Genomic DNA, 57,182 nt, shown 5'->3' with positions numbered 1-57,182 from the left:
CGTCCAGTCGTCGGTGCCCCGCACCCAGTCGCGCACGTGATCGATGGTCGCACTCGCCGCCGATGCCACCGACGAGGAGCCCCGTACCTCGATGATCTCCGCCCCACGCTTCGCCACGCGGGGGATGAACGTCCGGTCGAGCCAGGAGGGAACGTCGCCCACGATCTGTTCGAGCGCCTCTCCCACCGGCCGGCCGCCCACCGTCGCGTGCGAGATGTCCGGGAACTGGGTCGCCGAGTGGTTGCCCCAGATGGGCACGCGGCGAACCGTGTGCACCGGAGCCCCCAGCGTCAGTGCGAGCTGAGCCCGCGCGCGGTTCTCGTCGAGCCGTGTCAGGGCGGTGAAACGCTCGGCGGGCACGCCATCTGCCGAGGCGGCGGCGATCAGCGCGTTCGTGTTGGCGGGGTTGCCGACCACGGTGACGCGCACGCCGGATGCGGCGTTCGCCGCGATGGCCGCACCCTGCGGCCCGAAGATGCCGCCGTTGGCCGCGAGCAGGTCGCCGCGCTCCATACCGGGTCCGCGTGGACGTGCACCGACGAGCAGGGCGAGGTCGCAGCCGTCGAATCCCACTGCGGCGTCATCCGTCACCTCGACGTGCTCCAGCAGTCCGAACGCGCCGTCCTGCAATTCGAGGGCCGCGCCCTCCGCGGCACCGAGCCCCTGCGGGATCTCCAGCAGCCGCAGACGCACCTTCTCATCCGGGCCGAGCAGGTCGCCCGCCGCGATGCGGAACAGCAGTGCGTAGCCGATCTGTCCGCCGGCTCCGGTGATGGTGATCGTGGTCGTCATGCCCCGAGCCTACGTCCGTTCGAGGGGCCTCCGCTCGGAGTACCCTCGTCCCATGACCTTCAATCCCGACGCCGACATCTCCGGCAACACCACGCGTCGTCGCGGGCGCACGGCAGCGATCGCCGGTGGCACGGGCGTGGGCGTGCTCGGCATCATCGCGCTCATCGCCGGGCCTCTGCTCGGCATCGACCTGACCGGGTTGCTGGGTGGCGGAGCGCCGAGCGGAGGCAGCGAACCAGCGGGCGGATCGGTCATCGAGAACTGCGATACGGGGGCGCAGGCGAACGCCGACGTCGACTGCCGCATGGCGGGTGCTCAGGTCGCGCTGGACGCCTTCTGGGCCGAGAACGTGGAGGGCTATCGCAAGCCGCAGATGATCGTCGTCGACGGATCGACGCCGACACAGTGCGGTACGGCGTCCAATGCCGTGGGGCCGTTCTACTGTCCCCCGGAGGAAGGGGTCTACGTCGACCCGACGTTCTTCCAACTCATGCAACAGCAGTTCGGGGCGTCCGCCGGCAATCTCGCGCAGCTGTACATCGTGGGGCACGAGTGGGGTCACCACATTCAGAACATCACGGGCGACATGGATGCCTACCCGAACAACGGCACGGGGCCGGGAAGCAATGGGGTGCGGATCGAGCTGCAGGCCGACTGCTACGCCGGGGCGTGGCTCGGCCGCATGACCGAGCAGAAGGATGCCGACGGCGATCCGTACCTGATGAAGCCCACCGAAGCGCAGATCGAGGACGCGCTGAACGCGGCAGAGGCCGTCGGCGACGACCACATCCAGGAGCAGTCCGGGTTCTCGAATCCGGAGACCTGGACGCACGGATCCAGTGTGCAGCGGAAGCGCTGGTTCGCGGAGGGCTATCAGAACGGGCTGGGCGTCTGCGCGCAGGTGCTGACGCTTCCCGCCGATCAGTTGGACCCGTGATGCCCGGCGGGTGGGCGAACGTCCGCTACCGTTGACGAAGTAGTCAGCACGACCGGCTGGGGGGCCGACGATGAAGAAGACGGATGCACTGTATCCACCGATCGAACCGTACGAGACAGGGGAACTCCTCGTCGGTGACGGCCACCGGGTCTACTGGGAGGTCAGCGGCAACCCCGAGGGCAAGCCGGTGGTGTTCCTCCACGGCGGTCCCGGTAGTGGGACATCGCCGTGGCAGCGGCGGTTCTTCGATCCGAAGCGCTACCGCATCGTGTTGCTGGACCAGCGCGGCTGCGGGCGCAGCACCCCGCACGCGAGTGCACCCGACGCCGACTTCCGTCACATCACGACGGCCCATCTGATCGCCGACATCGAACTTCTGCGCAAGAATCTCGGCGTCGAGAAGTGGCAGGTGTTCGGCGGATCGTGGGGCAGCGCACTCGCGCTCGCCTACGCGCAGGCGCACCCGGAAGCCGTGAGCGAGCTGGTGCTCCGAGGCATCTTCACCCTGCGTCGAGTCGAACTGGAGTGGTTCTACGAGGGTGGTGCCGCGGCGCTGTTCCCCGATCTCTGGGAGAGCTTCCTGGCACCGATCCCCGTGCTGGAGCGCTCGCACATGATCGAGGCGTATCACCGTCGACTGTTCGACCCCGATCCCGCCGTGCACGTGCCGGCGGCGGTCGCCTGGTCCACCTGGGAGGCATCGACCGTCACCCTGACCCCGGATATCGCGCAGATCGAGGCGATGTCCGATCCGGCGAAGGCCACGGCGTTCGCCCGCATCGAGAACCACTTCTTCGTCAACCGCGGCTGGTGGGAGGAAGGGCAGCTGATCGCCGGTGTCGACGTCATCCGCCATATCCCGACGGTCATCGTGCAGGGACGACACGATGTCGCGACACCGATGATGACCGCATGGGATCTGCACCGCGCCTGGCCCGAGGCGGAGTTCGTCGTGGTCGACGACGCCGGTCACGCGGCCACAGAGCCCGGCACGCAGAAGGCGCTCCGAGCAGCGACCGATCGGTTCGCGCGATCGACGCGTTGACCGTCAGGCCTGCAGCGCCTTCGTCAGCGTCTTCACGAGCCCGGTGATGCTGCCGTCCACCCGGTAACGGGTCAGCCCTTCGCTGACGACAGCCCCGGTGCGCGCGGAGACGAACCAGGGCGGCTTCGGCAGGATCGTGAATCGTCCACCGCCGTTCGCGATCGGCAGCGACCGGGGGAACGGGCGGAAAGGGCCGCGCAGCACCGAGCGTTCGACGCCGTCGAGCAGGAGGGCGTTGTGCACCACACCGATGCCGCTGCCGACGTCGCCGATCGTTCCACCGGGGAATGCACCCCATGTGAGGGTGGGGGTGATGAAGGCGAACGCCGTCCAGCTGTTGATCGCGATGGACCCGTAGTGGAGCGCGGCGATGGCCCGCTCGAAGCCGGCGCCGAGCGACTTCTCGGTCGCGGGGTCGATCAGCAGGTTCGCGCCGAGGGTGCCCTGGAGCTTGTCGTTGGCGTGAGTCACGGCGGCGTCCAGGAAGTCCTGGCCCGTGCCCGGCACGGTCACGACGCCCAGCACGGGGGCGAAGTACTCGGTGCTCTCCAGTGCCGTCGGATCGTCGTCGGCATCGATCTCGACGAGCAGCCGGTCGCCCAGCACGAGGGCGTCGGGGTAGGCGTCGGTCGCGAGCTCCATCCGCGACGAAGAACCGGGGTACCAGATCGGGCGCTCCGGCGCGTTGGCGTACGCGCGCCGCAGCGCTGCGCGGAAGGCATCCGCCTGGTCCCAGTCGGACGAGATGATCACGACCTGGCCGGCGATGCAGTTGTGCCCGCAGTTCTGCAGCCGCATGGTCGCGATGTGCTCGGCCTGGTAGGTGAGGTCGGCATCGGTCCAGGCGCCGGGCACGACGATGATGGGGGAGACGCCGCCGAGCTCAGCCGTGATGGGCTTCTTCAGCTGGGGGCGATCCTCACGACGTCGTCGCTTCGTCGCCGCCGCGCCCTCGCCCTTCGACGGACCCCAGACGATGGTGTCGAACGTCGCCGCCGAGCCGGTGATGTGCACGTGCACGAGTCCGGGGTGGCCGGTGAGGTAGGCCCCGACGTCGGGCCCGCCGCGGACGATGCGCAGGAACCCGGGCTCGATGAGCGGCGCGAGTGCGCGCTTGTAGACCGGCACCAGCGCATCCTGTGTCGGGTTCACCTTGAGCAGAGCCGTGCGGTTGTGGGCGAGCAGCTCGTAGAGCACGTCGAGCACCGGGATCGACGTCACGTTCCCCGCTCCGAGCACGAGGCCCACACCGCCCGACTCGGTGGGCGTGCGCTGCGCGAGGCCGGCCGCTGCGCGCGCGGCGCCGGGGGTGATCCCCGGTTCCAGCCAGACCTCGCCCGCGAAGCCCGACAACAGGAACCCGTCGATGCCGGTGAGGGGGAAGGCGTGCACGCGGGTGCGTCCTCCGGGCGCGCGATCGATCGTGATCCCGTCGAGCGGGTTCACACCGTTCGCCAGGCGCGAGAGGGTCTCGATATAGGCGTCGAGCGCGCCGAGCACGCTGTACGGTCCGCTGAGCCACTCTTCACCGCGCAGGGGATGCCGCGCGTCGAGGCCCTTCGAGGCGGCGGCCGTGTGCGCCCAGTCCTCCGCGGTGGCGGCGACGCTCGTGCGCACCGCGCGCAGCAGCGTCGCCCGTTGGGCGACGGTGAGGGCAGACCAGGTGCGCGTTCCGGTCTGAAGGGCATCGACCGCGGCGTCGAGCCGTTCTCTTTCCCCTTCGCCCAGCTCCGGGGCTGCGCTTCCCGACGCGCGCTTCGAGGTCGGGGCGGAGGTGGCGGTTGTGCTCGCAGAAGTCATCGACGTCTCCTTCGGACGGGATCCCAGCTTAGGCGTGGAAGGGCTCGAGGGTATCGATGTCCGCTCGGCGCAGGCGGTAGTGGCGGAGGGTCAGCAGACTCCCGGCCATCAGCACGGCGGGCAGCGCGCTGAAGCTGAGCACGATGCCCGTGACGGCCGCGTCCGGCTGTTCGACCGTGGCGCCTGCGACGGTCGAGATGTAGCCGGTGGCCGCGAGGGTCAACGACACAGCGGTCGCGCCGAGGGCGAAGCCCACGGTCTCGCCCGCGGTCCAGATGCCGGTGAAGGTGCCGGCCTGTCCCGCTCCGCTCGTGCGTTCGTCGTGCGAGATCACATCGGGCAGCATGGCCATCGGCAGCGACTGGAGTCCTGCGTAGGCGACGCCGGCCACCGCGACGGACACGTAGATCCAGGCGCCGGATGCCCAGACGGCGAAGACGAGCGACGCCGCGGCCGCGGTGAACAGCACGGTGGCCATCGCGAACGCCCGCTCCTTGCCGACCCGTCGCGCGATCACGGTCCATCCCGGGGTGGCGAGCAGTGCGGGGCCCACCAGCGCGACGAAGACGAAGGTGACCGCGTCCTCCGACCGCAGCACCCAGGTCGCCACGTACTGCGCGCCGGCGAGCATCGTTCCCGTTGCGAGCGCCTGCAGCACGAACGTCCCCAGGAGTGCACGGAAGGGCTGGCTGCGCCCGAGTGCGCGGAAGCCCGACATGTACTGGTGCCGCCAGGTCGAAGCGGCGGTGGCGGCAGCGTCAGCGGTGGGGATGGCAGCGTCAGCAGTGGTGACGGGGGAGACTGCGGTGCGCTTCGCCGCCACATCCGCCGTCCGGGAGGCGATCAGCATGCCGATGCCGATTGCGATACCCGAGGCGATGCCCATCAAGAGGTAGCCCTGCACAGGGTCGTCGCCGGCATTGCGCAGGGCGGGGCCACCGGCGCCGAACAGCAGGATGGCTGCCGTCAGCACGACCACGCGCCACCCGAGCAGACGCGTGCGCTCGTCGTAGCTGCCGGTCAGTTCCGCGGGCAGAGCGACATACGGCACCTGGAACAGGCTGAATGCCGTCGCGGTCGCCAGGAACGCCAGCAGCACACTGATCGCTCCGGCGACCGGTCCCCAGGAGGGCGGTACGGCGAAGGTGAGGGCGAAGAAGAACGGCAGAGCGAGAGCACCGGTCACCATGAACCCGCGGCGCGACCCGGTGCGGGCGAGCTGGCGATCGGACGCGGCCCCGATCAGCGGGTCGATCAGCACGTCCCAGATCTTCGCCGCCGTGACGATCAGACCGGCGGCGAGGGCGGCGACACCGAGGTTGTCGGTGAGGAAGTAGGTCAGCACGAGGCCCGGCAGTGTCGCATAGCCGCCAGTCCCGAGCGAGCCGATCGCGTACAGCACGATCGTGCGCGGAGAAAGACGGACGGGTGCTCGTTCGGGCCGAGCCTCGGTGCTCATCGCGCCAGTGTAGTGGGGCGATGCCGCGGGGTCAGATCAGCGAGAGCTCGCGCAGCTTCGACTCGACGTCGGCGTTCGACGGCTCGACGTGGTGCGAGGCGTCGGGGTACACGACGACGGGGATGTTGGTGCGGCCCGAGATCTCCTTCGCCACGTCTGCGGCGGCGGGCTCGGCGACCAGGTCGACGTACGTGTACTCGACACCGAGCGCGTCGAGCTGCTTCTTGGTGCGGATGCAGTCGCGGCACCAGTCGGCGCCGAACATCGTGATGGTGTCGGAGGCAAGAGCAGTCATGCATCCAGCCTACGGCCGCACGGATGAGGTGGCGCTGAGTGTCGGCTGGGCACACGGTGGCCCGTGTCCGCCTCGTCGGGCAGCTGCTCGACCGGGACGACGACGACGTCCTGAATCTTCCAATCGAGGTCGGCGATCCCCTCGGCGGCCGCGCTGAGGTCGGTCACCCTCACCGTGCGGCGGTGTGGCACGACGAACGCCTCGATGTGGAACACCTGCCCCTGGTCGCGCATGCGGACCGCGGCCCGCGAGACCCAGGGACGGCTCCGCAGGTAGGACACGATATCGGCGGCCAGCGGATGTGGCTGCGTGCTGTCGTACGTGCGTGCGCGCTGATCCATGAGATCGACCACGGCTGTGCGGGTGTTGCGGAAGCCATCCCAGACGATGCCCAGCGAGATGAAGAGGGCTGCGGCTCCGTCCAGCCACCACAGGCCGACACCCACGCCGAGAACGCCCACGATCGAGGCGACCGTCGTCTGCCAGTCGGCCTTCGCCATGTCGGCATCGGCGTACAGCAGCTTGTTGTGCAGCACGGGGGCGAGCTTCGACTTCGCCGGCCCGTAGAAGAACACGGGGCCGATGATGACGAGCGCCATCACCGCGACCATCAGCCAGCCGAGCCAGATGGTCTGACCGAACAGCTGCACGGTGCCGATAGTGGGATGCTCAGCGGCGATCAGCCCGGTGACGGCCTCGATGGCGAGGTTCAGGCCGACGGCGAGCAGCGCCACACCCGCGACGAGATGCCCGATGCCCATCGCCCTGTGCAGACCGTACGGGTGCTTCCTGGTGGGGCGACGACGCACCAAGAGGAGCGCCGCGAGGAAGGCGAACTGCGGGATGAGGGACAGCATGTCCTCGATCCACGCCGTCCGCATGGCCTGGGACTCGCCGACCACCAAGGCGATCACGGCGATGGTGATCGACGTGTAGACGATCGTGAAGATCTCCCAGCGCACGGCGCTCCGGATCGCCCTCTGCTGTTCTGGGGGGAGGGTTGTGCGACCGAACTGCCCTGTCTCGTTCATTCGCCGACCTCCTGGTCGAGGAAACGCTCGAGAGAGGAGAGGAACGCGTTCTCGCCGAGAGGCACCAGCATGACGATCTCTCGACCGTCGGCGCCTTCGATCCCGCGGTAGCCGCGAGTGACTCCGGCTTCGTCCACCCAGGGGGTGTCGCTCGTGATGCCGCCGGCGACAAGGTCGAGGTGCCCTTCTTCGAGCATCGTCACGAGAGTCTCCTCCGAGGCGACGGTCCAGTCGGTCTCGGCATGGAGGCGGGAGGCGAACCCGTCGACGAGGTCGACGATGCTCCCGGTCGGTTCCCCGTGCTCGATCCGGACGAGGTCGCCGTCCGGCGCCGTGCCGACGCGGAGTTCGCCGCCGGAGACCGTCTCCAAGGTTCCGTCCGGGTCAGCGGGTACCGTGAGTCCGCATCCGCCCAGAGCGAGGGTCAGGAGCAGCGCAACGGCGACCGACGCCGCTCGGAGGCGGTGACGGCTGCGGCGCGCGAATGCTCGGTCCACACTCGCAGGATGCCTTTGCGGCGACTCTCGGAACAGGCCGTTGACGGGGTGCACGCGCGAGGGCTAGAGATGACGGCGCGGTCGGATCGACGCGTTGATCCGGACTCATCCCTTGTAAGTAAGGGTGCCCTAACTTAGGCTGGGGCCATGAGCGGCGCATGCGAGCATCTGGAGGATCCCGATTGGGACGACATCGAGGGTGCCGTGCTCATCGACGGCGACGCCGCCGACGCCGGCTTCATCGCGAGCATCGCCGCGCGGTTGCCGTGGGACGCGCAGGGCGTCGTCATTCTCGAAGCGGCGGCACGCATCCAGTTCCGACACATCGACGTCCCCGACGGGGTGTCGGTGCGCTGGCTCGTGCGTGGAGACGGAACGAGGGCGCATACGCGCGGCGAACGGCTCGCGAACGCCGTGCACGCGTGGTGCGTGGAGTGGGCATGCAGTGAGCCGCCGTCGCAGTGGACGGTGTGGCTCGGGCCGCACACTCCGCCGCACGTGGCGCGCATGGCGCGCAGTCTGCTCGGCGTCGCCAACTGACCTCACGTCGGCGGTGGCGCACCGACCGGGCGGCGAAGGGCTGCTCGGGCTCTCAGCGCACCGAGGCGACCGCGGGAGCGTTCGCGCCCGCGGTGATCGCGTCGAGTGCGCGACGCAGCGACGAGCTCGACGTGTGCGCTGTGTACGGGAAGTACACGACCTCGACGCCGACCTCGGCGAACTCGCGCTCCAGGCGCAGACCCTTCTCGGTGCCGCGCCAGTCGTCGCCCTTGAAGAAGTGCGTGAACTGCACGTCGCGCCACGAGTCCATCTTCGACGGCGTCGTCTCGACGTAGACGTCATCGACGAACGAGATGTGCTTCACGATCTCCGCCCGCTCGGCCGTCGGGATGACGGGCTCGATGCCCTTCACCTGACGCAGCATCTCGTCGCTGACGACGCCTGCGATCAGAATGTCGCAGTGCTGCTTGGCGTGACGAAGAAGGTTGAGATGCCCGACGTGAAACAGGTCGAAAGCACCAACGGCATAGCCGATACGCGTCCCCATGATCTCCCCAGATCAGTAATTCCCCAGTAAGCGGATCCCCATCCGCTTCGCGACTCCCACAGCCGCGGTTCGAAAGTCTAGCAGGTCCGGGTTTCCTCCCGCATAGGAACCCGTGGAACGATGGAGGCCGCACGCGATGCGCGTGGGGGACAGGGGGCGGACGTGGGGACACCGGTCACGGTCATCGTGCCGACGTTCAACGAGCGCGACAACATCGCCGAGCTCGTGGCACGGACTGCGGTCGCGCTCGAGGGGTGGGACGCCGAGATCCTGTTCGTCGACGACAGCACGGATGACACGGCGGCCGAGGTTGCGCGGGTGGCGGCAGATGCTCCGCTCCCCGTGCGCGTGATCCACCGCTCCGAGAACACGGGCGGACTAGGCGGCGCCGTCGTCGTCGGGCTCGAGGCCGCGGCCTTCGACATCTGCATCGTGATGGATGGCGACCTGCAGCATCCGCCCGAACTCCTCCCCACCCTGCTCGCCCGGTATGCGCAGGGAGACGCCGATGTCGTCGCCGCGTCCCGCTACATCGGCGGAGGGGACACGAGCGGCCTCGGCACCGCTGTGCGCTTCGGCGTCTCCCGCGTCGCGACGTGGCTGACGCGGGCGATGTTCCCGATCCGTCTCGCCCGCAGCACTGACCCGATGACCGGGTTCTTCCTGGTCGATCGCGGTCGTCTCGACCGCTCGACGCTCCAACCCCGGGGTTTCAAGATCCTCCTCGAGATCCTCGCTCGCAACGATCTGCGCATCGCCGAGGTGCCGATGGAGTTCGCCGAACGTCGACACGGCACGTCCAAGGCGAGCATGCGTCAGGGGGCGATGTTCCTCGAGCACCTCGCGCGCCTGCGCTTCGGCAAGATGTCGTTGTTCGCACTGATCGGTGCGATCGGCGCCGCCGCCAACCTCGGGATCATGTGGGCGCTCACCGCCGCAGGGGTCCCGTACATCTGGGCGGCGATCATCGGTGCCGAGGTCACGATCATCGGCAACTTCGTGCTGCAGGAGCGCTTCGTGTTCGCCGATATGCGGACCGACGCGCGCGCCCTCGGCATCCGCTTCGCCAGCTCCTTCGCGTTCAACAACATCGAGGCCGCACTGCGGATCCCGGTGATGGCTCTGATGGTCGAGTCGTGGCACATCTCGAGCGTCGTCGCGACCGGCCTCTCGCTCATCGTGGCGTTCTTCGCCCGCTTCCTGTTCCACTCGCTCGTCGTGTACGCGCCTCAGCGGCGACGCAAGGGTGAGGGCGATGGCGCCGAGCCCCCGACGGACACCGCGGCCCAGCGCGTGATCCGTGCCATCGATGCCGAGGTGATGAAGCCCGGCGAGCTCTGAGGGCGGGGCTCCTTCCGGAGCCGGTTTCGAGGGCGCTCGGCGACTCCTCTCTTGCCAGGACGGGCGAGGGGGTCCATAGTGGGCTCGTGGAATCCGAGGGCGGTCCCTCGCTGTCTCTCACCTGGGCGCATCGTGTCGAACAGTCGGCGCGCACCTGGGAGCAGAGCCACGCCAGGGGAGAGGTGCCCAGCATCTGGCCGTACGGTCTCGATGCACTGCGTGACCACGCGGCGGTCGAGGTGATCGACCTCGCCCCGCCGGGCCGCGTCGCGCGAGCTCGTGCGCGATTGTCCATGGGGCCGCGCCCCGTCGACGGTCTCACGCTGACGTGGGATGAGAACACGGCCTATCGGATGCAGACGACCCACCCGCGGACCCGATTCGCCACCGGGGTGATCTGGCTCACGGATATGGCCGAGACCGGGGAGGCACCGGCACGGATGGTCGCGATGCTCGGCAGGGCAGAGGCCGCCTGGGTGCTCAGCGACGCACAGGTCGAACCCCTGCGAACGATGCTCGGGCACGGACCGACGCGCGTGTTCGCTGTCCCTTTCGGCATCGACAGCGCGTTCTTCGTCCCGAGGTCCTATCCGGACCGGCCGCGGATCGTGAGCGTGGGGAACGACCGCGACCGCGACCCCGCCACCCTCTATGCGGCGCTCGCCCGGGTCCTCGCCATCCGTCCGGAGACCGAGGCGGTGGTGCAGACGCGGTCGGACCTCGACCCGCCGGAGGGGGTCCGGGTCGTGCGGCACATGCCGCATGCCGACCTCCGCGACCTCTACGCCACCGCGAGCGTGGTCGTCATCCCGACCCGGCCGAACCTCCATGCCTCCGGGATGACGGTCGCACTCGAAGCGCTCGCGACGGCGCGTCCTGTCGTCGTCACCGATACCCCGGGGATGGAGCAGTACGTGAGCGAGGGGCGCACCGGCCACCTCGTTCGTCCGGAGGATCCCGCCGAGCTCGCCCTCGCGCTGCTCCGACTGCTCGACGATCCGGGACATGCCGCCGAGCTCGGGCGGAACGGCCGGATCGAGGTGGAGCGGCGTTTCACGACGCAGATCATGGTCGCATCTCTCGTGCGAGGGCTGCTGGCCCCCGCCTGACGATGCGCCGGGTGCTGCCGAGGCGCCCTAGCGCTTGGCGCCGCGGCGCTTGACCCGCACGGCGGCGCGGAACGCGTCCGCGTGAGCGCGGCCGGCGTCGGCCCAGTCGCGGCGGGAGAGATCGGGCGAGCCCGTCAGCGTGGTCGCGGACCGCCACGCCTCGACGACGGTCGGCGCATCGAGATCGCCGTCGTACATCAGCACCCACTCCGGTCCGACTTCGCGTCCGAGAGCCTCGTTCGCCTCGTTGCGGGGGACGAGCACCGGTCGGTCCATCGACAGGGCGGCGAGGACGCTGCCCGAGTTGTGCATGAAACGGTAGGCCAGCACGATCAGGTCGGAAGAGGTCGCGAGCTGGACGAGTTCGGCATCGCTCAGGAAGTCGAGGTGGAGCTCGACGCCCGGGAGATCCGCGGTCCGCGCCCGGAGGTCGTCGCCGAGCTCAGGGGTGGACGGCCGCCCGCCGATCCGCAGGCTCAGCGTCGGCTCGACCGTCACGGCCTCGGCATAGGCGTCGATGAAGCCCTCCAGACCCTTGTAGCGACGGATGCCGCCGAACGACCCGAGCTGCCCCGTCACCCGCTCCGCCGAGGGGAAATTCGCGTACCAGCCGCGGTAGTCGCCGTGCAGGATCAGGCTGTGCGGGGTGCCGGGGGCGAGCGGAGTGGTCTCGTTGATGACGATCCGGTAGTCGGTGTGGCGATCGATGAAACGCAGCAGCCACAGCCGAGGCGCGTTGTCGTCGGGGAGTTCGATGTTGTGCACGGTGCGCACCACGGCGATGCGACGGGAGAGGCGGTGTCGGAACACGAGCGCCGTCGTGAGGAGGAACTTGCCCGTGGACTTCCACCACGTGGAGCCGTGCAGCTTCGCCTCCGGCCAATGCCAGTGGAAGGCGTCGTAGCGTCCGAACAGAGCCGTCCCCCAGGAGAACCGCAGGCGGGTCAGGCCCTCCGTGGATCCGAGCGCCTCATCGAGCATCTTGTTGTACGGGTTCGTCGTCGGACGGGGGGCGCCCAACGATTGCATCACGCGGATGCTCGATGCGGTGTCGGTCATGGTCGTGTCATCCTCCGATGGGCGGCGGTACTCGTCATAGCGACGGCCGAGGGCGGCGGCGATGGTGCCGCGGCCGCGGTGCACGAGGCGGGTTCCTCTGGCGTGATGGGTGATGTTCGAGGTCAGTGTTCCGAAGATCCTGCGCAGGCCGCCGACGACGATCCGGGCCACGCCGCCCACCAGGGCCTTCAACCGCAGGATGCCGCGACGGATCTTCCCGTCGGTCAACATCAGCTGGATGCGGGTGCCGGCATTCGCGGAGCTGTATGCCCGTTGCGCCGCCCAGGCGCGGCTCAGGCGCGACGCGACGACGAGATCCTCTGTCTCCGATTCGTTGCACCACACGATCAGGCCGCCACGACGTGCGAGCTGCCGCGAGAAGAGCGTGTCCTCCCCACCGCCCAGACCGAGGGACGGATCGAAGCGCAGCCCGAGCCGACGGACGGAACGGAGGTCGAGCAGCAGGTTGCCCGCGGCGGCCACCTGCAGCACGGTGCCCGTCCGTCTCGGCGGTCGCCGGAACGTGCCGGACGCGAGCAGCCACGGGTCGACGTCCTCGTCGAAGACCGAGATCACGCGGCCCATCACGGCGTCCGCACCGTGTTCGCGCCAGACCTCGATGAGCGAGGAGAGCCATGCCTCCCGAGGGATCTCGTCGTCGTCGATGAAGGCGAGGAGATCGCGATCGGCGCTTTCATCCAGGATGCGGTTGCGCGCGGCGACGATCCCCGGTGCGGGTTCGACGACGTAGCGCACAGGGAGATCCGCGTCCGCGGCGATGCTCCGCGCAGAACCCGCGGGGTCGTTGTCGACGACCAGCACATCCACCGCGACTCCGAGGTCGGCGCATTCGGCGATGCGTGCGGGGAGCGTCCGGAGCAGGGCCGCCAGAAGCTCGGGCCTCCGGTACGTGGGTACGCCGATCGTCACAGTGATCATGTCGTTCGATTCCGGTCCCCTGCTCATCCGCCCCATCCCCATGGCAGTATCGCGCCTCGACTCCGACGCCGGCTCATCGTATCGTGAACCCCCTGATACCGATCTGCGGGGGCTGCTCTCGCGTATAGTCGTTGTCCTGGGAGTCGACGTCGGTCGCGACTCTGGGGAATTCGACCGACGACCCGAGGCGATCCGTGACCCGGATCCGGGGGGAGGATCGCGTGTCAATCGAGCACGGACGGCTTGCCGTCGTCGTCGTCAACTACGCCTCGGCGCGGCTTCTGCAACGCAATCTGGTGACCGTGGAGCGCGAAGCGCGGGCGATCGATCCCGACGTGCTCGTCCTCGTCGTCGACAACTGGTCGAACGCCGACGAACGGCGGGCCGCCGGCGAAGTCGCCGACGCGCACGGCTGGCTGCTGATCGAATCGGAATCGAACTCGGGTTTCGGCGGCGGCGTCAACATCGGTGTCACGCGCGCGCTCGCCGAGGGGGCGACCGACGTGCTCGTCATCAATCCCGATGCGCACATCGACCGCGACTCCCTGCGTCGACTCGCTTCCGTCACCGCAGCCTCACGCACCACGCTCGCTTCGCCGGTCATCACGGATTCCGATGGGAGAACCTGGTTCGCCGGCATCGACCTCCTGCTCGACGACGGCACCATGCGCGCACGTCGCAAGCGCGTCGACGGCGATGCGCAGCCGTTCGAACCTTGGCTGAGCGGGGCCTGCCTGTGGATCACGCGCGAAGTGTGGGAGCTCGCCGGCGGTTTCGACGACGACTACTTCCTGTACTGGGAAGACGTCGACTTCTCTCGCCGCGTGGTGTCCGCCGGCGGCTCGCTGATGCTCGTCGAAGACGCCAATGCGGTGCATGATGAGGGCGGCACGCAGCGCGCCGAACCCGAGACCTCCCGGGCGAAATCCGAGGGGTATTACTACTACAACATCCGCAACCGGATGCTGTACGCGGTGCGTCATCTCGACGATGCCGCGGTGCAGCGCTGGCGCCGGTCCATCCCCCGCACGGCCAGAGAGGTCATCCTCCGAGGTGGGCGACGGCAGCTGATCCAGTCGGCCGCACCGATCCGGGCCTATCTTCGCGGTGTCCGCGAGGCCCGTCGGATCGCGCGGACCCACGCAACGGTCCAGAAGGGCAGGAAATGGTCGTAGACGCATATCACCGTCTCGCGCGTGCGCAGAAGGGGCACGCCCGAGGGGCACCCGCGTACTCGGTGTACGTCAACCGTCGTATCGGGCGGGTGCTCGCCGCCGTGGCCTACCGGATCGGTCTCACCCCCAACCAGGTGTCGATCATCAGCGCGGTGCACTCGTTCGTCGCGATCGGACTGATCGCGTTCGGTCCCGTGAACGTGCCCATGGGGCTGCTGATCGCCCTCCTTCTGGTGCTCGGGTATGCCTGGGATTCCGCGGACGGCCAGGTCGCACGTCTGCGCGGCGGGGGAAGCCCCCAGGGCGAGTGGCTCGATCACTTCATCGACACGATCAAGATCGCCTCGCTCCATCTCGCCGTGCTCATCGGGCTCTACCGCGTCCTCCCCGAGACGCCTCTGCTGCTGTTGATCCCGATCGTGTTCAGCATCGTGGCCACGACCACGTTCTCCGGAATGCTCCTCAACGACCTGCTCAAGGGAAAGCACGCGGTGGCGTCGACCCATGAGCGCGGCGGCGGGACCCTGCTGCGGTCTCTCATCCTGCTGCCGACCGACTTCGGTCTCGTGTGCCTCGTGTTCGTCCTGTGGGGATGGACCCCGGCGTTCCTCGTCGGCTACGGCGCACTCTGCGCGGCCGCCGTCCTGTTCCTGGCGCTCGCCGCGGTGAAGTGGTTCCGCGAGATCGGAAAGCTCGGGGAGGCCGCATGACGGACGAGAAGATCCTCGTGGTCTGCGCCGCCAACGTCTGCCGGTCGCCTCTGGCCGAACTCGCGTTGAGGCGGGGGCTCGGGGCGGATTCGCCCCTCTCGGTGAGCAGCGCGGGCATCCGAGCGAACGCGGGCGACCCGATCTGCTCGGTCGTGGCGTCGTTGCACGACGACGAGGAGTGGCAGGCCCAAGCCCGGGCGCACCGGGCGCGACCGGTCACGGTCGAGCAGATCGAGCAGGCGAGCATCGTGCTCACGGCTTCGCGCGACATCCGTGGCGAGCTGGTGCGACTGGCACCGCGGTCGCGTGACTGGATGTTCACGATCAAGGAAGCCGCCCACCTCGGTGAGGGCTTCGCGTCGTCTGCTCCGGATCGGGTGGCGGAATATGTCGCCCACCTCGACCGGGGTCGATCGAGAGCCGTTCCGTTGGCCGCGTCCGGAGGTGTCGGGACCCGCCTGCGGCAGCTCTTCGGAGGCCGTACGACCGTCGACCCGACGAGCATCGCCGATCGCCACGGAAGCCGCGGACACCTGGAGACGATCTCGGAGGTCGAGGCCTCCGTCGCGACCATCCTGGCGCAACTCGGAGGACATCGGCGACACTCTTCTTGAGCGAACACTTGCGATATTCCGGTCCTCGCACTACGATTAGCCGACGCCGCGTTCTACGCGGTTGAAGGGGACCCGAAGCCGAGGGGGCTTTGGGAACGGGGAATCTGGGTTCTGGGGAGCTGCAGTGTTCAAAGTTTCATCATGCCGTTCTGGGGACGGCTCTTCGCGCTCACTACGAGCGATGGTCGTCGCGCCGTTGGTGGCGCTCGCACTCGTCACGGCCGGCTGCACCGCAGCGCCTGGCGCGTCCGAGACGCCGGCGCCTGAAGGCACCAGCACCACCGACTGGACGCCGCCTTCCGACACGGAGACCGAAGGGCCCACCGAGGCTCCGGCGCTCACCGAGCAGAGCGGGGCGCTCGACGCACCGATCGCGCTCTCCACCGACATGGTGGTCACGATCGACAAGATCTCGACGACGACCATCAAGCCCGAGACGCCCGGCGAGTACGCCGGCTCCGCAGTCGTCGTCACGCTCTCCGTGTCCAACGACTCGAAGCGCGCGCAGAGCGTCGATTCCGCCGTCGTCAGCCTCGTCACGGACGACGGCGACATCGGCGTCTCGACCACCGCCGGCCCGAACGAGCCCCTGCAGGGCGAGCTCGCCGCCGGCGCGAAGGCCACGGGGACCTACGTCTTCATGCTCGACCCGACTCGGGGCCGCTCGGTGAAGATCAGCGTCAACTACGCCGCAGGAGAGCCGGTGGCGACGTTCGCCGGCCAGCTCTCCTGACGCGCACGCATTCTTTCGCATCACTTTCGGTTTTTCATCGCACTAACTCATTTTCGAAGAAGAAAACTGGCGGCTGGGGAGTCACTATGGGGAACACATCGACCACGAGGCGGGCGCTGAGCGCGCTTGCGTCTGTCGTGACGGCGGCATTGCTCGTCGCCGGCATGACGACACTGGGTGCACAGGCGGCGTCGGCAGACGTCCCGTCGACACCACCGCCCCTGCTGCAGCGCGACGACAACGTCGTCACGTCGGATCCGATTCCGACCGTGCAGATCGACAACGGCTACGTCTGGTCTCAGACGACCATCGGTTCGACCGTGTACGCGGTCGGCAAGTTCGACAACGCCCGTGCGCCCCTGGCTGCCCCGGGAACGAGCCTGACGGCGCGTTCGAACGTTCTCGCCTATGACATCAACACCGGCCAGCTGCTGTCGTTCGCCCCGCAGGTGAACGGCGTGATCAAGGCTGTCGCCGCCTCGCCCGACGGAAGCCGCATCTACATCGGCGGCTCCTTCAACTCGGTCAACGGTCAGGCGCGCTGGAACTTCGCGGCCCTCGACGCCGTGACCGGTCAGCTCGTCCCCGGATTCTCGCCGTCCATCGGCGGCAGCGGCGTCTACGCGCTGGCCACCTCGGGATCGAGCGTCTACGTCGGCGGCCTGTTCACGCAGGGCAACGGAACGGCTCGCAAGAACCTCGCCGGCTTCAACGCCGCCAACGGTGCCCTGCTGAGCTGGGCACCGCAGACCGACCTCCAGGTCGACGCGATGGTCATGGACCCCGCGGGTCAGAACGTCATCGCCGCCGGCCGCTTCTCGCAGGTGAACGGCGACCTGACCATGCGCGGCACCGTCGCGCTGGACAAGACGACCGGTGCCGTCGACTCGTCGTGGGCGCTCCCGCAGACGGTCAAGAACGGCTCCAACACGGGCAGCAACTCGGGCAAGGCCGGCATCTTCGGACTCGCGGCCGATGCCACGGCCGTCTACGGCACCGGCTGGGTCTACGCCGACGCCGCCACGGGAAACCTCGAGGGCACGTTCGCGGCGGAGGCCGGAACCGGACAGGTCCGCTGGATCGCCGACTGCCTCGGCGACCACTACGGTGTCTACTCGACCGGCAAGGTCGTCTACACGACCAGCCACACGCACGCGTGCGGCACGATGAACCTGCACCCCGAGCAGAACCCGCGCACGCACCGCTACTCCGAGGCGTACACGGCCGATGCCCGCGGTTCGCTGGGCAACCAGCCCGCAGCCGGCGGCACCTACAAGAACTGGGCGGGCACCCCCGCGCCGTCTCCCTACGCCTGGACGCCCGACTGGGCCGTCGGCGTGACGACGGGCCTGGGTCAGGCCGGACTCTCCATCACCGGCGCCGGCAACATGATCTCGATCGGCGGCGAGTTCCGCTCGGTCAACAACGGTCGATTCGAGGGCCTCGTGCGCTTCTCGACGAACCCTCCGGGCGGAGCCAAGGACGGACCCCGCCTCGCCGCGGCCAACTGGACAGGCACTGCGCAGTCGTTCATTCCGGGTCGCGTCCGCGTCTCGATCCCGGCCAACTGGGACCGCGACGACCTGACGCTCACGTATGAGCTCCGTCGCACGGGCACGGCGATCCCTGTCGCCACGACCACGGCGAACGGAACCTGGTGGAACCGACCGGCCGTCATCCTCGAAGACAAGACCGCCACGCCGGGGTCGCAGCAGGAGTACACGGTCGTCGCGAAGGACGGCAACGGCAACACCGTGAGCAGTCAGGCGATGTCCGTGACCGTCGCATCGGGCACGGTCTCGAGCTACACCAACGCGGTCATCACGGATAACCCGCAGCTGTACTACCCGTTGGGCACCGCGCCGCAGGACTGGGCGGGGGCGAACCCGCCGGTGTTCGGCTCGGGCGTGACGTCGTCGACCTCCGGTGTCGAGAACACCGCCACCGGTGCCTCGACCTTCTCCGGAACGAGCACGGGACGAATCTCGTCGACCGACAAGATCGCCGCCCCGACGGAGTTCTCGACCGAACTGTGGTTCAAGACGAACACGACGACCGGTGGGAAGCTTCTCGGCTACGGGAACGCGGCCTCGGGTGACTCCACGAGCTACGACCGTCATCTCTACATGACGAACAACGGTCGACTGGTCTTCGGCACGTACAACGGCAGCACGCAGACCGTACAGAACTCCACGGCGTTGAACAACAATGCGTGGCACCATGCTGTGGCCACGCAGAGCGCTGCCGGCATGAAGCTGTACATCGACGGCGCTCTCGTCTCATCGGCAGCCGGTGCGACCACTGCCGAGAACTACGTCGGCTACTGGCGCGTCGGCGGGGACAACCTCAACGGCTGGCCGTCCGCGCCGAGCTCGATCAACTTCAAGGGTGCGCTCGACGAGGTCGCGGTCTACCCCTACGCGCTGACCGCCGCACAGGTGCAGACGCACTACGGCATCGGCAAGGGCTTCCAGCCGCCGACCGCCGCCTTCACCGCGACGCCGACCGATCTCGCGGTGGCGTTCGACGCCAGTGCATCCGCGCCGACCGGCTCGGCCACGATCACCGGCTACAGCTGGGACTTCGGTGACGACTCGGCGACGGCCACCGGCCAGACGGTCTCGCACACCTACACCGCCGCGGGAACCTACACGGCCAAGCTCACGGTCACGGACAGCAACGGGCTGGCTACCACGACCGAGAACCCGGTCGTGGTCCAGGCGGCGAATGTGCTGCCCACCGCCTCCTTCGAGGTCACGGGCACCGGTCTCTCGGTCTCCGCCGATGCCTCCGCCTCCACCGACTCCGACGGCACGATCGCTTCGTACGACTGGAACTGGGGCGACGGATCGACGTCGAGCGGCCAGGTCGCCAGCCACGTGTACGCCTCGGCGGGCACGCGCGCGGTGACCCTGACCGTCACCGACAACCGTGGTGGCACGGCGACCACCACGCGTGAGGCCGTCACGACCCATGCGAACCCGGTCGCGACGTTCACATCGACCGCGTCGGGAATGAACGTCGACGTCTCGGCCGCAGGGTCGAGCGCGTCCGACGGGGCGACGCTCTCCTACTCCTGGAACTGGGGCGACGGAACGCCCGCGGGTACAGGGGCGACCGCCGGCCACACGTACACCCAGCCGGGTGCGCATGACATCACCCTCACGGTCACCGACAGCCTCGGCGGCTCGGCGAGCGTCACGAAGTCCGTGACCGTTCAGGCGCAGGTGTTCGCAGCATCCGACTCGTTCGGCCGCGTCGTCTCGAGTGGCTGGGGCGCGGCTGATGTCGGCGGCACCTGGGCACCCATGAGCGGTTCGGCCGCCGTCACCTCCGTCGCCGACGGCGTCGGCAAGGTGAATCTCACCCCGGGCGAGACCCGCGAGATGCTGTTGCAGGGCACGTCGCTCCTCGACACGTCGGCGCGGATCACCTACTCGCTGGCCTCCGGACCGTCGACGGGTGTCGCGTACGAGGGACTCGGCGCACGTCGCTCCGGTTCGAACGGCTACCGTGCGCTCGCATGGCACCGTGCGGACGGCACCACGTGGCTCGTGATCCACCGCAACGGAACGGCCATCGCCAGCACCGCGGTCGCCGGTCTCACGTGGACCGCGGGAAGCACTTTCAACCTCGCCATGGAGACCACGGGTTCCGGAACCACGACGATCCGCGCGAAGCTGTGGGCGGCCGGCGCTGCAGAGCCCGCCAACTGGCAGCTCTCGACCACGGATGCGACGCCGGCCCTCCAGGCCGCCGGAGCCCCGACGGTGTTCTCCTACCGAGCCGGCAGCGCGACCGGCACCAACCTCGCGAGCTTCGACGACTTCACGCTGAAGAACCTCGGAGCCGCGACACCGCAGCCCGAGCCGCAGCCCGAGCCTCAGCCGACGAACGTCGCGCCGACCGCCGCGTTCACGGCGACGGCCACGGGCCTGACCGTCAACGTCAACGGCGGAGCGTCGACCGACTCGGACGGCACCATCGCCTCCTACGCCTGGAACTTCGGAGACGGAACGACAGGCACCGGAGCGACGAGCTCGCGGGCGTACACGGCGGCGGGCACCTACACGGTGACCCTCACGGTGACGGACGACAAGGGCGCGACCAACACCGCCACCCAGCAGGTCACGGTCACGGCACCTCCTGTCGAGCCGCAGCCTGAGCCCAACCCGGCAGCGCTGGCGAGCGATGAGTTCGACCGCACCGCTGGTCCCGGCTGGGGGAGCGCGGTCACCGGCGGTGCCTGGAGCATCGCGGGAGGCTCGCAGGCGGCGGCGACCGTCGCCGACGGCCAGGGCAAGCTGAGCCTGGTCGCCGGAGACACCCGTCATGCGACGCTCAACACGACGTCGATCGGTGATGCCCTCCTCGAGACGCAGTTCCGCGTCGATCAGGCTCCCGCCGCGGGTGGCGCCTACATCGGAGTCATCGCCCGTCAGACGGCCGCGGGGAAGTACTTCGCCCGCGCGTGGCTCCGTCCCGACGGAACCGTGTGGCTCGTGGTCCACCGTGAAGGGACCGTGGTGCTCACGCAGGCCGTGCCCGGGCTGGTCTGGGCGGCGAACACGTCGTACAGCCTGAAGGTGTCGGTCACCGGGTCGACCTCGACCGCCATCTCGGCGAAGATCTGGGCGACGGGTACCACCGAGCCGGCGAACTGGCAGATCAACGCGACGGATGCGACGCCGCTGGCTGCGGGAGCGGTCGGCCTCAGCGGCAACCGGTCGGGCAGTTCGACGGCGCCTCTGAACGTCTCGTTCGATTCGTTCCGCGTCACCGCGCCCCAGTAAGATCCTGACGCATGGCCACTGCTGTTCCGATCGCGCTCCTCGCCGTCGGAGGAATCGCAGCAGTGGCCATCGTCGTGTTCGTGCTCCGGCTGATGCCGCGCACCGCTTTCGTGGCCTGGGCGTGCGTGCTCTTCTTCGTGCCGCTCTGGGTCGGCGTGAACGTCGGCTTCTACTGGGCGGCGATCACGCTGCTCACGGCTTTGATGATCATCGTCAACTGGTCCGTCGTCCCTCTGCGCGCCGCGGATGCCTGGGTCGTGGCGTTCATCATCGTCATCGTCGGACTGTACGGCTTCGGCTCGGTGGACCTTCCGTCTCTCGTCGCCGCGCTGCTCGAGTGGGTCATCCCTTACCTCTGGGGGCGCGTCGTCCTCGCCCGCATCGCGCCGGGGTGGGTCACGTCGACGATCGCCGTGGTCGCGATCATCGCCGCGGTCCTCGGCATCGTCGAGTTCTTCACGTCGTTCAACCCGTTCGTGCTGATCCCGGGATCGGGCGTCATCTACGACACCTGGAGCCCTCTGCAGGAACGCGGCGGGGTCTTGAGGGTGGAAGGCGCGTTCGGGCATTCGATCGCCCTGGGAGCGGCCCTGGCGATGTCGTCGGCGTTCATCGTGGCGACGAAGTGGCGTCTGGTCCCGAAGATCGGCGGCGTCGTACTCATCGCCGTGGCGACGGTCCTGACGTTCAGTCGCGCGGGTCAGCTCACCCTCGTGCTCACTCTGGTGCTGTCCACGTTCCTGATCGTCGGGGTGTCCACCCGGTTCCGGGTCGCGATCGTCACCGCCGGCGTCATCGGCACCGTCATCGCGATCCCGATCATCGACTCCGTCTTCGGGGCGGCGGGCGATGAGGCCGGCGGCAGCGCGGACTATCGGACCGACCTCCTCGTGCTCCTCCAGCAGGTGCAGCTCTTCGGCAATCCGGGAGACTGGCATTCGCTCGTCTCGGGTGACTTCTACCTCGGCTACTTCGCGCGCTCCGTCGACAACGCCCTCGTCCTCACCCTGCTCCGCTACGGCTACGTGCCGACCCTGCTGATCATGGCGGCGATCGTCTGCGCGGCGATCATGACCGTGCGACGTTCGACCCGGAGCCCGGCGTCCATCGCCGTCGTGGGGCAGCTGCCGAGCCTCGTGGTGGTCGCACTGATCACGCAGTACAGCATGTTCCTCTGGTTCTGCGTGGGGCTCGCGATCACGTGGGCCCGCGACGCCGACGCGCTCGGTGGAATGCGCGAGGGACCTGTGGAGATACGGCGGGGATCGCTCGAGACTTCGCGCCAGCCCCGTGGCGCCGTGGAGCGCCCTGCACAGTCATGAAGTCGTGGAATCGAACACTCCTCTAGAATCGAAGTCTGAGGGGGAATGGGGAGTCATGGGCGAGAGCCGGGTGAGTCTGCGCGTCATCGCCAGCTCGTTGCGCAAGTTCTGGTGGATGGTCGTGCTCTTCGGGGTCGTCGGGGCCGCGGGCTCCTACGGGTATGCCTCGCTGCAGACCCCGCTCTTCCAGGCGACGACCTCGCTCTACTTCGCTCTCAATCAGGGCACCAGCGCCTCCGACCTCAACCAGGGCTCTGTGTACACGCAGAGCCAGATGCTGTCCTTCGCGCAGCTCGCGACGAGCTCGCGGGTGCTCGATCCCGTCATCGAGGAGCTCGGTCTCGACACGACGCCGCGCGCTCTCGCGCGTGACATCGAGGTCACGATCCCGCAGAGCACCGTGACGCTGCGCATCACGGGGATCACCGATGACGCGAAGGAGGCCGCCGAGCTGGCCGACGCCGTGGCCGAACAGCTCATCATCGTGGTCAAGGATGTGGCACCGAAAGACCCGCAGGGCGAATCCACGATCACCGCTCAGGTGATCGATGACGCCGTCGTGCCCGAGTTCCAGTTCACGCCGAGCAAGCCTCGCGACGCTCTCCTCGGAGGCTTCCTGGGTGGCGTCCTCGGACTCGCCATCGCGGCGTTGATCGGTGTGCTCGACACCCGCATGCGCACCGAGGAGACGCTGACCGAGGCGGGCGGCGACCCTGTGCTGGGCGTCGTCTCGAAGTCTCCGCTGCTGGCCATGCGCGGTATCGCTGTGGCCCAGGAGCCGCTGGGCCACACCTCCGAGGAGTTCCGTCGCATCCGCTCGGCGCTCGCCTACGCGAACGTCTCCTCACGGGTGAAGGTGCTGCTGGTGACGTCGGGCATGCCGTCCGAGGGCAAGTCGACCGTCTCGGTGAATCTCGCCATGACGCTCGCCGGGCTGCGCAACTCCGTCCTGCTGATCGACGCCGATATGCGGCGGCCGCGGGCTCACGAGCACGCCGGCATCGACGGCTCGATCGGACTCACGAGCGTGCTGCTCGACGAGGTCGAGTTCGAGGTGGCCAAGCACAGCGTGGCAGACAGCACACTCGACATCCTCCCCGCCGGCACCATCCCGCCGAATCCTGCGGAGTTGCTCACCTCCGCTCGCATGGCGCAGCTGCTCGACTTCGCTGCGGCGGAGTACGACTACGTCGTGATCGATTCTCCGCCCATCCTGAGCGTGGCGGACGCGAACCTCTTCGCCACCCAGACCGACGGCGTGATCCTCGTGGTCGACGCGACCAAGACCCGTCGCGCCGCCCTCGCGAAGAGCGTCAAGTCGCTCGAATCGGGTGGCGCGCGCATCCTCGGCACCGTCCTGAACCGTGCTCGTCCGGATCGACACCGCAGCGAGTACTACAGCGACTGACGCGATGCCTCGACGCGGAGACACCGCGCAGGCGACGGAGTATATCGGTGTGACGCTGTGTTTCGTTTGTCTTTGCCCCGGTAGCCGGGTATTCTTCATGAGTTGCGAGGGGGACTCGCTCTTTGCTGCCGGGGTCTAAACTGCGGCGGAGATGCGGGGTGATCATGAATCTGCCCCAGAAGACGGTGACATCGTGTCCACTCCGTTCCTCGATCTCGCATCACGCGAGTCCGCGACTCCGCCTCGGCGACGCTCTCGAAAGCTCCTCGCAGGTGCACTGACGGCCACCCTTGCGCTCACTGCCGCGCTGGCAACCGTTCCGTCGTCGGCATTGGCCGACGACGCCGTGACTCTCGCACAGTCCCAGGCATCGGCGGACACCCCGGTCATCGACGATGACATGGATCGCGCCGTCGGCTCCGGATGGGGCTCGTCGCCCGAGGGGCCCTGGCGCGTCGTGGAGGGAACGGCGAGCGTGACAGGCGCGCAGGCCCTGCTCGCGAGCCGTAAGCCCGGAATCACCGCCCGAGCGACCGTCGACGGTGTCGCCGCGACCGACGTGGACAGCCGCTTCTCGCTGACCGTCCCCGAGCTTCCGGTGGGAGGGCCGCTCTACCTCTCCCAGGCTGTCCGCGTGTCCGGTGCCGACTCCTATGGGGTGCGTGTGCGCGTGCACCCCGACGGCTCTGCCTATGTGTCGATCGTGCGTCTCACGGACCTCATGCGCGTGCAGCACCTCAGCGAGCGCAGACTCCCGCTCACGGTGACGGGCGACACCACGCTGACCGTGGCACTCAGCGTCACCGGCACGAGCCCGGTGGAGTTGGGCGCCAAGGCCTGGGAATCGGGCGCTGCGGAGCCGACTGACTGGCAGGTGACGTACTCCGACGATTCGGCTGACCGGATCCAGGCGGCGGGTGGCTACGCCTTCTCGCTCTACACGTCTTCGGGTGCTCGGACCGCCGTTCCGGTCGGAATCGACGACGTCTCAGTCACCACTCCCACCACGGTGCCGGAACCTTCCACCGAGCCCACGCCTGCGCCGGAGCCGACGCCTGCGCCGGAGCCGACACCTGCGCCGGAGCCGACACCTGCGCCGGAGCCCACGCCTGCGCCGGAGCCCACGCCTGCGCCGGAGCCGACGCCATCCCCGTCGCCCGAGCCGACGGCCTCGCCGACTCCGGCTCCTACGCCGAGTCCGACGCCGACGCCGACGCCGACGCCGACTCCGACTCCGACTCCGACACCGGTGCCCGAGCCCGAGCCGGTGCCGCCGGGAACGCCGGAGGGCGTGCGCGGGACTCCCGGTGCCCATGCGCCCGGAACGCTCGCCTACGACGCCCCGGCGACGGCGGTCTATGTCGCTCCCTCGGGAGTCGACGGAGCCTCGGGAACCAAGAACTCGCCCGTCAAGACGGTCGCTGCCGCGCTGCGCGTCGTTCCGAACGGAGGGACGATCGTCCTGCGCGGCGGTTCCTACCACGAGGAGATCGTGGTGCCCGCGCAGAAGCGGGTCACGATCCAACCGGCACCGAACGAGTCGGTCTGGCTCGACGGTGCGAAGCCGGTCACGGGGTGGAAGGCCTCGGGACGCACATGGGTCGTCGAGGGCTGGAACACGGCTCTCGACGCCAGTCCGACCTACACCAAGGGGGCGCCGGACAACACTCAGGCCGAGTGGCGCTTCGTCGATCCGGCCCACCCGATGGCCGCACACCCCGACCAGGTCTGGGTCGCCGGGGTGCAGCTGCGGGAGGTGGCCTCTGCATCGCAGGTCTCGGACGGCACCTTCTTCGTCGATGATGCGGCCAAGCGCCTGGTGATCGGAACGAACCCCACGGGCGCATCCGTCGAGGCGAGCGTGCTCACGCAGGCTCTGTCGATCCGCTCGGCAGGCAGCGAGGTGCGTGGAATCGGCGTGCGCCGCTACGCCACCAGCGTTCCGCAGATGGGCACCGTGATCGCGGCAGCCCCGAACGTCGCGCTCACCGACGTGACCATCCGCGACAACTCGACGACGGGCTTCTACTCGTGGGCCCCCGGGACGACGCTGACCCGCGTGTCGTTGATCGGGAACGGCCTGCTCGGAGGAGGAGCTTCGCAGGCGGATGGGCTCAGAGTGGCCCAGATGCTCTCGGTGGGCAACAACATGGAGCACTTCAACGATTCCCCGGTCTCCGGCGCCTTCAAGGTCACGCGGACTCGCGGGGTGACGGTGACGGACAGCGCATTCACCGGCAACGACGGACGAGGACCGTGGTTCGACGAATCGGTGCTCGACATCGCGTTCACAGGCAACGACGTGATCGGCAACACCGGCCACGGCGTCATGGTCGAACTGTCGGAGCGGGCCGTGGTGGCCGACAATGTCATCGCCCGAAACGGCGAGTTCGGGCTGTTCGTGCTCAATTCCGGCAATGTGAAGATCTGGAACAACACCTTCGTCGGCAACGGCAACCGGAACATCAGCATCGGGATGGATGCCCGACGCGCGTCCGACCCGAACACGCCTGGCCACGACCCGCGCACACGGTACGCGCCGCAGGCCTCCTGGATCGTGCGCAACGTCGTGATGTCGAACAACGTCATGGCAGAGAGCGCCGGAAACTGCCTGGTCTGCGTGCAGGACTTCTCCATGCAGTACACCGGGTCCCAGATGGTGTCGAGCGTCAACGGGAACCTCTACCAGCGCACATCGCCGGGGACGCCCCGATGGTTCTCCGCGTGGTCGAAGGGATCGGTCTCCAGGGACCCCGCCGTGAGCGATACGCTCGCCGGGTTCACGGCCACGACGGGTCAGGACCGTCGTTCGCAGTTCATCGAGGGTGCTCCGGTCGTCGATGGCTCCTTCGCGCTGCTTCCGCCGTTCGCCGCCGCCCAGGGCTCAGTTGCCGTCCCGGTGCCGTCTGATATCGCCTCAGTATCACGACTCCCCGGCAGCAGCACGACGCTGGGGGCCCTGCCCCGGTGACGATGTAAGCATGGGCTCTCTTCTCGCCGTCGGCGCGCGTGCGCTGACGATGGTCATCGCGCTGGTCTGTGGCGTCCTCACGACCCGGATGATCATCGGCGGTGCCGGCGTCGACAGCTTCGCCCTGTACACGCTGCTGACGACGATCCCCTCTCTGCTCACGTTCACCGACCTCGGCAGCGGGGCGGTTCTGGTCAACGCGGTCGCGACGAGCGAGAACGTGCGTACAGACGAGAAGCTGCGATATCAGCTCACATCGGTCGGCCGCGTTCTGCTGATGTTCGCGGCGACGGCGATGGCGATCAACACGATCCTCGTGCTCACCGGAGCCTGGGAGCTGGTGTTCGGCGAAGCAGGCGGTCGCCCCGGCGCTTCGCTGGCCGCGTTCTACTGCGTCACCATCTTCTGCCTCGGCATCCCCCTCGGGGTCTGGGCGCGGATCATGCTGGGGCAGCGCCGCAACCACATCGTCATCCTCCTCCAGGGCCTGATCTCACCCCTGACCATGACCGGTGTCTGGCTGATGCTGACGTTCGGCGGTGAGAACCTTCACTCCTTCGTCGCCATCGCCTCTTTCGCGGCCTCCTTCATCGTCTCGCTGCTCGGCATTCTCATCACGGCGCGCACGACGTCCCCCCTGATTCCCGCGGCTGCGCGGATGGTCCTGCGCCCTCGGCGGTATCCGGGAGTCCGGGTGATGGACGTGGGGTGGCCGATGCTGGCGCAGATGGTGACCTATCCCATCGCCGTGGGTTCCCAGCGGTACGTGATCGCCCAGCTCGGTGGTCCCACCGATGTGGCGGAGTACGGAGTGGCGGGACAGGTCTTCTTCGCGCTCAACGGACTGGTGATGGCGGGTGGTCTCGCGCTCTGGCCCCATTTCGCGAAGAGTCGCCACGACGGCGATCTCCGGCGCGGACCGTTCCTGCTGTCGGTCCTGTTCGCGTCCGCCATCGCCGTCGCGACCGTGATGGTGTGGCTCGTCGGTCCGTGGCTGTTCGGCTTCATCACGCAGGGTGAGCTCACCGTGCGGCCGAGCACGATCTTCGCGTTCGGTCTGATGATCATGATGACCGCGGCGGTGTACCCCCTGGGCATGTTCATCATGGACAAGCCGGGCATCCGCTTCCAGGTGATCCCCACGCTGAGCATGGCCGCCGTCGGCATCACGCTCTCGTTCGTGCTGACCCCGGTGCTGGGGATCGCCGGACCGTTGATCGGCGTCGCCTTCGCGCTCGTCGTCTGCCAGCTGATCCCGTTCTCGATCTACATCGTCCGGAACAAGAAGCGGCTGACGGTCGGAGATCTCGACCCGGTGTAGTCCGATCCGGGCGGATCGACGCCGGAGACAGTGTGTCGGCGGCCGTCAGCTCAGGACGTGCGCTGTGATGCTCGAGCGATAGACAGCGGGAGCGTGTCGACGGAGTGCCTCTGCGCGGCTGTCCGCGACGCTCGAGACCATCTCGTCCCAGCGGGTGTCGATATCGGTCAGGGCCGTTGCGATGGAGTCGGGGTCGCCCGCGGTGACGAGCTGCGCAGTGCCGTAGCCGCCTGCTGCTTCCCGAAGACCGCTGCTGTCGCTGGCGATCACGGGGCGCAGGGCGAGGATCCCCTCGACGGCGGTGTTCCCGAAGGGCTCGTCGATCCGCGAGGGGACGAGGAGCACATCGGTCTTCTCCAGGAACGGCCAGATGTCGGTGTGGAACCCGGCGAAGTCGACGGAGACCCCGGCATCGGCTGCCTGTGCCCGCAACTCGGCCTCGAACCACTCGTAGCCTTCGAAGACTGCGCCGAGAAGGGTCACGTCCACAGCGCGTCCGGCGGCGTGCAGTCGGGAAGCCGCCTCGATCACGAGATCGGGCCCCTTGCGAGGGGAGAGACGTCCGATGTAGAGCACACGGAGCGGCCCGTCGGTGTGGGGGCGGGGCGATACCGGATGCGGGGGAGAGGCGACACCGTTGTAGACGACGTGTGAGCGCCGGGCGAGGGCGGGCAGCGCGGCGTGGATCGTGTCCAGACTGAATCGGCTGTTCACCAGGGTGCGGTGGGAGGCCAGGTGTGGGGAGTAGAGGATGCCGTTGACGAGCCGGTTTCCCGAAGCCTCGGCCTCATGGACGTGGCTCACCGTTCGGATGCCCCGCAGTCGGGCGATCAGCGGCCATTCGGGGATGATGATCGTCGACACGTAGACGACGTCCGGGCGTAGGCGTCCGAGCAGGCGCCACGCGGCACCGAGGCCACGGAAGGTGTCACGGAAGAGTTTGGGCAGCCCTCGGGGCGTCAGGAGGACTTTGCGCAGCACGAGCATCGGGACGATGACGACCTCGACCCCGGCAGCACGCAGTTCCTTCACGAGGAGCCCGGAGCTCGGAAGGGCGACGACGACGCGCGCCCCGGACTCGACCAGGCCGATCGCGCTCTCCAGGAGCATGCGGTCGGAACCGAACAGCTCGGCACCCGGATGCACGAGCAGGACGGTGCGCTGCCCTCCGTTGCCGCTCATGAGCCGTCCGCTCCGGCGTCCGCCGCGGCGGGAGCGGGGGCCCAGTCCGTCTGTCGGCGACGTGCTCGTCGCGCCGATGGGTGGATGGTCGCACGCTCGGCGATCCGATGCGCGAGCGTTTCGTACTCGTCCGCGACGTCGTCCCAGCGGAACCGGGTGCGGGCGATCTCCCGCACCGCCGTGCCCCGTGCCGCGGCGAACGCCGGATCGGCCTCGGCCGCCACGACGTGCGCAGCGACATCGGCGGCGTCGGCGAAGAACCACCCGTTGCCGTCGAGTACTTCGCGGTTGAAGGGAACGTCGAAGCCGATCACGGCGGTCCCGGCCCCCATGGCCCGAAGGAGCGAGGGATTGGTCCCGCCCACGGAATGTCCGTGTACGTAGGTGAGCGCATTCGCGTACAGTGCGTCGAGCAGTTCCTGGTCGTACACGCCACCGACGAGGCGGATCCGTTCGTCGCCATCGGCCACGCGCTGTATCTCCTGGGTGTATCCCGCGCTGTACGGCGCGGAGCCCACGACCACGAGAGGGAGCTTCGCGTCGCTGTCGCGGTAGCCCTCCACGATCTCCAGCACGTGATTCTCCGGCTCGAACCGCGCCACGACGAGGTGATAGCCCTTCGTGCTGAGCCCCATCTCGGCCACGCCGCGTTCGGGAAGCTCGTCGAGGATGGGGGCGCCGTAGCGGATGAGTTCGGTGGGCACATCGAACTGGTGCCGGTAATAGTCGGCGATCCCCGGCGCATCGGCGATCAGAGCGTCTGCCGTGCGTACCCCGAACTGCTCGGCCCAGCGGTAGTACGCCTTGCCTCGTGGCCCCCATTTGGAGCGTCGCCATTCGAGACCGTCCATGTGCAGCGCGACCGGTGCACGACGCAGCCGGAAGAGGGGCAGGAACGGCGAGTTGGCCGCGTTGAAGACGAACGTCGCGTCGGGACGCCGGCGGAACACGAGGTGCAACGCCGACAGCCCGGTGTGGCTCAGCGTCTCGATCTGCTTCACGGGGACGGCAGGAAGATGCACGACCCTCATGCCGAGGTACTCCTTCTCACGCCGCTCGGAGCCGCGGGTGTACACGACGACATCGTGTCCGCGGTCCGCGAGTCGGCGTCCGACCTCTTCGATGGCGGTTTCGAAACCGCCGTAGGCCGCGGGCACTCCTCGGGTCCCCACCATCGCGATGGTGAGGCGGTTCGAATTGCTCATCCGATCAGTATGCCCCGCTGGGCTGCACCATGACCTTGGCGGTACGCCACATGATCTGCAGGTCGTTCATCACGGACCAGTTCTCGACGTACCGCAGGTCGAGGCGGACGCTCTCATCCCAGGAGAGGTCGCTTCGCCCGGAGACCTGCCACAGACCGGTGATGCCGGGCTTGATGTAGAGGCGCCGGAAGACGGTGCCGTCGTAGTCGGTGACCTCGCTGGGCAGCGGCGGGCGCGGCCCGACCACACTCATGTCGCCGATGAGGACGTTCCAGAACTGCGGCAGCTCATCGAGAGAGAGTTTGCGCAGAACCTTGCCGACGCGGGTGACGCGCGGGTCGTCCTTCATCTTGAAGAGGAGCCCGGCGCCCTGGTTCTGTTCCTTGAGGGCGGCGAGCTGCTTCTCGGCATCCGTCTTCATCGATCGGAACTTGACCATCTTGAAGCGGCGACCGTCACGGCCGACGCGCTCCTGGAAGAAGAAGACCGGACCGGGGGAGTCCAGTTTGATGAGCACGGCGAGCACGGGAGCCAGCAGACCGATCGGGATCAGCGCCAGCGTCGCCACGGCGACGTCCAGTGCACGCTTCAGGAGGTGCTGGCCGCCTTCGTAGGTGGGGATCTGCACCTGGATCAGCGGCAGGCCCTCCACCGGGGCGAAGGAGATGCGGGGACCCGCCACATCGGTGAGTCGGCTGGACAGCACGAGTTCGGCAGCGGTCCCTTCGAGCTGCCAGCTCAGCTGCTTGACGAACTCGGGCTCACCCTCGGGGCGGCTCGCCACGATGATCGTGTCTGCACCGACTTCGGCCGCGACCGACGACACGGAGTTCACGTTCCCCAGAACCGGGAACCTCGTGTCGTCGATCACGATGTCGCGCGCGTTGCCGTCGAGCAGCGTCGCGCCGACCACCTTGTAGCCGGATGCGCCGATCGGGTGCAGCGTCCGGACCACATACTCCACGTCGTCCCTGTTGCCGACGACGAGAGTGCGGGAGGCGAACCTCCCCTGGGAGCGCTGCTTCTGCAGCCAGTGGCGCCACAGCCACCTGGTCACCAGAAGAGTCAGCACACCGACGGGCAGCCCCAGCAGCAGCGTCAGTTGCATCGACTTCCATGCGAGCAGGACCGCCACGATGGCGATGATCCCGAAGGCGAGTCCCGAGGCGTGCACGACGCCCCGATACTCGGTGGCACTAGCGCGGAACAACGCGGCGTCCCGCGTGTGCATCGCGCTGAGCATGAGGTACCACAGCGCGGCGAGCGGAATGCCGTCGCGCATGACCTCGAGCCCGGAGACGCCGGAGGCCAGCTGGACCGCTGCCGTCAGACCGAGCGCGAACAGGATGACAGCTGCATCCGTCGTCCGCAGACGCATCCGATAGCGACGCTCCCACTGACGGCGTCTTTCCAGAGTCGCCGAAGCACGCGGTGTGACCACCGTGCGCGTCACCGACTTGGCAGCTCGCGGAGCCGCGACCGGCACGAAGCCCGTCCGAGCGATGCTCAGAGCATCCTCGACGGAAGTCATGCCGAGGCCTCGTGAGCCATGAATGTACGCAAAAATCCCCAGTGCGACATGTGTTTCCCCAGTTTCCCCAGACCATGAACCCCACGTTCACGGCATTCGTCTGCGTCCCGACCCCTCGGGTCCTGCTGAAACTCTCCGTGATTCCCACATCACGGAGTGCGTTCTCACCGTCCCACACGGTGAGCGCTGACAGCAGGCACTGCAGACCTGATCCACTGTAGCGGAACATCGTCGCCACGGGAAGGTAATTCTGGTGAATGGACGAACGGGGGCGGCGAGGAGCGCCTGGTCGGGGGCTATCCTGTCGCGGTGACCGCGAACACCGACACTCCACGCTTCCAGCTCCGAACGATGCTGCCGCGCGACCCTTCTCAGCCGCATCGCACCGCGAGCCCGCTCGAACTCTTCTTCGATCTGGTCTTCGTCGTAGCGGTGAGCATCGCCTCCGCACAGCTGCACCATGCCCTCAGCGAAGGGGATTTCCTGCACGGGGTCACCTCCTACGCGATGCTGTTCTTCGCGATCTGGTGGGCCTGGATGAACTTCACCTGGTTCGCCACGTCGTTCGACACCGATGACTGGCTCTATCGCGTCACGACGTTCGTGCAGATGGGAGGAGTCCTCGTCTTCGCCGCCGGCATCCCCGCGGCGTTCAACGAGAGCGACTTCACCATCCCGGTACTCGGGTATGTCGTGATGCGGGTGGCGATGGTGGCGCAATGGCTGCGAGCGTCACGATCGGCCGGTGAACTGCGTTCGGCGACGCGCCGGTACGCGTTCGGCATCGCCGCGGTCCAGGTGCTGTGGATCCTGTTCCTCCTGATCCCGGCGGGACCGCTGCAGTTCGCCGCCTTCGTGGTCTTCGCCCTCATCGAGATCAGTGTTCCGGTGTTCGCCGAATACCGGAGGCAGACGCCGTGGCATCCGCACCACATCACCGAGCGCTACGGGCTGTTCACGTTGATCGTGCTCGGTGAGAGCCTTCTCGCATCCGCGAACGCCATCATCGATGCGCTTCACGAGGTCGAGAGTCTCGGCCCGCTGATCGCGATCTCCGTCCTCACGCTCGTGGTCACGGCGTCGTTGTGGTGGATCTATTTCTGGCCCCCGCATCACCGTGCGATCACGAGCTTCGGCCGCTCGCTGCGCTACGGCTATACGCACTATTTCGTCTTCGCCGCCGCGGCGGCCTTCTCGGCCGGGATCGAGGTCGAGATCGACGTGCTGACCGGCAAGAGCCACCTGTCGAACCTCGCGGCCTCGTTCACGGTGACGATCCCGATCGCGATCTTCCTCGTGGGCATCTGGTGGATCGCGATCCGCCAGAACGCCGATCGCGTGGTGAACACGGTCGTTCCTCTCGGCGCCCTGCTGGTGCTGCTCGATCCGGTGCTGCCCATCCCCGTCACCCTCACCGCGCTCGTCCTTGTCGTCGTCGTGGTGGTGCTGGTGCTTCATCCTCCCGTGGAGTCCACGCGCATGGACCCCACGCGCATAGACAGGGCATAGCGCCGGCAGAGGGTTCTGATCGGAAGCTCCGCGACGCTGGGGGACACGCACCAGACGACCGTCGACGAGGAGACAGATCATGAGCATCCCCGAACCCACCCAGACCCCTGACGGTCCCGCCTACGAGGGGCGTCTGCTCGACCGTGTGGACGAGGAGGTGGTCGATCAGGGGGCAGCCTTCGACATCCGTACGCTGCTGAGCCGGCGCGGGGTGCTCGGACTCGCGGGGATCGGGCTCGGCGCCGTCGTCCTCGCGGCCTGCGCGCCGGCGGCATCGGGCGGATCGACGCGCGCCGCCACGCCGAGCGCGACCGCGGGGACTTCCAGCGGCGATGTCGCGGGCGTGGGTGAGATCCCCGACGAGACGGCGGGCCCCTACCCCGGCGACGGCTCGAACGGCCCCGACGTGCTGGAGGACGCGGGGATCGTCCGTCAGGACATCCGGTCGTCGATCGACGGCGGGGCGACGGCAGACGGCGTTCCGCTCACGTTCGAGTTGCAGGTGCTCGATCTCGCGAACGGGGGAGTGCCCTTCGCCGGAGTCGCGGTGTACGCGTGGCACTGCACGGCGCAGGGTGGGTACTCGATGTACTCCTCCGGCCTGGAGGACGTGACGTACCTGCGCGGCGTGCAGGTGGCGGATGCGGACGGCAGGGTCTCGTTCACCTCGGTGTTCCCGGGATGCTACTCGGGGCGCTGGCCCCACATCCACTTCGAGGTGTATCCGGACGTCGGGTCGATCACCGATTCGACCGCGGCCATCGCCACGTCGCAGCTGGCGCTCCCCGAGGCGGCATGCACGGATGTCTACGCCGAGGCCGCTTACGACGGATCCGCGAGGAACCTCGCGCAGATCACGTTGGCGAGCGACAACGTCTTCGGTGACGATTCCGCTGCGCTGCAGCTGGCCGCGGTCACCGGAAGCGTGCGGGATGGGTATGCGGGCACCCTCGTGGTGGGTGTCGACACCGCGACTGCTCCGGCGACGAGCGGAGGGCAGGGTGGTCCCGGCGGTGGGGGACAGCCGCCGTCGAACTGAGCAGCGAACGGCGATGAGAGGCCCGTGGCATCGATCTGCTATGGTTATCGTGCAGCGTGTGTGCATCGCCCCTCTCGGCCGCCACGTCGCCACTGATCAGGGCCATTACGGACCGCGCACATCGATGCGTGCGGAATCCGCCCTCGGTCTCACATCTTGCGGAGCGCCCACGCGTGTCCGCCACACAGCAATGAGCATCACCATGAGCACCACCACCTTTCCCCCGTCCGACCCGTTGACCTGGAAGCAGGCCGACACCGATGTGCACGTCGCGACGCGCGACGGCGAGTTCGCCGGCTTCGTCGAGTTCGATGGCACCGCGCACCTCGTGCGCGACAACCACGGCGCCGAGCTCGGCGTCTTCGACACGCTCGACGACGCCTTCCGCGCGCTCGAAGACGCGATCCGTTCCGAGCGGCGCGGATCCGTCTTCCCGACGATCGTGCCGCGCGCCTGGCGTCGCCGGACCCGCCGCGCTCGCGCCTGAGCGTGGCGGGAACCCCTGCACGCCCGCCCGTGACTGGGGGCTCGGCGAGAGGTTCCGATGTATTCCCTGACGCGTATAGAGCTAGGGCTACTGTGAGGTAAGCGTTGGGCAGCTGCCTTGGGCTTTCACAGCTCAAGGGCTCCGATCGTCAGGAGAAGATCATCTCCATCACACAGATCGAACCGACCGCGGCAACGCTGGGTCCGATTCGTCAGACGTATTCCGGCAACGCGGACTTCCCTCCCATGGCGAAGGCGTACAAGCAGGTTTCGCAGGTCGTCAAGGAGACCGGGCTGCTTCAGCGCACCCAGTGGTTCTACATCTTCGTGGCCACCGGTATCGCTGTGGCGCTCGGCGGCCTCATCACCGGCTTCATCCTGCTCGGTGACAGCTGGTTCCAGTTGCTCATCGCCGCAGGCCTCGGCATCGTCCTCACGCAGATCGCCTTCCTCGGCCACGAAGCCGCCCACCGTCAGATCCTCTCCACGGGGCCGGCGAACTTCAAGCTCGCCCGCATCGTGATCGCCAGCATCGGCATGAGCTACTCCTGGTGGGATTCGAAGCACACCAAGCACCACGGCAACCCGAACCAGGTCGGCAAGGACCCCGACATCGAGGTCGACACGATCTCCTTCCTCGAAGAAGACGCCGCGAAGGCGAAGGGCCTGATCAAACTGATCACCCGCAAGCAGGGCTGGCTGTTCTTCCCGCTGCTGACGCTCGAGGGGCTGAACCTCCACTTCCTCGGGCTGAAGTACCTCACGACGACGAAGAACGTCAAGGGACGCTGGACCGAGCTCGGCATCATCGCGCTGCGGTTCGCCCTCATCCTGGTGCCCGTGTTCATGATGCTCCCGCTCGGAATGGCCTTCGCCTTCATGGGCGTGCAGTTCGCGGTGTTCGGCGTCTACATGGGCGCCGCGTTCGCGCCGAACCACAAGGGCATGCCGATCATCGAGCCCGGCGCCCGTCTCGACTTCTTCACCAAGCAGGTGCGCACCTCCCGCAACATCAGCGGCGGATGGTGGACGACCTGGCTCATGGGCGGGCTGAACTACCAGGTGGAGCACCACCTCTTCCCGAGCATGCCGCGACCGCACCTGGCGAAGGCGCGCGAGATCGTGCGCGACTACTGCGCGGCGAATGACGTGCCGTACACGGAGACCAGCCTCGGCCGCTCGTACATGATCGTGATCGAGTACCTGAACCGCGTCGGACTGTCTGCCGGCGCCGATCCCTTCGACTGCCCGGCAGTCGCACAGTTCGGCCGGGCATAGCCCCCGCCCGATCTCACCGGGCCCTGATCAGCCCGGGGACGACAGAGGCGCGAGCAGGGGTTCCTGCTCGCGCCTCTGTCGTGTGTGCGTCTACTTGGAGGACTTCTTCTTGGTCTCCACCACGTCGATCGTGATCTTCTCGAGAGGGCGATCGTCGTCGAGCTCGTCTTCGAGCACCTCGTCACCGAGGAAGGTCTCCTCCGGCGTCTCGGCTGCGCCGACCTGGTCGGCGACCTCTGCAGGTGCTGCGGTGACGGGTGCATCCGCTGCGGTGAGCTCCGTCGGCAGTGCGTCGTCGGAGAAGATGCCGTCGGGGCGGATCAGCTCGCGCACCTCGGCCATGAAGCTCGACAGCTGCTGCTGCTGCCACCGCAGCTGACGGGTGCGATCCTCTGCGTCGTGCAGTACCGCCGTGGTGTGGCCGGTGACCGAGTCGACGATCTTCTGCGCCTTCGCGCGAGCGCGCTCGAGGGTTTCGCGCGCACGGACCTGGGCTTCGGCCTCGATCGCCTGCGCCTGCGAGCGGGTCAGACGCTCGTAGTCCTCGGCGCGTGCCGAGATGCGCTGGGCATGCTCGAGCGATGCGGTGACCTGCTCGTTCGCGTCATTGGTGATGCGCTCGGCGTGTGCCACAGCCTGATTGTGCAGCACGAGGAACTCCTGCTGCGCATCGTCTTGACGGCGGGTGAGGGTCTCCTCGAATTCCAGCACGCGCGCGTTCATGTCGCGGACGTCGCGCTCGGCGTCGGCACGCAGCTGGGTGGTCTCGCGCGTGACGAGGGAGCGCAGCGCGGCCGCGCCCTTCTCGGCTTCCGTGCGGATCGCCGTGGCCTCCTGCGCCGCCTGGTTCACCTTCTCCGCTGCGTGTGCGGCTTCGCGCTCGATGCGCGCTTCGTGTGCCGTGTACTCGGTGTCCATCTTCAGGCGCACCTGGTCGGCGTCGCGCTGCGCCTGGGCGGTGATCCGCTCGGCGTCGGCCTCGGCTTCGGCACGCTGCGCGGCCACCTCCTCACGGGCGGAGGTCATCAGGCGGTCGGCCTGCACCGCCGCGTTCTGGATGAGGACGTTCGCCTGCTCTTCGGCGACCCGCAGGATCGCCTCGAACTGCTGACGGGACGGTGCCTCTTCCCCGTCGGGCTGCGGGGCATCGACGAGCTCGGACGTCAGGGTCGCGACCTGCTGCTCGGCGTCCAACGCCTTGACCTTGGCGGCAGTCAGCTCACTTTCGAGGGCCTCACGGGCCTTGCGCTCCTCTTCACGCACGGCTTCGACGGCGTCCTCTTCACGGGCCTGCGCCTCGGCGACGTCGGCGGCGGCCTGCTTGAGCTGATTGCGAAGGGTCGCCAGCGCGGCGTCGACCTCTGCCTTGTCATAGCCGCGGAAGCCGACGGTGAAGGCGCCCTGCTGGTCGCGCGGGGTGGTCTCGATCAGCTGATCGAAGAAGTCCGGGGAGCGCTCGCCATCGCGGTCGGCGGTTCCGGGGGATTCGCTCATGGTTCTAGCCTTTCTGGCGTGGTCACACCGGGAGCGGCGGCTCCGTCCCGACAGTCGGGACCGTGTGGACCGGAGGAGGTCGTCAGGGCGCACGCCACCACCATGACCCGGCGGAGCCCGGCGGGCAGGGCGCGCTCCCCAGCCTAGTTGCGTCGGCTGTGAGTTGCGCGCCCGTCTTCTGCTCCCGCGGGCGGAGACGGAGATCGCGGTGCCGGGCAGGTCACGTGTCGCGCATCCAGCGCGCGTTCCGGTCGTCGAGAGGGTCGCCGCGTGTGTACCGGACAGGTGGTCCGTCTGCGACCGAGATCCCCTGGGCTCGTGCCGCGGACGCGATGCGCTCCCGCAGATCGACCCAGGGCTGCACCGTCTGCGGAAAACCGAAGTACTCACGGAACGTCTCGATCTGCAGCCGGGTGCCTTCGGCGACGGGGATGAGGCGTACGACGGTGTCGTCCGGCTCGACGAACCGGATGCCGTAGGCGCCGTCATCGCGGATGACGTACTCCCGCTCCTTCTCCACCATCGCCGACGCCACGATCTCGCGAGCTCGACCTTCGGGCGCCTGGATCACCAGCGTGGTGCCGAGCACGCCGAGGGCTGTGTCGAGCCGGTCCGAGGCGAACTGCTTCCCCGCTCTCGCACCGGCTTCGGAGGCACCCCGGCTGAAGCGTTTCCTCAGGAGCGGGCCGCCGACGATCAACGCGAGGATCGGCAGGCCGAGAAGGAGGTAGGGGGCGGGGTCCACGGGCACAGCGTATCCGGATGCGCGTGCGCTCCGGTGCGGTCGGGGAGCGACGTCAGACGGGGGTGACCAGGTGGTCGAGGACCAGCTCGCCCGAGGCGTTGAGGGCCTGCATCATCTCCGCGATCAGCCGGGGGTCGATGGGCGGCTGCTCCGCCGCGTCGTACCCGAACTGGAGTGGGATCGCCGGGTGGATCCAGACGGTGGCGCGCTTGTCGACGCCGTCGGTGACGGGTCGCCACGTCATCATGAAGCTCTCCTGGCGGCGGAGCTTCGTCGAGATGACGATCTTCAGGTGCGCCAGCGTCGCGTCCTCGATGAGGATCGGATCGGAAGTCCCGTCGTAGCGCAGTCTGCCCATGAGAGCACGCTACACCGCGCGCGTACTGCCTCTTCTGAGGTCTGTGCGCAACCCCCTCTGCGAGAGGTGATCCCCTCGATACCGTCGCAGCATGACGACAGCGGAGTGACAACGAGTGGAGGGCAAGGTGCAGACGATGGCGCGGACGCGGATTGCGCTCAACGAATCGGAATTCTTCCTGGCCCAGGGTCAGGACGTCGCCGAGCTGAGAGGGCGCATGGAAGAGGCGATGCGCGCCGGAGGAGGGTTCGTCGAATTCGTCGTGGTGGGCAATCGATCGGTCAGCGTGCTCATCACCGCGGCGACCCAGGTCGTGATCTCGGTCGAGACGGTGGAGTTCGACGCGCGCGACACCGGCGACAGCGCGGTGCCGTACGGCGGCGAGTACGACCTGCTGTGAGCGTGGGGTGAGCACTCCTGGGGCGGATGTGAGGGAGTCCCGGCCGCGCTCGGCGAGGGAACGCCGTGCCCTGCTACGGTGACGACGGTGGGCATCGCGCCCCTGGGGCCGTCGAGCAAGAGGAACTTCGAGATGAAGGGTGTGTCCCGCCTGCGTCTTGGCCGCATCGGGATCGCCACCGTGCTCGTGCTGGTGACCGGGGCGCTTGTGTCCTCACTCGCAGCGGGCGCTCCGGCGACGGCGGCCACCGACGGCCAGATGGTCTACCCTGCTTCGGGAAACATCCAGTCGAAGGTCGGGGATGGCTGTCGCGGAAACTATCGCGCGCATGACGGCATCGATATCTCCGGCGCGGGTGGCACGCCGATCCTCGCCGCATACAGCGGAGTCATCAAGTCGCGAACGGTGAACAGCGGATACGGGAACTACACCGACGTCGAGCACCCGGGCGGTTACGTCACGCGCTACGCGCACATGGCATCGCCCGGTACGTATGCGCCGGGGACCAGGGTGGAGCGCGGACAGCAGATCGGTGTCGTGGGCAACACCGGGAACTCGCCGGCCTACCACCTGCACTTCGAGCTGCGTCTGAACGGAGCGGTGTACACCGCGATCAACGACGGCTTCACCTGCCTCTCGAACATCACACGCGGAGGCCTGCTCCCCTTGCATGTTCCTGGTCTGGGCACGGGCGCGGTGCCTGCGCCGTCGTCCGCAGATTACACGGGTGACAAGAAGGCAGACCTTCTCATCATTGCGGGAAACGGGGATCTCCGGCTTCGCGCAGGCAGCGGAACCGGGGGATTCCAGTCCCCCACCACGGTGGCCAGCGGGTGGGGTGGGATTCGGAGGCACATCACCCACAGCGACTTCAACGGCGACGGCAAGGGGGACATGCTCGCGGCCCGATCCGACGGCACACTCGAGTTCTACGCGGGGCTCGGGAACGGGACTTTCGCCGCACGGGCGGATATCGGTGGTGGCTGGTACGAGTTGCTGCATGTGACTTCCGGGGCCGACTACACCGGTGATGGGAAGCAGGACCTGATAGGCGTCTCGGCGACCGGGTTCCTGACCATCTACCAGGGCAACGGAGCGGGAGGGTTCGGGTCATCGCACCTCACACTGTCATCGGGCGGCTGGGGCGGATTCCACTTCCTCGTCGGCGGCGACTTCGACAACGATGGCCGAGGCGACCTGATGGCGGTCGGCGACGATGGACATCTCTATTTTTATCCCGGATTCTCGTATGGGTTCGGCCAGTGGCGACGCGTCGGCGGGGGGTGGATGGAATTCACCGCCGTTACCGGCGGCGTCGACTACGACGGCGACGGTCGTGCGGATCTTCTGGGAAGGACGTCCGCTGGCGAGCTGTATTTCTATCCCGGTCTCGGCAACGGCACCTTCGGCCAGAACAACAAAGTCGGTGCCGACTGGGCGGAGCACCTCGACCTCGAGTGACGCGGCGTATCGTGGGCGCATGGTCGGCACCACGTTCGAGGAGATCGCGGCCGGGCTGTACTCCGGCCGTCCGGATGCGTTCGTGTCATCGCGCAAGGCTCGAGCCGCAGAGGTCGATGCGGAGCTCGCTCCACGGATCCTCGCCCTGCGGAAGCCGTCGATCGCGGCCTGGGTGGTGAACGTGTTCGCGCAGGAGCGGGCTGGTCAGCTCGGGGAGGCATTGGAGCTGGCGCGAGAGCTTCGCGAGGCACAGGATGATCTCGACGCCTCGGCACTGGCGAAACTCGGCCGAGAGCGTCGCGCGCTGACGAGGAAGCTCGCCCAAGCCGCAGGCGAGTTGGCCGCGGCGAGGGGAGAGCGCGTCACCGCCTCCACGCTCGAGGCGGTCGAGCAGAGCATCTCTGCGGCCTTCTACGACCCGGCAGCGGCCGCGGCCGTCGCCTCCGGACGACTGTCACGTGCTCTGGACCCGTCAGCGACGCCGAGCGACATCCGCGACGCCGTGGCGGGGGACGTGCCCGAACTCATCTCTGCCTCTGCGCCGCCAGCGGACGAACTGCAGGCCCGTCGCGCACGACGGGAGGCCGAGCGCGCGATCGCTTCGGCGGAGAAGGAACAGGCATCCGCCGAACGCGAGCTGACACAGCGAGAGGCGGCGTGGACGGAACTGCGGGCCCGCCGGGACGTGCTCACCGAGCATGTGTCCGAGCTCGAGGCCCAATTGGCTCGAGCTCGCACCGACCTCGTCGAGGTCGAGCGTGAGATTCCGGAAGCGGAGCGGGGTCACACCGACGCGGCAGCGCGGGCGGGAGCCGCTGCAGATGCTCTGGACCGCGCCCGGAAGGCGAAGGACGCGCTCTGAGCAACCGCGTCCTCCGGTCGGGACGCAGCGTCGGGATGTGCCGATCGCTCGGCGGCCGGGCCGGAACGACCCAGGGAGCGGTTCAGAAACCGCTTCTTACCAGGGCAAAGCAAAACCCCCGCCATGTAGAAGCTAGGCGAGGGTTTCTGGGCTGATTGTAATGATCAGCCGTGTGGCTCCGACCGGCATCGATCCGGTGACCTTTCGAGTAAGAGTTTCGCCCTATCAGGGGTTTCTGCGGACTTGCGGGTGCTTTGAACAGTCCTGATCGCGCCTGCTTTCGGTTGCCAGCGAGTGCCGCGAGCTGGCGGTGAATCTGCGGAATAGATGCGGGGTTCTGGACATTCGGTAGCGTCTGCTCCGTGTCGATGGTCGCGCTTTATTCTTTGGCCACGAACCGATCGCGGTCCTCGTCCAGGCGCGGGGTCGCCCACGGCACCGTTTCCGCGAGCGACGCGAACCGCTCGGTGGGGTCGTCCGGCGTCGTGGGCATGCCCTCACGGTACTCGTGTCTCGCCTGCGCGAGGACTCCGGTGTTGTCTCCGCGGCCGCCAAGATGGAAGCATGACGTTCCCGCTCAACGACGAGATCGCCGCCGCCTTCGCGCAGTTCTTCTTCGGCGGCGGTAGCGGGCCGAGCCACTCCACGCTGTCACGACTCTTCGCGGGCGCCGGATACGTCGACGCTGATCCCTACGACTTGAACACGCAGGCACCGAACAAGCAGCAGCGCGTCCTCGCGGTGTTCCGAGCGGCCGAGCGGCGGCCCGCGGGCGCGCTCGTTGACGGGATGCTCAACGCGCTCCGGCTCGACGGCGCGTTTGGGAAGTATGCCGACGACAAGCACGTCGCTGACCTGCACGCGGCGGTGACCCACGCCGGCTGGGCGCTCTCGGCGTACGGACGGCTCGAGTACGCGGGCGACATCCACCTCGAGACCGGCGGTCGCGCCGCGCTCGATGAACAGCTCGAGCGGCTGCGGCGGAACATCGACGACCCGGCGGCGCTGCTCGGCGGGGCGAAGGAGCTGCTCGAAGCCGTCGCGAAGTTCGTCCTCGAGGAGGGCAACCGCCTGCCGGAGCGCGCCGACTTCCCGGCGCTGGTGGCGCTCTCGTTCGAGAAGCTGGGGCTTCGCCCGGCGGTCGTCGACGACTCGGTCCCGGGCGCGAAGCAGGTCCCCTCGATCTACCAGTCGGCGAAGACCGTAGCATTCACCGTCAACGAGCTGCGGAATCTGCAGGGCACCGGCCACGGCCGGACGCTCCTCACCGGAGTGACTGCTGAGGCGGCGCGCTACGTCATCCGCGAGGTTGTACACGTCGCCGACCTGATGTTGTCGACGCACGACCGCCAGATGGGGCGGTAGGCAGGCGCGGCCGTCGGAGGCCTTCGGGCGCGGCTAAGCCACGTCGCTCAGTAACTGATTCACCCGGCTCCGGCTGACGCCGAGCGCCTCCTGGAGCTCCTTGATGGGCGTGCCAGCTGCGCGAAGCGCCTTGCACACCGCCGCTCGCTTGGCGAGCAGCTCGGCGTGCTCGGCCTCGTTCGCCTGCAGACGTGCGACGATGTCCACTGCCTCTTTCAGCAGGGTCACCCGTGTCTCGGCGCGCTCGACGGCGGTCATGCGAACACTGTATAGCCATATGCACATATCTGTACAACCTGCTGTACAGATATGTGCAATGAGCATTACACTGAGTGGATGCCCCAGCCCAGCTCGCGCCGCGCCATCAAGGCGCAGTCGGACCCCCGCCGTATCGTCGCAACTATGACGCGGTCAATCTCTTGCGCGAAATCGCACCTCGAGCTCGACGGGGCAGGCCGATGACGCTCATCACTGCCGCGAATGGCAATCTGTCAGCGGCGAGGGGGGCCAAGAAGGACGAGTTCTACACCCAGCTGGTTGACATCGAGAAGGAGCTCAGTCACTACCGGAAACACTTCGCCGGCAAGGTCGTCTACCTCAACTGCGACGACCCAAGGGTCAGCAACTTCTTCCGTTACTTCTCCGAGAACTTTGAGGCGCTGGGCCTGAAGCGACTCATCGCCACGTGCTACCAGAGCGAGGATCCGGGCCAGTTCAGCCGGGGCGACTCCTCGCGCGCTGTCTGGCTCGAGTACGACGGCGACAAGAACGGCAACCGCGTGCCGGACGCCAACGAGATCGGCGTGCGTCCTCTCAAGGGCGATGGCGACTTCCGGAGCGCCGAGAGCGTCGAGCTGCTGCGCCAAGCGGACATCGTCGTCACGAACCCGCCATTCTCGCTGTTCCGCGAGTTCGTCGCCCAGCTCGTCGAGCACGACAAGCAGTTCATCATCCTCGGGAACATGAACGCGCTCACCTACAAGGAGATATTCCCGCTCTTCCAGAACAACCAGATGTGGTACGGCCCGAGCATCCGCAGCGGCGACCGCGAGTTTCGCGTGCCAGCCGACTACCCGCTTGAGGCTGCAGGGACCCGGGTTGATGCGGAGGGAAACCGATACATTCGCGTCAAGGGCGTTCGTTGGTTCACCAACCTCGACTATGACGAGCGGCACCGAGACCTCGAACTGACTAAGCGATACCGCGAGGCCGACTATCCGCGCTACGCGAACTTCGACGCAATCGAGGTCGGCAAAACCGCGGATATTCCGTCCGACTACGCCGGCCTCATGGGCGTCCCGATCACGTTCATCGACAAGTACAACCCAGAGCAGTTCGAGATCGTCGGGTCGAGCAAGACCTTGGGCCAGCCCATGTCCCAGATCGCCGAGAAGGGCACCTACCAGCAGGGCGGCCCACGGTTCTACCTGCCGACACCGCGCGGCTATCGACGCATGTACGACCGGATCGTCGTGCGAAACCGGCGCCTTTCGGGCGGGAATCGGGGATTGGACGCGCGTGTCGTATCGCTACCTCGGTAATAAGACCAAGCTCGCTGACTGGATCGTCGGCGAGATCGCGGAAATCGTCCCTGCTGGGTCGAGCATCGCGGACCCCATGTGCGGAACGGCCTCCGTGTCGCTCGCGCTCGCTCGTGCCGGCTACGACGTCACGGCCTCGGATGCGCTCACCTTCCCGGTAATTCACGCGCGCACGCGGCTGCTCGCGAAGAAGCCTCCCGAGTTCAAGGTGTTCGGTGGCTACGCCGAGGCACTCGAGTGGATGCGCGCCGCCGAGCCTCGACGGGGGTACTTCTCCCGCGAGCTTGGAGCCGCGGGTGCCCCAGCAAACGGCCGGGCGCCGAGGCTCTACTTCTCCGCCGAGAACGCCGCGCACATCGACGGCGTGCGTGCGGGCATTCTCGAGCTCAGGGCGGCTGGTTCGCTCACTGAGCTCGAACACAGCGTCCTGCTCCAGCATCTACTGCTCGCGACGAACAAGGTAGCGAACATCAGCGGTACCTACGGGTACTTCCGCAAGACGCTATCGAGTACTGCCCTTCGCCCGCTCACCTTCGAGCCGCTCGAGTTCGAGACCACGCCGGGCGAGCACACCGTGCTGCAGGGCTCCGTCGAGGATCTGGCGTCGTCGCTCCGAACGGAGGCGGTCTATCTTGATCCGCCGTACACGAAGCGCCAGTATGCCGGGAATTACCACGTCCTCGAGACCCTCGCCCAGGAGGACGAGCCGGTGGCAGCAGGCGACGGCGGACTGCGTCCGTGGATGGACCAGGCCTCGGACTTCTGTTACCGCCGCAGCGCCGGTCGCGCTTTCCGGGCCACGATGGAGCGGCTCGATGCTCGCCACGTGTTCATCTCCTACAGTGAGGATGGACAGGTGAGTGGGGAAGAGTTGCTCTCGATCCTGGGAGACTTCGGCAAGGTCACCGTGCACGAGCAGCCGCATCTCCGCTACCGGAGCAACGACCGAGTCAAGGACGGATCCGTGCTGGAACGTCTCTATCACGTGGAGGTCTTCTGAGCATGGCGCAGAAGCTGAACATCGAGCGCATCTGGTGGCGAAACGTCCAACCCGGCGAGTTCTATAACATCGAGCGCCACTATCAGATTCGCGGCGGTGGCGGTTCGCTGTACATCGAGGTCCCGGCGTCGATCGTGCCCGAGACGCTCGACTTTCTGGGGGTGGCCGGAACGAACGTGGACGCCCTGCCTGCGATCACAATCCAGGCCGGGGTCGCTGGCGTGCCGGGGATCTCAGGACCGATTGAGTTTCAGCGTAAGGCGGGCGGACGGATGCGGATCGCGCGGCAGAACCGGCAACAACCGAACTCGCAACGCCATCCGGCGTGGACCGTCGCTCGCGGATTCCCATCGGCACCGGACGATGTGCGGAACAAAGAGGAGGCGCGTCCGTTCTTCCCCGAGGGCGGCCTGCGCATCTACATCGCGAAGACGGTTGAAGGTGACTACTACGCTGGCTTCACCAAGGGCGTCCGCCCCACTGCCATGGCGAGGAACGACCCGGCATGGGATCTGTACACGCAGGGCAAGACCGTGGGCGGAGTGATCGATGCGGGGTGAGGTGGAGCGTGGCTGACAAGATCGATGACATCTTTGCGTCGTGGGGCGCCGGACGAAACGTGTTGCTCTACGGTCCGCCGGCAACCGGCAAGACGCGGCTCATCAGCCAGCTCTTCCAGTCGCTGCAGGAGCCTCCGGAAGGCAGCCGCGGTATCCTGTTCGATCCCAGCGACGCCGCGTCGCCCTTCAGCCGACCCAAGCAGCCGATCACGATCCCGCTCCCGGCGAAGGTCGTGTGGACCACGTTCCATCAGTCGTACGGCTACGAGGATTTCGTCCTGGGGCTCAGGCCGGCCATGGACGCCGAGGGCACCCGCCTCGAGCCGTGGGCCGGCGTGTTCCTGGATGCGGCGATCGAGCTCGCGGACGACGACTCAAAGTACAACTCCGTGGTGATCTTCATCGACGAGGTGAACCGCGGAAACGCGGCACGCATCTTCGGCGAATTCATGACTTTTCTAGACTTCGACTACCGCGACGGCGGCAGCGTCCCACTCCCAGTGCCGCTCCGACAGCTGACGTTTGCCGACGGTGCAAGCGAGCAGCTCCATCGGCCGGGTGGGGCGTCAACGACGATCCCCGACGGCTTTACCTTCCCGAGGCACGTCTACGTCGTCGCCACCATGAACAGCGTGGATCGCGCTGCGGTCCCGATCGACAGCGCGCTCGCGCGCCGGTTCGACCGGATCGAGATGCGGCCGGACCTTGACGCCCTCGCCGGTCATTGGGGCCTGGACACGACGGCGATCCCGACGCCGACTGAGGACAACTTGGAGACGTTGGACCCGTTCCAGACCGCATACCTCCTGCTCGATCGGCTCAACGTGGTCATCGCCTCCGACCTCGGCTCGGAGTTCGAGCTGGGCCACGGGCTCCTGACGCCGATTCCGGCGACGGTGACGCCCGCCGACGAATCCGAGCAGCCGATCTCAGAGACCGACGCCTGGCGAAGCCTGTCGAAAACCTGGGACGACGTGCTCTTCCCACAGCTCGAGGATCGATACTCGGGACGGCCCGAGCAGCTCATGCAGCTGCTCCACGTCGACACGGCGCCCCCGACGGGCGACTACGCGTGGACCCTGCGGGCGTCGAAGAGTGGGACTGCGCAGGCCCGTGCCCTCGCGCCGGTCCGGACGAGCGAGCTCCCGCTCGACACGATCAAACGATCCTTCAGGTGGCTGGCTCGGTAGTCGCGTCGCCGCGAATCCGACTCCAGGAGTACGGTGCCCCGGCGGTGCATCGAGTTGATGAGATCGACCTCGTCGCTCTGACCGAGGCGAACAAGCGCTGGCGACGCGCGCTTGGTCTCGCGAGCGATCCCATCCGGGTGGAGGACGTCGGCGACGGTCGCATACTGCTGCGGGCAGAGGCGGTCACCGGGCTCGTCAGGGTCGGAAGCACCGACATCGAGATCGCTCCGAAGTTTCTTAGCACGGTCGAGGGCAGCTGGCAGACCGTGCTTTGGCGCATCCTCTCGATCGTCGAGGGCGGGCATGTCGACGACGCGTTCACCACCGCACACGAACTGGCCGAGTTCTCGCTCCCCGACCTCCTCGCCGAGATGTTTCTGACGTCATACGCGAAGGGCGCTGCACGCGGCCTGCCTCGCGGTTATTGGACCGAAGCATCGTCCGGAACGGTGCTGCGCGGGAGCCTCGATGTGGCGCGCCTCGACCGGTGGATCTCACGCCCCTGGGAACTCCCGTACGTCGCCGACCTCCTCACCGACGACACCTCACTTGCACGGCTGCTGCGGTGGGCAGCGGACTGCCTTGCTGCGATCGTGAAGGCCCCCGGCCGGTCGCGCGCGATGAGGGAAATCGCCGCTGGGCTATCTCATGTAGACCGGAGGCCGCCTCACCTCCTCGACGCGCAGCGGATCGTGCTGGGCACACAGCACCAAGGGCTCGAGCCGGCACGAATCGTGGGGCTCCTCCTACTTGAGGGTGCGGGCGTCCATCACGCCAGCGGTGAGCACGCTCTGTCGGGCTTTCTCTGGAACTCCGATGCGATCTACGAGAACTACGTGTACTGGCTGTGCACCCGAGCCGCGAGTTCCCGCGGCGAGCGGGTGAGCAAGCACACGACGAAGTTCGGCGAGGTCATCGCAGGGCACGGCTCGCGACTTGAAACCACCCCCGATGTCGTCTTTCGAGACCATCAGAGCGCGGCGGTCGCCGTCATCGACTCCAAGTACAAGCGCGTTGGATCACGCCCGAAGGCCCCGGACACGTATCAGGTCCTCACCGCGGGCCACGTCCTGGGCTGTCGCAGGGTCTCCTTGGCGTACCCAGTGGCCGAGCGTGCTGAGCCGACCGTGTGGCGCGTGCCGTCAGCTCTGGGCAGCGAGGACATCGAGCTGACCGCGCTGCCGCTCAACCTCATGGCGTTGGCTCATCCGGACGGCCCTCAGCTGCTCATCGAGACGATTAGCGCCTGGCTCGACGGCGAGTTGATTCCTCCGCCCGAGATGAGCCCTCCTGAGGCGCCATGAGACCGGTCGTTATCCTCGACTCCACCACCGTGAACGGCCGCCGTCCGTTCACTCACGTGGATTTCTGAACGCGGAACACGCGCCAATGTCATCGAGAACGATGCTCAAACTCAGCCAGAGCGCTCGCTAGAGTCGGGATATTGGCGCTTACTGTCCGTACGCTGGTAACGGTGTTACTCGCTACTTGCGTTACCCGATTGCTGTCGCATGACAGGGTTCGCAGCCTCTACAACCGAGGCCAGTAGGTCAGCATCGCTTAGTTGCCGCAACGACGCTCGTTCCACAGCTTGCTCCATTGCAGGAACGACGGAGATGAAAGCTGCCGTGTCGATCTCAAACAGCTGTGGCTCCAACAACTCGCCGCCAACCCAGATCATGACTTCGAAGCCGCGGCGAACGACGGGACTCACGAAGACTTGCACGCGTCCTGGCTTCAGCAGGCACCAACGGTCTGAGCCGTCATGGCGCAGACTACGATCCGTGCGGGCAGACCTCCAGCCGCGCGAGCTTAGAATGACGTCGAGCTCATCGTCCACTCCGTGCTCGTACTCGTCATCCGCTGAGTCATAGTCCTCGTCATCAAATCCGCATGCCTCGGGGGCCCTTTGCGGAGAGCCACTGACCAACTCTCCGGCCTCTGGCACGATCGCCGCAAGTGCTTGACTGTGCGCGATATACACAGCAGCGACGAGGTCCGATACGTTCGTTTTCGCGTCTGGAGGAAGACTGTCCCACCGTGCGTGGTCGTCGCCTGTCAGCCGGGCCTGAGTATCGCTAAACCTCTTTGCCGTTTCATCGATGATGCGAACTTGGAAGGGATCCATTTCATCTCGCCATGCGTTCCCTGTCACGAGTGCTCCTTGATCTTTGGGGTTGCCGGCCGGATCAACGCCGCCCGACGGTCTGGATAATCTTCATAACCGTCTCGACGTCGCCTCCGTCTACGAGCCATGCATTCGAGTTTGGCGTGCGACTGCGATGAGGTTCCTCCTGCGGCGTGTGCATGAACTGTGCAGAGATGAGCCATGCAGGGTCATCCGACAAGCGGACGATGGCGTCGACGAGGGCTTGCACGTCTTCGTGTGTCGGTCGTGAACCGTCGCCGTGCCCTCCGTTGGTTCGTGCCATGAGCTGAACGATATGTCATTGCCGCGGACTAAAACCACAAGTTTCGTGGAGTGCGGGATGCATTCCGAAAGGATTTCTACTCATGTATCAATGAGTCCGCCATTTTTGCACGTCGCGACTCTGCGAATTGGCAGCTTTGCCTTTTCTGCGAGTGGTATTAACGCCATGTGAGGGATGGACAAATGGACCAGCCGAGCGTCACGTCGTTGACGCCGAGCGAGCGCACGGTGACGCTGATCGCCTTGGACATCGATGGCGTGCTCAACGGCTTTAAGAACACTCGCGGAGAGCAACTGGCCGTGGCGGAAGTCGGTAGGTGGAAGATCCGCTGGAGGCCGCTGGTGGTCGGAAGGCTTCGAGCGATCCTCGCTCGCTCGGACGTCCAGGGCGCCTGGCTGACTACCTGGCTGGAGCAGCCGTGGTTACTCGACGAGTTCGAGGCTGCGCTCGGTCTCGACGGGCTGATGCCTCATCGCGCAGATCATCCCTCGGTGGATACTCGCGAGGGTAAGACGATCATCGACCAACGCTTTGACCAGAGCATCGCATTCGACTCGAACTCCGAGTGGTGGTGGAAGCGTCGGGCCGCTGAACTGCTTCTTGACCGTGTGCAGCCGGCGCGATTCGCATGGATCGACGATGAAATCGGGAACGTGGGCATCAAGGCCGACCCATGGGGACCGCAACAGAATCATCAGCGCCTGCTCCTGCGGACAAGGTCCTTGCCGGGGCTCCTGCCGCGCGATCTGCAGCGGGTCGAAAGCTGGCTGAATGAGGACGCTCCCTAATAGCGCCTTTGCCGAGGCCAGTAGCCAGTCGTGCCGCTGAGGATGCGGGGCAAAGGTGGCGCTGTCATTCGGGCGGTCAAGGTCTGCTGACTCGCGGGACGTCAGCCGCCCCGAATGCTCGGTCCGGGAGATGTGGTTGGGTGCCGCCGTAGCGCTCGTAAACACGTGCAGCGTATGCCTAACGCTCATTGTGGCCGCGTGCATGTTCCACGCGGCGCGTAGCGACGTCGCGGCCCATCAACCAGGATTCCGCAAAGGGGTGTTGCCCAACGGCTCAGGCGACTGAGCACCGCCGCTGGAGCCTGAATTGAGCTCCGCCCCTGGAACGGTCCGTACGTTTCGCTCTCAACCCCGAAAAATGGGGCTTCGCGCCGATAGTTCGGATAACTGTGAATATCGGCGGTTAGAAACACACCCCTTGAAGTGAGATGGGGCTGAGCACGAGCTTAACTGTCGGAACCGCGTTGAAGTGGCACAACCCCGCTTTGCGTGCCACGCCTGGCATTGCTGACAGCATGTGTCACCCATGCTCGGTGGCCACGCCGTTGTGCGATTCAGCCAAAACTGTTCACTTGTCGTTTCCGTGCGTATTGGGTTCGGCAGAGGGTTGCGGTGGGTTTTCGTCAGCGTGTCGTACGCTGCAGCAGTGCGCCCAGGTGACTGCCGAAGACGATCGTTTTCGGCGGGAGATGGACCCCGGAGCCTAGACTGAGGAATACCCTGAATATTGTTCGCGATGCTGCGCGGGTACTCGCTGCGGGAGCCGCGTGGCTCGGATGGGTATCCCCGGTTCTCGGGACCGTCATGTATATGTGGGGCGGGGCGCCATTCCATACCGGCGCGGTGAGTGAGCTGCGGGCGCGCACGCCCGGGCCTGTCGTCAGGATCGTCGCCTGTGCGACGCGGTCGCAGAGCGCGGCGTCATCGGGTCCGGTCAGTGGTTGTGCCGGGCGTCCTGGGCTTCGGGGTCACGCATAGGAACGCCCCGTAAATTGAAAACTGTGCCACTCGCCCCAACGGTCAATGCAACTCGTCCCGGTGGTTCTTGCCGCAACCGTGCTTCTCTCCGTGCGGTCGGAGCCGCGCTGGCCGCGGTCTTCATCGTCGGCCTGAGCGCCTGCGCGCCCGATCCGGTCAGTGAATCGTTTCTCAGCGGAGAAAACACGGGCTTTGTCTCCGGCGACGGTGCGATCGTAGAGATCCCTGAGGCTGACCGTGGAGACCCTGTCGACTTCGGCGGCATCACAGAGACCGGCGAGAAGCTTGACAGCGCTGACCTTGCAGGCGAGGTTGTGGTCGTTAATTTCTGGTACGCCGGGTGTGCACCCTGCCGTGTCGAGGCGGCCGACTTGGAGAGCGTCTGGCAGGAATACAAAGGGAACGGCGTCTCGTTTGTCGGGATCAACACCCGTGATCAGGCCGATACCGCCGCCGCATTCGCCAACGAGTTCGGTGTCACCTATCCGAGCCTGATCGATGCCGACACGGCGGAGGCCAAGCTCGCCTTCGCCAAAGTCGTTCCGATCGCCGCCACCCCGACCACTCTGGTGCTCGACAAGCAGGGCCGTGTTGCCGCGCGCATTATCGGTCCGATCGAGGGTACCTCAATCCTGTCCACACTCGTCGAGGACGCCCTCGCGGAGTCGTCGTGACGATCTCGGCGACGCTATGAATCCCGAAGCGATCATCGGATCCGGCGCGCTCTGGCTCGCAATCCCTCTCGCCATGCTCGCCGGACTCGTGTCGTTCCTGTCCCCATGCGTGCTCCCTCTCGTCCCGGGCTACCTCGGCTTCCTCGGGGGAACGGCCGCTCCGCGAGGCGCTGCATCTCGCGGAGCTCGCTCAACAACCGGGGATGCCGGATCGCCGTCGCGAGGACGGCTACTGTTCGGAGTGCTGCTGTTCATCTTCGGGTTCAGCATCGTCTTCGTGTTCATCACGGCACTCAGCGGCACGGTGGGCGTCTTCCTGCTGCAGTGGGGTGACCTGATCACACGGATCCTCGGTGTGATCATCATCATGATGGGGCTCGTGTTCCTCGGCTTCTTCGGCTTCGCCCAACGTGAGCTGCGCTTTCACATCGATTCCAAGTACGGCATTGTCGGTGCCCCGCTCCTGGGCATCGCGCTGGGCATTGGCTGGGCACCCTGCATGGGCCCGACCCTCGCCGCCATCGTGGCGATCTCTTTCAACGCCGGCGATCCCGTGCGTGCCAGCTTCCTCGGGCTCGCGTACTCCCTGGGCCTCGGTATCCCGTTCCTGCTCGTCGCTCTCGGATTCGGATGGGCGACGAAGACAATCGGGTTCCTCCGCCGACACATCCGCGTCGTGAACGCCATCGGCGGGGTGCTGCTCCTCGCGCTGGGCGCCTTGATGGTAAGCGGAATCTGGACCGACATCATGTCCCGGCTGACGGCGGTGATGGGCACCGTCATCCTTCCGCTCTAAGACTGGCGAGGCAGCGGACAGTGAAGCGGTGAGTTCCGAGGAGAGCCTCTCGATGGCCGCCGATGCCTGCAGCCCCGATCGGTTTGGTGCAGACGATGTCAACGGCGGGATCCTGCGGTTGCAGTCATCGGGGATCGACTGGCGACCCACAACGGTCGTGGCGCCACCGAGTAGGGAATGAGATGGAAGCTTGTTCGCGCATCGCCCGCGGGGTGGGGAGTGGGCAGCCCATTAGCGATTGGTCATCCACTGCTGTACAGTCAGTGTGTGCTGACTATTACTTCCCGTATCGACGTGATGAACCGGCTTGGCCGGGCGATGGCAGATCCCACGCGCTCACGGATCTTGATGACTCTGCTCGAAGGACCCAGTTATCCTGCAGTGCTTTCGCGGGACCTGGTCCTTACCCGTTCAAACGTTTCGAACCACCTGACATGCCTACGCGATTGTGGCATCGTGGTCGCCGAGCCTGAAGGTCGCCAGACCCGCTACGAGATCGCCGACCCGCATCTTGCAGCGGCCCTCGTCGCGCTCGTCGATGTGACGCTGGCTGTCGACGCGCATGCGCCGTGCGTGGATTCAGCGTGCATGGTGGCTGGTTGCTGCGCGACGGGAGTGGACGCGTGAGCGCGGCGTGCGGCTGCGAGCACGAGCCCTCTAGTACTGCTGACGAAGAATCCGACGCGGTCGAGCAGCCCTGGTGGCGAGACCGCGGGATCATGGTGCCTGTTTTCTCCGGCATAGCGTTCCTGGTCGGACTGATTCTCGAGTGGTCGGGTCAGGAGATCCCGGCGCTGGTACTGTTCTGGATCGGCCTACTGCTGGGTGCGTCGACGTTCACGCCCGGTGCGATTCGGAAGCTCTTCAAGGGCAAACTCGGCATCGGGCTGCTGATGACAATCAGCGCCATCGGAGCAGTCGTCCTCGGCTACGTGGAGGAGGCCGCGGCCCTGGCGTTCTTGTACTCCATCGCTGAGGCACTCGAGGACAAGGCGATGGACCGCGCCCGCGGCGGGCTGCGTGCACTGCTCAAGCTCGTACCGGAGACAGCGACCGTCTTGCAGGGCGGCACTGCCGTGCACGTCCAGGCGAGAGAGTTGATGGTCGGTCAGGTCATGGTTGTCCGACCGGGCGAGAGGATCGCGACCGACGGGATCGTCCGCTCCGGTCGCTCCAGCCTGGACACATCGGCTATCACTGGCGAATCGATCCCGGTCGAGGTCGAGCCCGGCGATGTGGTCTCGGCCGGCGCGATCAACAGTGTCGGTGCACTGGAGATCGAGACAACTGCGGCCGGCAGCGACAACTCGCTCACCACGATCGTTGAGCTGGTGGAGAAGGCGCAGACGGAGAAGGGTGAGCGTGCTCGTCTAGCCGACAAGATCGCCCGACCGCTGGTGCCAGGCGTTCTGATCCTCGCGGCGCTCGTCGCGATCATCGGTTCGGTGCTGGGCGATCCTGAGGTGTGGATCACCCGCGCGCTTGTGGTACTCGTTGCGGCGTCTCCGTGTGCGCTCGCGATCTCGGTACCGCTGACGGTCGTCGCCGCGATCGGTGCGGCGAGCAAGTTCGGTGTAATCATCAAGTCCGGTGCTGTTTTCGAGCGCTTCGGTACGGTCCGCCACGTTGCCGTCGACAAGACCGGCACACTCACCCGCAACGAACCGGCAGTCACCGCCGTCCTCACCGCGAACGGCGTGACGGAGGCTCAGGCCCTGGCGTGGGCGGCAGCGTTAGAGCAGCACAGCACGCATCCTCTGGCTGCCGCGATCACCGCAGCGGCCCCGGGTACTCTGGCGGCTGCCGATGTGACCGAGCAGCCCGGGCACGGCATCGACGGCACCGTTGACGGATCGAGAATCACCGTCGGCAGCCCCCGCTGGCTGGACGCCGACGACCTGACGGACCGGGTGGCGGGGCTCGAGGAGCAGGGCATGACCGTCGTGATCGTGCACCGTGACGGGTCCCCGGTCGCCGCGATCGGCGTTCGCGACGAGCTGCGTCCCGAAGTCCCCGACGTGGTCCGGACGCTGACAAGACAGGGCATCGGCGTGACGATGCTCACCGGCGACAACACCCGCACCGCTCGTGCACTGGCTGCGCAGGCCGGCATCACTGACGTGCGAGCCGAGATGCGCCCCGAAGACAAGGCGGCCGCGATCGGTGAGCTGTCGAAGGCAGGGGCGGTCGCGATGATCGGCGACGGCATCAACGACGCTCCGGCCCTCGCTGGCGCGGACATCGGTATCGCGATGGGCGCGACCGGCTCCGACGCGGCGATCGAATCCGCGGACGTCGCGTTCACCGGCCATGATCTCCGCCTCATCCCACGGGCGTTCGATCACGCCCGCCGAGGGCGACGGATCATCAACCAGAACATCATCCTGTCGCTGCTGATCATCACGGCACTGCTCCCGCTCGCACTCTTCGGAGTGCTGGGGCTCGCGGCCGTCGTCCTGGTCCACGAGGTCGCGGAGGTCATCGTGATCCTCAACGGGCTGCGAGCCGCCCGCGCACACACTCCGCGGCTGGAAAGCTGATGCTCGCAACCATCGGATCAGCGATCGGCTTGTTCGCAGCGACCAACATCGACGACATCGTCGTGCTCACCGTGCTGTTCCTCGCCTCAAGCCGGGGGAAGCCCCGGCCCTGGCAGATCGTCGCTGGCCAGTACCTCGGGTTCATCGCCCTCGTCGTGATCAGCGTGATCGCCGCGCTCGGCCTCACGATCGTCCCGGACGAATGGGTCGGTTTCCTCGGCCTGATCCCGCTCGGCATCGGTATCTGGACGCTTGTCGCCGGCCTGCGCCGCAACGGCGATGACGATGACGACGACGCCAAGATCACCGCGGTTGGAATGTGGGGTGTTGCGGGGATCACGATTGCCAATGGGGCGGACAATATCTCTTTGTACACGCCGATCTTCCGCACCACCGCACCCGGCGACGTCGCCGTCATGATCGTCGTGTTCCTCGTTCTCGTCGCCGTCTGGTGCGCCGCTGGACGGCTGATCGGCACCAACAAGGCTGTCACTGAGGGGCTGGAACGCGTCGAGCACTGGCTCGTCCCGGCCGTGTTCATCGGTCTGGGTCTGTTCATCCTGATCGAATCCGGCGTCATCGTTCGTCTGATTGAGGTCCTCGCATGACGTCGCCCGAGGCAGAAGCTCGCCCGTCCGCTCCGCGGAAATTGTCGCCGGCACAGCGCTGGCAACTCACTGGCGGAGCGCTGCTGATCGCCGCGGTTGTTGTTCTGATCGATCAGGGAACGAAAATGTGGGCGGAAGCAAGCCTCACCGCACGCGAGCGCATCCCCCTGATCGGGCGGCCTGGCTGGTTGCAACTTGCTTACAACCCCGGAGCGGCATTCTCCTTCGGGGAGGGCTACACCTGGGTCTTCGCGCTACTCGCCGTCGCCGCCACCATCGCAGCGATCGTATTCGCACTCCGAGTTCAGCGCCCAGGTTGGGCGATCATCGTCGGCGCGCTCGGCGGAGCTGCAGCATCACACGCAGGCGATCGTCTCTTTCGGGGCCTGGATTCGCCCGCGGACATGTCGTGGACTTCCTCGCCTATGGGAACTGGTTCATCGGGAACATCGCCGACATCGTGATCTTCGCAGCGGCGATCGCGGCGCACTCCTAGTCTCGGCGACCTTCTGCGGCAGCGACTGGACCAGCCCTCCGACGCGCGTGACCTCCGCGGCTTTGGCCGCTTCGTTGCTTTTGACTCGTTGGAAATCGTCCCAACCGAGATAGGACGCCGCGTACGGGGCGGACACGCCGGAGGTGATGCCGAAGCTGGCGAGAGCAACGGCGCTGAGGGCGCGATGTCCGAGCGCCCCGCGCCGGCTGATGCGCAGCTTCCAGAAGGAGTCGCGTTCAGCGGGGGTGGGCGCGCACCCGCAGTC

Annotated in this window: 50 protein-coding genes (1 of these 50 cut by a window edge); 34 read left to right on the top strand and 16 right to left on the bottom strand. The window is 67.2% G+C overall.

Translation table 11 applies throughout. The features are described from left to right. On the bottom strand, nt 1-792 hold the 5' portion of the coding sequence (locus GZ64_RS0110030) for a malate dehydrogenase (RefSeq protein ID WP_029260474.1). The gene continues 198 nt to the left of window position 1, outside the view; only the first 792 of its 990 coding nucleotides appear in the window; the start codon lies at nt 790-792; its stop codon lies off the left edge, out of view. 52 nt (nt 793-844) lie between these two features. Between GZ64_RS0110030 and ypfJ the strand changes: the two genes are divergently transcribed. Further along, entirely contained in the window at nt 845-1,729 is an 885-nt protein-coding gene (ypfJ, locus tag GZ64_RS0110025) for a KPN_02809 family neutral zinc metallopeptidase (RefSeq protein ID WP_021198757.1), read from the top strand. Between the two features lie 70 nt (nt 1,730-1,799). Beyond that, nucleotides 1,800-2,774 (top strand): prolyl aminopeptidase, encoded by a 975-nt coding sequence (gene pip / locus GZ64_RS0110020; protein ID WP_029266308.1) that lies wholly within the window; start codon nt 1,800-1,802, stop codon nt 2,772-2,774. A gap of 3 nt (nt 2,775-2,777) precedes the next feature. Here pip and GZ64_RS0110015 read toward each other — a convergent pair whose 3' ends face one another. From GZ64_RS0110015 to GZ64_RS0109995, 5 genes are read right to left on the bottom strand one after another with little or no spacing between them, the layout of a single operon-like run. After that, a complete protein-coding gene (locus GZ64_RS0110015; protein WP_029266306.1) occupies nt 2,778-4,574 on the bottom strand; it encodes an aldehyde dehydrogenase family protein in 1,797 nt (598 codons plus the stop codon). Between the two features lie 28 nt (nt 4,575-4,602). After that, nucleotides 4,603-6,033 (bottom strand): MFS transporter, encoded by a 1,431-nt coding sequence (locus tag GZ64_RS0110010; protein WP_029266304.1) that lies wholly within the window; start codon nt 6,031-6,033, stop codon nt 4,603-4,605. A 31-nt stretch (nt 6,034-6,064) separates the two neighbouring features. After that, nucleotides 6,065-6,328 carry a glutaredoxin family protein gene (locus tag GZ64_RS0110005; RefSeq protein WP_029260469.1) on the bottom strand — a complete coding sequence of 88 codons (264 nt, stop codon included), beginning with the start codon at nt 6,326-6,328 and terminating at the stop codon, nt 6,065-6,067. Then, nucleotides 6,325-7,359 carry a cation transporter gene (locus GZ64_RS0110000; protein WP_081859725.1) on the bottom strand — a complete coding sequence of 345 codons (1,035 nt, stop codon included), beginning with the start codon at nt 7,357-7,359 and terminating at the stop codon, nt 6,325-6,327. The genes GZ64_RS0110005 and GZ64_RS0110000 overlap by 4 nt, the downstream gene beginning before the upstream one ends. Continuing rightward, nucleotides 7,356-7,856, bottom strand: a complete 501-nt coding sequence (locus GZ64_RS0109995; RefSeq protein WP_029266300.1) for a transporter substrate-binding domain-containing protein — start codon at nt 7,854-7,856, stop codon at nt 7,356-7,358. The genes GZ64_RS0110000 and GZ64_RS0109995 overlap by 4 nt, the downstream gene beginning before the upstream one ends. 147 nt (nt 7,857-8,003) lie before the next feature. On the opposite strand from GZ64_RS0109995, the gene GZ64_RS19090 reads away from it, so the two are divergent. Continuing rightward, a complete protein-coding gene (locus GZ64_RS19090; RefSeq protein ID WP_029266298.1) occupies nt 8,004-8,396 on the top strand; it encodes an SIP domain-containing protein in 393 nt (130 codons plus the stop codon). 52 nt (nt 8,397-8,448) lie between these two features. Here the strand turns inward: GZ64_RS19090 and GZ64_RS0109985 are convergent, their stop codons facing one another. After that, a complete protein-coding gene (locus GZ64_RS0109985) occupies nt 8,449-8,904 on the bottom strand; it encodes an adenylyltransferase/cytidyltransferase family protein (RefSeq protein ID WP_021198753.1) in 456 nt (151 codons plus the stop codon). A 120-nt stretch (nt 8,905-9,024) separates the two neighbouring features. On the opposite strand from GZ64_RS0109985, the gene GZ64_RS0109980 reads away from it, so the two are divergent. Together GZ64_RS0109980 and GZ64_RS0109975 are read left to right on the top strand one after the other, a co-directional pair. After that, nucleotides 9,025-10,245, top strand: coding sequence for a glycosyltransferase (locus GZ64_RS0109980; RefSeq protein ID WP_021198752.1), 1,221 nt, complete (start codon nt 9,025-9,027; stop codon nt 10,243-10,245). Nucleotides 10,246-10,331: 86 nt separating this feature from the next. Then, nucleotides 10,332-11,354: a glycosyltransferase family 4 protein gene (locus tag GZ64_RS0109975; RefSeq protein WP_029266296.1), complete on the top strand. Its 1,023-nt coding sequence runs from the start codon at nt 10,332-10,334 to the stop codon at nt 11,352-11,354. A gap of 27 nt (nt 11,355-11,381) precedes the next feature. Here the strand turns inward: GZ64_RS0109975 and GZ64_RS20185 are convergent, their stop codons facing one another. Then, nucleotides 11,382-13,352: a glycosyltransferase gene (locus GZ64_RS20185; protein ID WP_051667934.1), complete on the bottom strand. Its 1,971-nt coding sequence runs from the start codon at nt 13,350-13,352 to the stop codon at nt 11,382-11,384. Nucleotides 13,353-13,573: 221 nt separating this feature from the next. Here GZ64_RS20185 and GZ64_RS0109960 point away from each other — a divergent pair, with 221 nt between their 5' ends. The 9 genes from GZ64_RS0109960 (at nt 13,574) to GZ64_RS0109920 (ending at nt 28,399) form a co-directional block, all read left to right on the top strand. Continuing rightward, nucleotides 13,574-14,527, top strand: a complete 954-nt coding sequence (locus tag GZ64_RS0109960) for a glycosyltransferase family 2 protein (protein ID WP_021198749.1) — start codon at nt 13,574-13,576, stop codon at nt 14,525-14,527. Continuing rightward, nucleotides 14,518-15,237 (top strand): CDP-alcohol phosphatidyltransferase family protein, encoded by a 720-nt coding sequence (locus GZ64_RS0109955; protein ID WP_021198748.1) that lies wholly within the window; start codon nt 14,518-14,520, stop codon nt 15,235-15,237. The genes GZ64_RS0109960 and GZ64_RS0109955 overlap by 10 nt, the downstream gene beginning before the upstream one ends. Beyond that, complete coding sequence (locus GZ64_RS0109950) at nt 15,234-15,851, top strand: arsenate reductase/protein-tyrosine-phosphatase family protein (RefSeq protein WP_051667932.1); 618 nt, start codon at nt 15,234-15,236, stop codon at nt 15,849-15,851. The genes GZ64_RS0109955 and GZ64_RS0109950 overlap by 4 nt, the downstream gene beginning before the upstream one ends. A 181-nt stretch (nt 15,852-16,032) precedes the next feature. Beyond that, on the top strand, nt 16,033-16,584 hold the full coding sequence (locus GZ64_RS0109945) for a DUF4352 domain-containing protein (RefSeq protein ID WP_231479863.1): 552 nt from the start codon (nt 16,033-16,035) through the stop codon (nt 16,582-16,584). Between the two features lie 86 nt (nt 16,585-16,670). After that, nucleotides 16,671-21,377: a PKD domain-containing protein gene (locus GZ64_RS0109940; protein WP_051667930.1), complete on the top strand. Its 4,707-nt coding sequence runs from the start codon at nt 16,671-16,673 to the stop codon at nt 21,375-21,377. Nucleotides 21,378-21,388: 11 nt separating this feature from the next. Continuing rightward, complete coding sequence (locus GZ64_RS0109935) at nt 21,389-22,699, top strand: hypothetical protein (RefSeq protein ID WP_051667928.1); 1,311 nt, start codon at nt 21,389-21,391, stop codon at nt 22,697-22,699. A 55-nt stretch (nt 22,700-22,754) separates the two neighbouring features. Continuing rightward, complete coding sequence (locus GZ64_RS0109930; RefSeq protein ID WP_029258764.1) at nt 22,755-24,107, top strand: polysaccharide biosynthesis tyrosine autokinase; 1,353 nt, start codon at nt 22,755-22,757, stop codon at nt 24,105-24,107. A 193-nt stretch (nt 24,108-24,300) separates the two neighbouring features. Further along, on the top strand, nt 24,301-27,078 hold the full coding sequence (locus GZ64_RS19865) for a right-handed parallel beta-helix repeat-containing protein (RefSeq protein ID WP_051667925.1): 2,778 nt from the start codon (nt 24,301-24,303) through the stop codon (nt 27,076-27,078). A gap of 10 nt (nt 27,079-27,088) precedes the next feature. Further along, nucleotides 27,089-28,399, top strand: coding sequence for a hypothetical protein (locus GZ64_RS0109920; protein WP_021198741.1), 1,311 nt, complete (start codon nt 27,089-27,091; stop codon nt 28,397-28,399). Nucleotides 28,400-28,444: 45 nt separating this feature from the next. Here the strand turns inward: GZ64_RS0109920 and GZ64_RS0109915 are convergent, their stop codons facing one another. From GZ64_RS0109915 to GZ64_RS0109905, 3 genes are read right to left on the bottom strand one after another with little or no spacing between them, the layout of a single operon-like run. After that, nucleotides 28,445-29,581, bottom strand: coding sequence for a glycosyltransferase (locus GZ64_RS0109915; protein WP_029259644.1), 1,137 nt, complete (start codon nt 29,579-29,581; stop codon nt 28,445-28,447). Further along, nucleotides 29,578-30,786 carry a glycosyltransferase gene (locus GZ64_RS0109910; protein ID WP_021198739.1) on the bottom strand — a complete coding sequence of 403 codons (1,209 nt, stop codon included), beginning with the start codon at nt 30,784-30,786 and terminating at the stop codon, nt 29,578-29,580. The genes GZ64_RS0109915 and GZ64_RS0109910 overlap by 4 nt, the downstream gene beginning before the upstream one ends. A gap of 4 nt (nt 30,787-30,790) precedes the next feature. Then, nucleotides 30,791-32,317 carry a sugar transferase gene (locus tag GZ64_RS0109905; protein ID WP_029259646.1) on the bottom strand — a complete coding sequence of 509 codons (1,527 nt, stop codon included), beginning with the start codon at nt 32,315-32,317 and terminating at the stop codon, nt 30,791-30,793. 351 nt (nt 32,318-32,668) lie between these two features. On the opposite strand from GZ64_RS0109905, the gene GZ64_RS0109900 reads away from it, so the two are divergent. The 4 genes from GZ64_RS0109900 to GZ64_RS0109885 all read left to right on the top strand — a co-directional run bounded on the left by GZ64_RS0109900 (nt 32,669) and on the right by GZ64_RS0109885 (nt 36,629). After that, complete coding sequence (locus GZ64_RS0109900; protein WP_029266282.1) at nt 32,669-33,826, top strand: low temperature requirement protein A; 1,158 nt, start codon at nt 32,669-32,671, stop codon at nt 33,824-33,826. Nucleotides 33,827-33,905: 79 nt separating this feature from the next. Then, entirely contained in the window at nt 33,906-34,865 is a 960-nt protein-coding gene (locus GZ64_RS0109895) for an intradiol ring-cleavage dioxygenase (protein WP_029266280.1), read from the top strand. 202 nt (nt 34,866-35,067) lie between these two features. Further along, nucleotides 35,068-35,352 (top strand): hypothetical protein, encoded by a 285-nt coding sequence (locus tag GZ64_RS0109890; RefSeq protein ID WP_136025421.1) that lies wholly within the window; start codon nt 35,068-35,070, stop codon nt 35,350-35,352. 158 nt (nt 35,353-35,510) lie between these two features. Beyond that, nucleotides 35,511-36,629 carry a fatty acid desaturase family protein gene (locus GZ64_RS0109885; RefSeq protein ID WP_315073595.1) on the top strand — a complete coding sequence of 373 codons (1,119 nt, stop codon included), beginning with the start codon at nt 35,511-35,513 and terminating at the stop codon, nt 36,627-36,629. A 90-nt stretch (nt 36,630-36,719) separates the two neighbouring features. Here GZ64_RS0109885 and GZ64_RS0109880 read toward each other — a convergent pair whose 3' ends face one another. From GZ64_RS0109880 to GZ64_RS0109870, 3 genes are all read right to left on the bottom strand, one after another. Beyond that, nucleotides 36,720-38,123, bottom strand: a complete 1,404-nt coding sequence (locus GZ64_RS0109880; protein WP_029266275.1) for a DivIVA domain-containing protein — start codon at nt 38,121-38,123, stop codon at nt 36,720-36,722. A gap of 220 nt (nt 38,124-38,343) precedes the next feature. After that, nucleotides 38,344-38,868: a hypothetical protein gene (locus tag GZ64_RS0109875; RefSeq protein WP_231479862.1), complete on the bottom strand. Its 525-nt coding sequence runs from the start codon at nt 38,866-38,868 to the stop codon at nt 38,344-38,346. A 52-nt stretch (nt 38,869-38,920) separates the two neighbouring features. Beyond that, on the bottom strand, nt 38,921-39,226 hold the full coding sequence (locus GZ64_RS0109870) for a DUF7882 family protein (protein ID WP_021198731.1): 306 nt from the start codon (nt 39,224-39,226) through the stop codon (nt 38,921-38,923). A 136-nt stretch (nt 39,227-39,362) separates the two neighbouring features. Between GZ64_RS0109870 and GZ64_RS0109865 the strand changes: the two genes are divergently transcribed. The 4 genes from GZ64_RS0109865 (at nt 39,363) to GZ64_RS19465 (ending at nt 43,314) form a co-directional block, all read left to right on the top strand. Further along, nucleotides 39,363-39,626: a hypothetical protein gene (locus tag GZ64_RS0109865; RefSeq protein ID WP_208323594.1), complete on the top strand. Its 264-nt coding sequence runs from the start codon at nt 39,363-39,365 to the stop codon at nt 39,624-39,626. 87 nt (nt 39,627-39,713) lie between these two features. Next, entirely contained in the window at nt 39,714-41,087 is a 1,374-nt protein-coding gene (locus GZ64_RS0109860; RefSeq protein WP_029259654.1) for an FG-GAP-like repeat-containing protein, read from the top strand. A gap of 19 nt (nt 41,088-41,106) precedes the next feature. After that, nucleotides 41,107-41,949 carry a hypothetical protein gene (locus GZ64_RS0109855; RefSeq protein WP_029266271.1) on the top strand — a complete coding sequence of 281 codons (843 nt, stop codon included), beginning with the start codon at nt 41,107-41,109 and terminating at the stop codon, nt 41,947-41,949. A gap of 564 nt (nt 41,950-42,513) precedes the next feature. Continuing rightward, nucleotides 42,514-43,314: an abortive infection family protein gene (locus GZ64_RS19465; RefSeq protein WP_029266269.1), complete on the top strand. Its 801-nt coding sequence runs from the start codon at nt 42,514-42,516 to the stop codon at nt 43,312-43,314. 33 nt (nt 43,315-43,347) lie between these two features. On the opposite strand, the gene GZ64_RS0109840 is transcribed toward GZ64_RS19465, so the two are convergent. Then, nucleotides 43,348-43,572 (bottom strand): hypothetical protein, encoded by a 225-nt coding sequence (locus GZ64_RS0109840; protein WP_029266267.1) that lies wholly within the window; start codon nt 43,570-43,572, stop codon nt 43,348-43,350. 200 nt (nt 43,573-43,772) lie between these two features. On the opposite strand from GZ64_RS0109840, the gene GZ64_RS0109835 reads away from it, so the two are divergent. From GZ64_RS0109835 to GZ64_RS0109815, 5 genes are all read left to right on the top strand, one after another. Continuing rightward, nucleotides 43,773-44,855 (top strand): adenine-specific methyltransferase EcoRI family protein, encoded by a 1,083-nt coding sequence (locus GZ64_RS0109835; protein ID WP_051667923.1) that lies wholly within the window; start codon nt 43,773-43,775, stop codon nt 44,853-44,855. Next, nucleotides 44,833-45,855, top strand: a complete 1,023-nt coding sequence (locus GZ64_RS0109830; RefSeq protein WP_051667921.1) for a DNA adenine methylase — start codon at nt 44,833-44,835, stop codon at nt 45,853-45,855. Before GZ64_RS0109835 ends, GZ64_RS0109830 begins: the two co-directional genes overlap by 23 nt. Nucleotides 45,856-45,857: 2 nt before the next feature. Beyond that, a complete protein-coding gene (locus tag GZ64_RS0109825) occupies nt 45,858-46,415 on the top strand; it encodes a hypothetical protein (RefSeq protein ID WP_029266261.1) in 558 nt (185 codons plus the stop codon). Beyond that, nucleotides 46,361-47,605, top strand: coding sequence for an AAA family ATPase (locus GZ64_RS0109820; protein WP_081859722.1), 1,245 nt, complete (start codon nt 46,361-46,363; stop codon nt 47,603-47,605). Before GZ64_RS0109825 ends, GZ64_RS0109820 begins: the two co-directional genes overlap by 55 nt. Nucleotides 47,606-47,742: 137 nt before the next feature. After that, nucleotides 47,743-48,909, top strand: a complete 1,167-nt coding sequence (locus tag GZ64_RS0109815; RefSeq protein ID WP_168441073.1) for a 5-methylcytosine restriction system specificity protein McrC — start codon at nt 47,743-47,745, stop codon at nt 48,907-48,909. A 173-nt stretch (nt 48,910-49,082) separates the two neighbouring features. Here GZ64_RS0109815 and GZ64_RS0109810 read toward each other — a convergent pair whose 3' ends face one another. Continuing rightward, nucleotides 49,083-49,760 carry a hypothetical protein gene (locus GZ64_RS0109810; protein WP_136025420.1) on the bottom strand — a complete coding sequence of 226 codons (678 nt, stop codon included), beginning with the start codon at nt 49,758-49,760 and terminating at the stop codon, nt 49,083-49,085. 459 nt (nt 49,761-50,219) lie between these two features. Here GZ64_RS0109810 and GZ64_RS0109800 point away from each other — a divergent pair, with 459 nt between their 5' ends. The 7 genes from GZ64_RS0109800 to GZ64_RS19080 all read left to right on the top strand — a co-directional run bounded on the left by GZ64_RS0109800 (nt 50,220) and on the right by GZ64_RS19080 (nt 56,885). Then, nucleotides 50,220-50,825, top strand: coding sequence for an HAD domain-containing protein (locus GZ64_RS0109800; protein ID WP_029266251.1), 606 nt, complete (start codon nt 50,220-50,222; stop codon nt 50,823-50,825). A 1,001-nt stretch (nt 50,826-51,826) separates the two neighbouring features. Then, the gene (locus GZ64_RS0109795; protein ID WP_029266249.1) at nt 51,827-52,477 is read left to right on the top strand and encodes a TlpA family protein disulfide reductase; all 651 of its coding nucleotides are present in this window, start codon (nt 51,827-51,829) and stop codon (nt 52,475-52,477) included. A gap of 16 nt (nt 52,478-52,493) precedes the next feature. Beyond that, the gene (locus GZ64_RS0109790; protein WP_029266247.1) at nt 52,494-53,273 is read left to right on the top strand and encodes a cytochrome c biogenesis CcdA family protein; all 780 of its coding nucleotides are present in this window, start codon (nt 52,494-52,496) and stop codon (nt 53,271-53,273) included. A gap of 267 nt (nt 53,274-53,540) precedes the next feature. Next, nucleotides 53,541-53,900 carry a Cd(II)/Pb(II)-sensing metalloregulatory transcriptional regulator CmtR gene (gene cmtR / locus GZ64_RS19700; protein ID WP_081859720.1) on the top strand — a complete coding sequence of 120 codons (360 nt, stop codon included), beginning with the start codon at nt 53,541-53,543 and terminating at the stop codon, nt 53,898-53,900. Continuing rightward, a complete protein-coding gene (locus GZ64_RS0109780) occupies nt 53,897-55,813 on the top strand; it encodes a heavy metal translocating P-type ATPase (RefSeq protein WP_029266245.1) in 1,917 nt (638 codons plus the stop codon). Before cmtR ends, GZ64_RS0109780 begins: the two co-directional genes overlap by 4 nt. Continuing rightward, nucleotides 55,813-56,421, top strand: a complete 609-nt coding sequence (locus GZ64_RS0109775) for a cadmium resistance transporter (protein ID WP_029266243.1) — start codon at nt 55,813-55,815, stop codon at nt 56,419-56,421. Before GZ64_RS0109780 ends, GZ64_RS0109775 begins: the two co-directional genes overlap by 1 nt. Beyond that, on the top strand, nt 56,418-56,885 hold the full coding sequence (locus GZ64_RS19080; protein ID WP_231479860.1) for a signal peptidase II: 468 nt from the start codon (nt 56,418-56,420) through the stop codon (nt 56,883-56,885). Before GZ64_RS0109775 ends, GZ64_RS19080 begins: the two co-directional genes overlap by 4 nt. Nucleotides 56,886-57,182: the final 297 nt, after the last annotated feature.

It is taken from the genome of Microbacterium sp. Cr-K32, from assembly GCF_000708345.1.
Taxonomy (GTDB): Bacteria; Actinomycetota; Actinomycetes; order Actinomycetales; family Microbacteriaceae; genus Microbacterium; species Microbacterium maritypicum_A.
Note: the sequence above shows the minus strand (reverse complement) of the source record. Positions and strands in the feature narration are given on the sequence as shown.

What these genes read in the sequence shown, in the direction of transcription:
- ypfJ (WP_021198757.1), top strand. Translation starts at nt 845, where the DNA reads ATGACCTTCAATCCCGACGCCGACATCTCCGGCAACACCACGCGTCGT.
- pip (WP_029266308.1), top strand. Translation starts at nt 1,800, where the DNA reads ATGAAGAAGACGGATGCACTGTATCCACCGATCGAACCGTACGAGACA.
- GZ64_RS0110015 (WP_029266306.1), bottom strand. Translation starts at nt 4,574, where the DNA reads ATGACTTCTGCGAGCACAACCGCCACCTCCGCCCCGACCTCGAAGCGC.
- GZ64_RS0110010 (WP_029266304.1), bottom strand. Translation starts at nt 6,033, where the DNA reads ATGAGCACCGAGGCTCGGCCCGAACGAGCACCCGTCCGTCTTTCTCCG.
- GZ64_RS0110005 (WP_029260469.1), bottom strand. Translation starts at nt 6,328, where the DNA reads ATGACTGCTCTTGCCTCCGACACCATCACGATGTTCGGCGCCGACTGG.
- GZ64_RS0110000 (WP_081859725.1), bottom strand. Translation starts at nt 7,359, where the DNA reads ATGAACGAGACAGGGCAGTTCGGTCGCACAACCCTCCCCCCAGAACAG.
- GZ64_RS19090 (WP_029266298.1), top strand. Translation starts at nt 8,004, where the DNA reads ATGAGCGGCGCATGCGAGCATCTGGAGGATCCCGATTGGGACGACATC.
- GZ64_RS0109985 (WP_021198753.1), bottom strand. Translation starts at nt 8,904, where the DNA reads ATGGGGACGCGTATCGGCTATGCCGTTGGTGCTTTCGACCTGTTTCAC.
- GZ64_RS0109980 (WP_021198752.1), top strand. Translation starts at nt 9,025, where the DNA reads ATGGAGGCCGCACGCGATGCGCGTGGGGGACAGGGGGCGGACGTGGGG.
- GZ64_RS20185 (WP_051667934.1), bottom strand. Translation starts at nt 13,352, where the DNA reads ATGATCACTGTGACGATCGGCGTACCCACGTACCGGAGGCCCGAGCTT.
- GZ64_RS0109955 (WP_021198748.1), top strand. Translation starts at nt 14,518, where the DNA reads ATGGTCGTAGACGCATATCACCGTCTCGCGCGTGCGCAGAAGGGGCAC.
- GZ64_RS0109950 (WP_051667932.1), top strand. Translation starts at nt 15,234, where the DNA reads ATGACGGACGAGAAGATCCTCGTGGTCTGCGCCGCCAACGTCTGCCGG.
- GZ64_RS0109945 (WP_231479863.1), top strand. Translation starts at nt 16,033, where the DNA reads ATGGTCGTCGCGCCGTTGGTGGCGCTCGCACTCGTCACGGCCGGCTGC.
- GZ64_RS0109940 (WP_051667930.1), top strand. Translation starts at nt 16,671, where the DNA reads ATGGGGAACACATCGACCACGAGGCGGGCGCTGAGCGCGCTTGCGTCT.
- GZ64_RS0109935 (WP_051667928.1), top strand. Translation starts at nt 21,389, where the DNA reads ATGGCCACTGCTGTTCCGATCGCGCTCCTCGCCGTCGGAGGAATCGCA.
- GZ64_RS0109930 (WP_029258764.1), top strand. Translation starts at nt 22,755, where the DNA reads ATGGGCGAGAGCCGGGTGAGTCTGCGCGTCATCGCCAGCTCGTTGCGC.
- GZ64_RS0109920 (WP_021198741.1), top strand. Translation starts at nt 27,089, where the DNA reads ATGGGCTCTCTTCTCGCCGTCGGCGCGCGTGCGCTGACGATGGTCATC.
- GZ64_RS0109915 (WP_029259644.1), bottom strand. Translation starts at nt 29,581, where the DNA reads ATGAGCGGCAACGGAGGGCAGCGCACCGTCCTGCTCGTGCATCCGGGT.
- GZ64_RS0109910 (WP_021198739.1), bottom strand. Translation starts at nt 30,786, where the DNA reads ATGAGCAATTCGAACCGCCTCACCATCGCGATGGTGGGGACCCGAGGA.
- GZ64_RS0109905 (WP_029259646.1), bottom strand. Translation starts at nt 32,317, where the DNA reads ATGACTTCCGTCGAGGATGCTCTGAGCATCGCTCGGACGGGCTTCGTG.
- GZ64_RS0109900 (WP_029266282.1), top strand. Translation starts at nt 32,669, where the DNA reads ATGCTGCCGCGCGACCCTTCTCAGCCGCATCGCACCGCGAGCCCGCTC.
- GZ64_RS0109895 (WP_029266280.1), top strand. Translation starts at nt 33,906, where the DNA reads ATGAGCATCCCCGAACCCACCCAGACCCCTGACGGTCCCGCCTACGAG.
- GZ64_RS0109890 (WP_136025421.1), top strand. Translation starts at nt 35,068, where the DNA reads ATGAGCACCACCACCTTTCCCCCGTCCGACCCGTTGACCTGGAAGCAG.
- GZ64_RS0109880 (WP_029266275.1), bottom strand. Translation starts at nt 38,123, where the DNA reads ATGAGCGAATCCCCCGGAACCGCCGACCGCGATGGCGAGCGCTCCCCG.
- GZ64_RS0109870 (WP_021198731.1), bottom strand. Translation starts at nt 39,226, where the DNA reads ATGGGCAGACTGCGCTACGACGGGACTTCCGATCCGATCCTCATCGAG.
- GZ64_RS0109865 (WP_208323594.1), top strand. Translation starts at nt 39,363, where the DNA reads ATGGCGCGGACGCGGATTGCGCTCAACGAATCGGAATTCTTCCTGGCC.
- GZ64_RS0109855 (WP_029266271.1), top strand. Translation starts at nt 41,107, where the DNA reads ATGGTCGGCACCACGTTCGAGGAGATCGCGGCCGGGCTGTACTCCGGC.
- GZ64_RS19465 (WP_029266269.1), top strand. Translation starts at nt 42,514, where the DNA reads ATGACGTTCCCGCTCAACGACGAGATCGCCGCCGCCTTCGCGCAGTTC.
- GZ64_RS0109840 (WP_029266267.1), bottom strand. Translation starts at nt 43,572, where the DNA reads ATGACCGCCGTCGAGCGCGCCGAGACACGGGTGACCCTGCTGAAAGAG.
- GZ64_RS0109835 (WP_051667923.1), top strand. Translation starts at nt 43,773, where the DNA reads ATGACGCTCATCACTGCCGCGAATGGCAATCTGTCAGCGGCGAGGGGG.
- GZ64_RS0109825 (WP_029266261.1), top strand. Translation starts at nt 45,858, where the DNA reads ATGGCGCAGAAGCTGAACATCGAGCGCATCTGGTGGCGAAACGTCCAA.
- GZ64_RS0109820 (WP_081859722.1), top strand. Translation starts at nt 46,361, where the DNA reads ATGGGATCTGTACACGCAGGGCAAGACCGTGGGCGGAGTGATCGATGC.
- GZ64_RS0109800 (WP_029266251.1), top strand. Translation starts at nt 50,220, where the DNA reads ATGGACCAGCCGAGCGTCACGTCGTTGACGCCGAGCGAGCGCACGGTG.
- GZ64_RS0109790 (WP_029266247.1), top strand. Translation starts at nt 52,494, where the DNA reads ATGAATCCCGAAGCGATCATCGGATCCGGCGCGCTCTGGCTCGCAATC.
- GZ64_RS0109775 (WP_029266243.1), top strand. Translation starts at nt 55,813, where the DNA reads ATGCTCGCAACCATCGGATCAGCGATCGGCTTGTTCGCAGCGACCAAC.
- GZ64_RS19080 (WP_231479860.1), top strand. Translation starts at nt 56,418, where the DNA reads ATGACGTCGCCCGAGGCAGAAGCTCGCCCGTCCGCTCCGCGGAAATTG.